Raw genomic sequence first — 57,335 nt, 5'->3', positions numbered from 1 at the left:
TGATCCGTAAGGTTATCATGTTCAGGGGCTCCAGTGCGCCTAAGATGCCCACTTGAACGCCGCATTTGTCTGTTCAGATGGCAATGGCACCGACCTGGTGCTCAGTCTGTATTAAACGCAGGCTTTACCGAGCGTTGTTAAGGGTATTTGTTAATGTGAGAAACCACAGTCAGCCGTGTCATTTGTCAGTCAATGGCCTCTGGTAATATCAGAACTGTGCGTCAGTTAACGTTAAAGATTGGCTGGAGGCCTGTAACGGCGGGCCTAAAGCCGTTAGAATAGACTGATGATTGAATCTTTCTCACTAGTCTCTTTCTTCCAGGCTTGCCAATGGGGCGTAGCCTTTCTGTTTGTACCATTGGTCTCCTGGTACGAGTGGTCCCGGTCGTCTGTTTTTTGTCGCTGGTGCGCCCTGCTCAGTGGCTATGCAGTGCAGTTAGGCTTGATTGTGCTGTTGGTAGACTCCGGTTTTGAGATGGCTACCGTTATCCTTTTTGGTTCCATGGCAGCCTATGCCTGGATCAAACTGATGACGGGTTGGCTGCCAACCGTGCGAAAAGCATCAGTATAAATTCCCAGGTTCGACCCAAAACTACACATTTTACCCGTAAGCCGTTACATTGCGATCCCTGTGGCTGGGTCGCTTGTCGGGTCGGTTTTGGTCAATTTTGTTGGTGAGGTGTGGCGTCGGATGGATATGGACACTCTGGTCAGTTGGGTGACCAGCGCATTAAACATTGGTAAAGAGCACACCTGGATCATTCAGGTGTTTGTTATTGTGTTACTGACCACGCTGGTCAGTTTTGCCATAAAGAAAGTATTCGACAAGCTTGAGAAGTCGGCAAAAAAGTCGAACACCTTCTGGGATGATTTGCTGATCGGTGCAGCCCGCAAGCCCGTGCGGCTGTTTATCTGGCTAAATGGTTTGTTGCTCGCGACCGATGTGGTTCGTCGGGTGTCAAACGAACCCATATTCGATTTCGTAGAGCCGGTACGTTCGGTTACTTTCGTGCTGGTGTTTGCCTGGTTTATGGTCAGCTTTATCCGCAAGGGCGAAGAAATGGTTCAGGATCCGAACCATGCCTCGAAGCCCATGGATGCAACCACAGCATCGGCGCTCGGCAAGTTGATGCGGCTGTCGGTGCTGATCACTTCAGCCCTGGTAGTACTCCAAAGCCTGGGATTCAGCGTGTCTGGCGTGCTGGCCTTTGGCGGTATCGGTGGTATTGCTGTGGGTTTTGCCGCCAAGGATTTGCTGGCCAACTTCTTTGGTGGCTTGATGATCTATCTGGATCAGCCGTTCCGGGTGGGGGACTGGGTGCGCTCACCGGATCAGGATATCGAAGGGACTGTCGAAAACATCGGCTGGCGCCTGACCCGTATTCGCACCTTCGACAAACGGCCTATCTATGTGCCCAACGCGACGTTTGCCAACATCACCGTCGAAAACCCGTCGCGCATGTTCAATCGCCGAATTAACGAAAACATTGGTGTGCGTTATTGCGATGCCGCAAAGGTGGCCGCGATTGTTGCTGATGTCGAGGCCATGTTGAAAGAGCACGAAGCGATTGATCACAATCAGCTGTTGATGGTGCATCTGAACAAATTTGCCGCATCATCGATCGAGTTCTTTATTTATACCTTTACCAAAACAGTAGTGTGGAAAGAGTTCCACGAGATAAAGCAGGATATCCTGCTGAAGATCATTGATATTGTTGAGGGTCACGGCGCCGAGTTTGCCTTCCCGACTCAGACCATTCATATGGCCTCGAGTGAAAGTGAGGCGGCCGAGCCGGATCAATAGTGTCTGAGGCTCATTATTAAAAGAGCGCAGTCCTCTGCGCGAGCCGGGGACCCTTGGCTGGTTTAACAGGACCACTAGGGTCACCGGTGAGTTGTGCTTTCCATCGCCTCGCGGCGGTGTCTTATTCGGCTCATTGGTTTGCCTTAATCGTTCGGTTGAACGTAGAACTGCAACATGCCTGCAAACGTATCCGGGTGGGTTTTTTCAAACGCCTCCCAGTCACTCAGGTTCGTCAGGGCGGGGCGTTGGTTGTTTACACTGGCCAGGAATGCCTGGCGCGCATCCGGTGACAACACAAACCCCAGAAACTTGAGTGAGTGTTGGTCCAGCATGGCTTTGATGCGAGCCGGCGAGTAGCAATGTTCCTGGACGTGGAACAGCAAGTCGCGGCAGCCGCTGGTCGAATAGAAGTCTCGGCTTTTCAACAGCGCGCTGTAATCGCCTTCCAGTCTCTTTTGCAGAAGATGTTCGCGAAAGCGGCGGATGTCGGCCTGGCGCGCGGTATAACCCAGTCTCTCAATCTGTTGCTGCGCCTGGCTTACAATGCGCCGGGCGCGTTTACTGTAGAGTCCGATCTTCAGTAGTCCGTTTGTTTCCAGTCGTCTCTGAAGCGCTTTAAGGCCGTTTTCGGGATCGCTCATGTGATGCAGGACGCCTGAGCATTCGATGACATGAAAACGCTCATCGAGGCGGTCGAGTTCGAGAATATCGGCCTGTAAAAAACGAATGTTGTGAATGCCATAGCGATCGGCCATACGTCTGGAGTAGGCCAGGCTACGTGCGCTGAGGTCAATGGCCGTGACTTCGACGTTGCGGAAGTACCGGGCAACATGCAGGGCGTGACGACCCGTTCCAGAGCCAGCGATCAGAATTCTGATGGTTCCCATATTGAAGAACTGCGGTGCCCTGAAGCCTTCGAGCTCGGCTTCAAGCGCCCGGCCGTAGTTGGTCGGGGTGTTGTACCCCAGGTGTAACCATCGAGGGTAGGGGTTTTCTTCGTATTGCTGGCGAACCTCCCGGGAAATGGTGTCGCTGATCGGTGTCAGTTGTTCGATCTCCAGCGCAAGCGTCATTTCTTCGCGCAGTTCGTTCACACACCGGCGGATAATAGGCCGGACGTAACTCGGCCAGCGGTTCAGTGCAATACGCGAGAGTTGTTCGCTCTGTTTTAGCAAATGCAGTGGTTCATACATGCCGTACATTAGCAGAGCACTGTTCAGGTCTGCAGGCTGGGGTTCCGGGGTAGAAAGGGCCGTATCCAGCAGATCCTTAAGGGCGCTGAGCAGAGATTGCTCTTCATCATCCTGCGCCCAGACGTGCTCATTGTGCATACCCTGAACCACAAAAGCGGCTGCCAGGCGCAATAAAGCGGGATCGGAAAATTGCTGGGCAAGGCAATTCAGCAGCACCTGTTTACGCACCTGAGTCAGAAAGTCTTCCAGATCTGCATGACTGAAGTAGAGCGTATTGAGGGCGAGGCCGAGCATGTCATCCCGGGCGAGATCCTGAAGATCGACGACGGAGTCCGGATCATCGAGCCGGTATTTGTGCCGCAATAGAGAGGCCGTCAGCGGTGCCAGGCCATCGTGATCGACTTTGTCGAGCTTGAGCCAGCGAATGACGTCCTCGGCGAGAGCCGGCTGGAAGCTGTCGGCCTGAATATGTCGCGAGACATCAAACAGTTTGGCACGAATGTGCGCATCGTCCGGGTGAAGCTTGAACAGTTGCCGGTAACCGTTGAATGCCTGGACCACATTGCCCTGGCGCGCAAAGGTGTAGACGAGGGAGGTAGCGGCCCGGGTTTCCCCCGGAGCCAGATCGAGGCTGCGACTGAAGTGGGCCAGAGCGTCGTCATAGTGGCCGGTTGCCAGCTTGACATGACCCAGGGAGTACCAGCAACTGGCATCTTCCGGTGCCTGGTTAAGCGCAAATTGCAGGTAGTGCTCGGCCCGCTCGTAGAACCCTTCGTCCAGAGCAATCCGTCCCAGCAGGTTCAACGCCGGAGAGTAGTCGGGTTGACGGTCGAGCAGCTGCTGGGCAATCACCCGGGCCTGACCGCGATATTGCGCGGTGTGTTCATTGCTCACCCGGTCGCTCAGGCTCAACTCGTAATACTGCCGTGCCTGTTGATCCAGGTCAGCCAGGGTGTCGTTAGGTGTGGCCGTCGACAGAGTCATTGTCTGTCCTGGTGTCGCCAGCGCCTGCGATGAGTGTCTCATAACGCACCTTTATCGGTGAGCGGCTGCGCCGCTGCCAGTGTCGGGCGGTCAATGCTTGACCGCCAGTCGTGAAAAAGCGGCAAGGAGTCTCCGGTTTGAGGCGGGACTGGCCGTTTTTTCGATCATTGAATGGGGTATTGCCAAGGTTGTGCCAGTTTTCCAATCCGGCGTTGCCTTTTCCATTGTTGCGCGCAGTAAGCCAGGCCAGTGCTGCAAAAAAACCTCAACAAATCCGGCACAGTGCCGCTACATGGATTAAGCTTGTCCGGCGACCAGTGATTCGCGCAGGGCCTGGGGGAAAAGTGTTCAGAGCTACTCCCGGGTCAGGGCCAATCAACGCTTACCGGGGAGGCTGAGGTGAAAAAAACATCCAGTGGTCTGAGAGGAAACGCTATGTACGCACAGGGGATTAAGCAGTACCAGTCGGTCAGTACTGAAACCTCCATTATGGACGCCGACCCCCACAAGTTAATTCAATTGTTGTTCGAAGGTGCGCTTGCCCGAATTTCCACCGCTAAGGGGCATATGGCTCGCAAGGAATACGACAAAAAGTCCAGAATGATTAATTCTGCGATCGATATTGTCGGAGGTCTTCAGGACAGTCTGAACACCGACACCGGTGAGTTAGCTCTGAATCTTGAGCGCCTTTACGACTATATGTTGCGCCGCTTGTTTGAAGCCAATGCCCGCAACGACGAAGCCATTCTGGATGAAGTGGCGGGGCTGTTGTCTCAAATAAAAATGTCTTGGGATGCCATCCGTGACCAGACGCTGGCCCAGAACCAGCCGGGGGAATAGGATGGCATCGCTGCAACCCATCCCGGATAACCCGTCTCCGGTGCCGGAAGTTACGCTGATGGCTCAAACCAACGACTTGATCGTGCGGGGCTTTGAATTGCAGGATATGCAGTCGCTGGATGACCTGGAAAGTTGGGATGGCGCTGTCAATGATGTCTTATCTGTCATTAATGATCAGGTTCTGAATACGGGCTTGGCGAGCCCGGCGCTCAAACGTCGAATTGAGTGTTTGCTTGAGTTATATGTTTCAGTGCTGGCCAGCCTGTCAGAGATGCAGCATACCCGATCGGCACAGGCGGCCGATCTGCGTCAACAGCGTCGGTTGATTTCAGGCTGAAGGCAGGCAGTATGGCCATGGCCCATATTACGCCCTACGGGTTTGTCAGATTCAAGGGCGCGCGCGATGAGGCCAGCTGTCTTAATGTCGGGACGTTGGCCGGTCTTAAGCACTTATAGAGTCCAATTCCGTCTGTTCTAATCCATTGACCGTTAATAGGCTGTTGCATTCTGTGTTCTGTTACATGGAACTAGACGTTTTTCTATGGTAAGCCACTGAAAATAAAGGCATTATCGGGTTTTTGGCGCAGTTTGCCTGAATCCGCCGTGAGTTTGACAGGGCGGGAGTCTCGGTCTTTACTGTTTCGATACAGTCAAATTCCTGACGTGGAATATCGGGACTGGTGCCATCTCAGCCGTTTTGATGTGAGGAAATGTTCCCAATGTGGCGTGAAATTAAGCTTCTGGTAGTAGACGATGATGATCAACGTCGTCGGGACATTAAGGTAATTCTGGATTTTTTGGGTGAAGTGAACGTCACACTCAGCAGTGACAACTGGCAGGAGCAGGCAGTCGCTGAGCTGGGAGGAACCGATGAACTGGTTGCGGTGGTCGTTGGCACCACCCAGCTGTCTCTGGCTCGTATGGTGCAGGCTGTAGCGGAATGGGATGAAGGCTTGCCCGTCATTCTGATGTCGGAGCACCCCGAATACGAATTACTGGACGACAGTTTGCGCCATCGGGTGATCGCGCGCTTGTCGATGCCGCCAACCTACAACAAATTACTCGATACCTTGCATCGTGCCCAGATGTATCGCGAACAATTTGATCTAACCCGGGGGCGGGGTCAGCGTCGTGAAGTCAACTTGTTCCGGTCTCTGGTAGGCACTAGCCGTGGCGTGCAGCAAGTACGCGAAATGATGACGCAGGTGGCGGACAAAGAAGTGACCGTCATGATTCAGGGCGAAAGCGGCACCGGTAAAGAAGTGGTCGCGCGCAATCTCCACTATAACTCTCATCGGCGGCACAAGCCTTTTGTACCGGTCAATTGTGGGGCTATTCCAGCCGAACTGATTGAGAGCGAGCTGTTTGGCCATGAAAAAGGTGCTTTCACCGGCGCTATTACCTCCCGTGCAGGCAGGTTTGAAATGGCTGAAGGTGGCACGCTGTTTCTGGATGAAATCGGCGATTTACCGCTTAACATGCAGGTCAAGTTATTGCGCGTGTTGCAGGAGCGGACCTTCGAGCGGGTGGGGGGCAATAAGACCTACAACTGCGACATTCGAGTCATTGCGGCGACCCACCGAAACCTGGAGCAGATGATCGAGGAAAACACCTTTCGCGAAGATCTCTATTATCGCCTCAATGTCTTTCCAATCGAAATGCCGCCGCTGCGTGAACGTTCCGAAGACGTGCCAGTGTTGCTAAACGAGTTGATCGCCCGGCTGGAAAATGAAAAACGCGGTTCCATTCGTTTTAATTCTGCCGCGGTCATGTCGCTGGTGCGTCATGACTGGCCCGGTAATGTCCGGGAGATGGCGAATCTGGTTGAGCGACTGGCGATCATGCACCCTTACGGTGTGGTCGGTGTTCAGGAGTTGCCTTTGAAATACCGGCACGTCGACGATGGCGATGAGTCGGTTATGCCGCTACCGGCCATGCCAGAATCAGAATCGTTCAGCATAACCCATTCGGAACAGGCCGCCTTGCTGCCGGTGAATGGTCTTGATTTGAAAGAATACCTCACTGAACTGGAACGCAACCTGATTCAACAGGCACTGGATGATGCGCAGGGCGTGGTTGCCCGGGCGGCAGAGAAACTGCACATTCGCCGTACGACGCTGGTTGAGAAAATGCGCAAATACAAGATCAACAAGCGCGAGACTGTTTAGAGCTGTGAGCTGTGAGCTGTGAGCTGTGAGCCAACAGCCAACAGCTCACAATTAACATAAAACCTGGCACCCCTCTTGCTAAACCCCTGTATAGCGCCAAAAATCGGTCACTGGGAGAAGGCATGGGTGTGCCACAATTTGACAACCTCAAGCAACAGCAAGGCTCGGCCGAGATGTCTGAGCAGTCGCTGTCTGATCTGAAACAGGCCTTTGCGACCTTTAATCAGGTGTCCGAGCAACTGACCGAAAGTTACCAGATGCTTGAAAGTCGCGTAGTCGAACTCAGCGGCGAATTGGCGACCGTCAGTGAGCAACGCATGCAGGAGCTGTCGGAAAAGGAGCGGCTCGCTGATCAATTGGAAAGCTTGCTGAATCTGCTGCCGGCTGGGGTCATTGTGATCGACAATACCGGTCGAATTCGCCGGATAAACCCCGCAGCGGAAGCCTTGTTGCGCAACGACGCGACGCCCCGGTTGATTGGTGAACCCTGGGTTCGAATCATCCGTCATGCGTTCAATCCCCGCCAGGATGACGGCCACGAAATCTCTCTGGTCGATGGTCGGCTGGTCAGCATAGAAACCTGTGCGCTGGACAACGCCGGCCAGTTGATTCTGCTTACCGACCAGACCGAGACACGTGCTCTGCAAGCGCAGCTGTCCCGTCATGAACGGCTATCGGCCATGGGGCGTATGGTTGCCTCCTTGGCTCACCAGATCCGCACCCCGCTTTCAGCGGCCATGCTGTACGCCTCCAACCTTAAGAACCCTCGGGTGAGCCAGCCGGTTCGCGAGCAATTCGTCGACAAATTACTCGGCCGGTTGCATCACCTTGAACAGCAAGTGCAGGACATGCTGGTGTTCGTCAAAGGGGAGTGCAAGTTGATCCATAGGGTCACGGTTACGGAACTGTTCGCTGCCATGCAGGACAACCTGTCGGTATTGATTCAACAGCACCCTGAGGCATTGGACTGGAAGGACTCCAGTGATGGGGTTTATGTGCAGTGTCAGAAAGATGCTCTGGTCAGTGCACTGAGCAATCTGGTCACCAATGCTTTCGAAGCCATTCGCGCCAACCCCAGAATTTCTATCATTGCCCGCCTGGAAGCAGGCCGGCTGGCGCTGAGTATTTCAGATAATGGACCGGGTATGGATGACGCGACCCTGAACCAGGTTACCGAACCGTTTTTTACCACCAAAAGCCATGGCACAGGCCTGGGCTTGCCGGTGGTTATGGCCGTTACCCGGGCCCATCAGGGTGACTTTCAGATCAACAGTCAGCCGGGTGAGGGCACCCGGGTTACGTTGACTTTTCCGGTTAACGGCTAATCGCCAGTGTGACCTGTCACGATTCAAAACGCAGACGGGTATGAGGAGAGATGCATGCGAGTACTCATTGTTGAAGACGATGCCAGCCTGAGAGAGGCGGTAAGCGACACATTGAAGTTGTCTGACTATGAAGTCATTGAAGCCGACTGCGGTGAGGCAGCCATTGTGCGGCTCAATGAAGCCCAGGTCGATTTTATCGTCAGTGACGTCAACATGCCCGGCATGGATGGCCACGAATTACTGGCTTATGTACGCCAGAATCAGCCACAGATACCGTTTCTGCTCGTCACCGCTTACGCCACTGTGGAAAAAGCCGTGTCGGCCTTGCACGCTGGTGCGGTCGATTACCTGGTCAAACCGTTCCAGCCAGAACAACTAATTGAATTGTTGGAGCGTCACGGCAACCAGCCTAACAGTGCCATCGATGAGCCAATCGCCAATGAGGTGTCGAGTCAGCAGGTGCTGATGCTGGCTCGAAAAGTGGCCGTGACCGATAGCACGACCCTGATCAGTGGCGAAAGCGGTACCGGTAAGGAGGTGCTGGCGCGTTACATTCATCAGCATTCACCACGAGCACAGCAACCTTTTGTTGCCATTAACTGCGCGGCCATCCCGGAAAATATGCTGGAAGCGACGCTCTTTGGCCATGAGAAAGGTGCCTTTACCGGCGCTATTGCCAGTCAGCCGGGTAAATTTGAGCAGGCCAATGGCGGCACTCTGTTGTTGGATGAAATCTCTGAAATGGACATGGGATTGCAGGCGAAGCTATTGAGGGTATTGCAGGAGCGGGAGGTGGAACGCATTGGCGGTAGAAAGGTCGTTGAGCTGGATGTTCGGGTACTGGCTACCACCAATAGAGACCTGATGCGCGAAGTACAAGCCGGGCGGTTCCGGGAAGATTTGTACTATCGCTTGAACGTGTTTCCGTTGCAATGGCAGCCATTGCGGGCTCGCCGGGGCGACCTCGTACCACTGGCGAACCATTTACTCGCCAAACATGCCAAAAAAATGCATAAACCGCGCGTCGCGCTCGACGATTCAGCCCGTGCCCGGATACTGTCGTACGACTGGCCCGGCAATATTCGGGAACTCGATAACGCCTTGCAACGGGCTCTGATTTTACAGTCTGGCCAGTGGGTAACCGCTCAGGACCTTGGGTTGGAAGGCGAGCACCTTATTGACTTTGAGCCGGCACGCCAACAGGCGTTGGCGCAACACGCTGAAACGATGGTACCGCCATTCACCGCTGATTCGGATGAACCCGGTGAAGCGGGCCCGGCGGTGCATGAATCCATGCAGGTTGACTTGAAACACCGTGAGTTTGATATCATTCTGGATGCCTTACGGGTGACTCAGGGGCGTAAAAACCGGGCCGCAGACAAGCTTGGGATTTCGGCTCGTACCTTGCGGTACAAGCTGGCCAGGATGCGGGAAATTGGTATGGATGTGGATGGCGCTATTGCGGGTATTCGATAGCGGCAAGAGGATAAGGCTGGTGGTCAGCTATGACGGCGGTCAACTCGACGATAGCAGCCAGCGGCCCGTCGGGTGCGTCTGCTGACGATACACCGTAAACCCATCTGTGGGAGCTCGAAGACCGCATTCATGCGGTCTAACGACCTGCAGCAGACGCACCCGTCAGTCCTTTTATAATCCGTGGTCAAAGGGCACTGAATCTTTGCTCTACTGGATTAAACCAACGAGCTTTTCTTGGACAACCAATGTTCATATTCTTCCTGGCCCAGCACCCGGGCTTCGTCTTCCAGCATGACCGGAATGCCATCGCGAATCGGGTAGGCGAGTTTGGCAGCGGTTGAGATGAGCTCTTCATTTTCCCGGTCAAGTTGCAGTGGCGCCTTGGTGACCGGGCAGACCAGAATATTCAGCATTTGTTTATCGATCATCATTGCGTTGGCCCCTGTGGGTACAGTTCGGTGGGTTTGTGGCATCGTCTGGCTGGCGTGCGCTGTTTTCCGGTGGGTCGTCATAGCTTGGCAGAGGTACTCCCGGAACCGGGTCGATGCCGCCTTCGCACCCCGGGTGGCAGCGAGCGATGCGTTTGATGGCAAGCCAGCTGCCCTTGAAAGCACCGTGGTGGCGCAAGGCAATCAGCGCGTATTCCGAGCAAGTCGGGTAGTACCGGCAGCGTGGGCCGAGCAGCGGGCTGATGAAAATGCGGTAGCCTTTTACCAGCGCGATCAGCGGCCATTTCAGCACGATGCCGGCTCCGCTCGTCCCAGGGTGATCAGGCTTCGCGAGACCATTGAGTGCCTTCGCGGGTGTCCTGAATATGTATGCCGGCTTGTTTCAGTTCATCCCTGATATCATCGGCCCGGCCAAAATCTTTTGCTTTTTTCGCATCGAGGCGCTGCTGGATCAGGTTCTCAATGTCCTCAGGCTGAAGGCCAGTGAGCTGTTGTCCGTGAAACCACGTCATCGGATCCTGCTGAGCAATGCCCATAATATCGGTGATGGCGAGCAGCTCACCTTTAAGCTTCGCACGTTCTGTGGCATCAGTCGTCTTGAAAAACTGACCCGTCAGTTCATATAAAGCAGCAATGGCTTTGGGCGTGTTCAGGTCATCCAGCAGCGCCTGGACAGCCTCTAGTGATGACAGGTCTTCTGGCATCACGGCTTCAAGCTGGCTGCTGTCGCGCAGCACGGTGTAGAGCCGATCCAGTGTCTGCCGGCTCTGATTTAACAGTTGCTCCGACCAGTTCAGGTTAGAGCGATAATGGGCTGACAGCAGCGTTAAGCGAACGACTTCTCCCGGCTGTTCACTCAACACATCCCTCAAGACGGTAAAATTGCCCAGCGATTTGGACATTTTCTCGCCTTCAACATCAAGCATGGCGTTGTGCACCCAGTACCGGGCATAACCCTGACTGTCGGGCACGCAGCATATGCCCTGGGCCATTTCGTTCTCATGGTGCGGGAAGACCAGATCGCTGCCGCCGCCATGGATGTCGATGGTATCGCCAAGATGCGCCATGATCATAGCGGTACATTCGATGTGCCAGCCGGGCCGGCCGAGACCCCAGGGGCTGTCCCACCCGGGCAGGTCTTTGGAGGAGGGTTTCCACAACACAAAGTCCATTGGGTGGCGCTTGTACGCTGCGACCTCTACCCGGGCGCCGGCCATCATATCGTCAATGTTGCGGCGCGACAGACGACCGTAGTCTTTCATGGAATCGACAGCAAACAGCACATGACCCTCAGCCTCGTAGGCGTGGCCCCTTTTGATCAGCCGATCGATGATGTCGATGATCTGCGGGATGTGCTCTGTCGCCCGTGGTTGCAGCGTGGGCTCCAGATTGCCCAGTGCGGCCATGTCTTCCTGGTAGGCGGTAGCGTACGTGTCAGCGAAGGTTTTGATATCAACGCCTTCAGCTTTGGCACTGGCGTTAATCTTGTCGTCTACATCGGTTAGATTGCGGGCGAAGATAACGTTCGGAAACTGGGTTTTCAGCACTCGATACAGGAGATCGAATACCACCGCTGAACGACCATTGCCGACGTGGATGTAGTTGTAAACCGTAGGGCCGCAGGCGTAGAAGGTGACTCTGTTCGGGTCGAGCGGTACGAAGGGTTCTTTTTTCCCAGACAGGGTGTTGTAAACAGTCAGCGTCATCTGCGGTTCCGAGGCTCTTTTGAATGAATCATTGAATGGTAATCGGTGTGCAACAGTGTAACACCGCCAGCCAGGGCGGTCATGAGCCGGACTCCGCAATAGCGCCTTTCATGACGCCTTCAAACGCGCGCACGCGCCACCGGTCCCGCGGGTACTCTGTGATCAGGCTGTTGGCCAGGTGGGCGGCAATCAGTTCGACCGTGGTGTCTGTCTTGAGCGTTTCGGTTTGTGCCTGCGGTAACCAGACATCGAACCGCCCCTGTTCAGCATCGTAACCGATGTGGACAAGGTCGGATTCGGAGCTCGCAGCGGCCACAATGTCTTCTTCGGTGATCAGGTAGATGTCCTGAAATCGCTCTGCCCAGTCGCGTTCAATCTCGGTATCCCGTTGATCATTGCGGTGAATCTCGATGCGTGACCGGTGACCGTGGCAAATGCGCTGGCAGTCGCCCTGGTGTTTCTTGAGACCGTGCGAATAGTGGTAAAATGGACCCTCAATCAGCTCACTGCGCAGACGCAAAACGACCTGCGAGACGTTGTCGGGTACCAGGGTATTGAGGTGGGCTTCAAGCGTTGGACGAACCGAGTCGATGCTGATGTCGTCTGTCTCGACCAGATAGACCGCTTCCCGGGGCGATTCATACTGAAAGCGCACGGTACCCCGGGGGTTGTGGTATTGCGCCACAATGCGTTCGCCGTTGTCCGTTTCCTGCAGCGTTAGCCCTGGCAGTTTGGCCGGCAGAACCAGGGTATGGTCCATCCCGGAATCCAGGGCGGCCTTGAGCAGCTTCTTGACGTGTCCGAAATCGAACACCATGCCTTCATCATTGAGGTCGCCCACCAGTTCGACGTCGACGATCCAGCTTTCACCCACCACACCACGGGTGTGATGAAAATAACTGAAGTCCAGTACGGTCAGGTTGTCTACGAAAAGGCGGCTCATTGTGGGTCCGGTCAATAATTGGGCGGCGTAGTTTAGCAGTAAACGACGTAGGACATGAACTGACGCAAAACATTAACTGACGCAGGACATTAACTGACGTAGGACATGGAGGGACGTAACACATTAAAAGACGCACAAGATTGGCCGTATTTAGCGGTTTTAACGTCTTTTCCTGTTTCGCGTCATTCCATGTCCTGCGTCAGCCCATGTTTGGCGTCTTCACATCCATAAGCTAAACTTCTACCAAACCTGTCGGGAACTGTGCTGTGAAAAAAGTCGACCCCTGGCTCGAAGCCGGGCTAAAAGCGCGGGAAATGCGCAAAAGTCTGGGCTATTCCTACCTGGCGGCTGACGAGATCATTCGCAGTATGCGCGCCTTGAGGGAGGCATTACCGCTTCCGGACAGCGCCCGGGCCCTGCCTAAGCCTCCCCTTGAGGAGGAGCCCGATAGCTGACATCGGTGACCCAGTATTCGAACTCACCGGTCGGGGTCTGCACGCGGATCTCGTCATCGATGGTTTTCTTCAGCAGAGCTCGTGCCATGGGCGAGTCGATGCTGATGTAACGGGGGTCTCGGTCGAATTCGTCCGGGCCGACCAGGCGCATCACACGGGGTGACTCTTCCTCATCGACTATGCGTACCCAGGCGCCAAAAAATATTCGGCTCTGGTCATCGGGCAGGGTGGCCACCACCTGCAGCGATTCCAGGCGTTTGGTCAGAAATCTTACCCGGCTGTCGATTTGTCGCAGGCGTTTCTTGCCGTAGATGTACTCGGCATTCTCCGATCGATCCCCTTGTTTGGCGGCGTCCGATACTTCCTGGGTAACCAGGGGGCGCTCCACGTGCCACAATTCGTGTAATTCTGCGCGCATTCGCGATTCGCCCTCGGGCGTAATGTAAGGGCTGCTGCGCGGACGTGGCGGTCGGTAGCGGCTCATCGTTGTCCTCGAATCAGTTGGCGAATGATAAAACGGTTCGGATTCAGGTGATTGGCCACGCTCTGGGCGATGGGCAGGGGTTCACCGGTGATCCAGGCAGCCAGGGTGCGGGATGCCAGAGGAATAGAGCACAACCCTTTCGAACCATGAGCCAGGTTGACCCATAACCCCGAGTGGAAGGGCGGGGCAGGTAAGCGGGCTGTTAATCGTTTGGTCAGGCCTGTTTGATAGAGATGGACAAAGGAATCAACATCCACCAGGGGGCCGGCTTGCGGGAAGTAATCGGGGGAGGCGCAACGCTGGCCTGCCCGTGCATCACGAATCTTTTCATCGCCCGGCAATAGGTCTGGCAGTCGCTGACGGGCGTTGTTCAGGTTGTCGACATCGTCCTGATCGGTCCAGCCCGGCTCGGTTTGGCCCACATGAAAGCTGGCTCCCAGGCTGTGTGCTCCGTCAAAGGCGGGTACCAGATAACGGTCGGAACAGATGACGGCCTTCAGGCCTGCCAGTGTTGGGGTCGACTCAATACGGGTGACCTGACCACCGATGGGTTTCAGCGGTAAATAGTGGCTCTGCGTCAGGCGGTGGGCATTCCAGGCGTTGCATAATATGACCTGGGATGCCACCAGAGTGCGCTCACCCTCGGCGGTTTCGCACTGGACTTGCCAGTGCCCGTTGTCGAGCTGCTTGAGGTCGGTGGCGCGGTGGTGTCGGTGCACTTGAATGAACGGATGCGTTAAACGGTCTTTTACCAGCGCCACAGGCTGAACCCAGCCGCCACCCGGGAAGAATAGCCCTTCACAGGGCAGCGGAACGCCCGCATGAGCCATGGTCTGTTCCTGGTCGACGATATCGGCCAGTTCACCGGCAAAGGGGTTGTGCTGGCGAAGTCGATTAAAGCGGCGAGCTTCCTTATTGCCCTGGTTCAGTTGAAGCAGGCCACATTGCTGATGGGGAACGCTGTCTGGCAAAGCAGCCAGGCGCCGCTGGGCCAGATGCAATGCCTGGGTGTAAAAGCGGTTTACCGGGGTGTCGTCATGAGACAATCGGGCATAAACCGCCCCCTGTAGATTACCCGAGGCACCGCTGGCGACCTCTGCCGACTGCTCCAGTACCGTCACCTCCCAGCCTCGCCGTGCCAGCTCGCGGGCGGTGTGCGCGCCTGCCAAACCGGCGCCTATCACGATGGCTGTGCGCTTGTCGTCTCGGATGCAAGCGCCCGGCCAGAACCACTCGTTTTGCGGCCATAGACCCGGTCGGGGCGGGCCTTGCAAGCCCTCAAACTGACCCAGTAGCATTTGGCGTTTCTTGCCAAAGCCCGGTTTTCGGGTGATGGCAAAACCAGCCCCCCGGAGCCCCGCTTGAACCTGGCTGGCCGAGGTGAATGTCGCGAAAGTGGTGTCCGCGTGGCTTAACCGGGCCATGGACTGGTAGAGCGGCGGTTGCCACATGGCCGGGTTGCGGCTTGGCGTGAAGCCGTCAAGAAACCACGCATCTACCTGGCCGCTCAGTTCAGCGAGGGTGTCGTTGACGTCTCCAAATAAGAGTAGCAGATCGACCTGATCGCTTAATTCGACCAAATGAAAGCCTGGCACCCGGGGCGGGTAATCCGCAACCAGTCGATTGACCCGTTCGGTCAATAAGGGCCACGCCTGTAATGCCTGTTGAATATGAAGGGTCGATAGAGGATAGCGTTCCGTGCTGATAAACGTCAGCCGGGCGGTCGCAGGGGCGGTTTGCTCGAACAATTCCCAGGTGGCCAGGGCGCTCAGGCCCGTGCCAAAACCAGTCTCGGCCACTGTGAAATGGCCGTATTCGGTCAGTCGGGCAAAACGTTGCGCCAGATCGTTGCCCTGCAGGAAAACGAAATCGGTTTCGAGGTAACCGTCGTCGGTCGAGAAATAAACATCGTCAAACCGCGCGCAATGAGGTGAGCCAGCCTCTGTGAATACCAGCTCTGGGCGTTGCATAGCCGGTTGGTTGACCCCGGAATACGTGTCCGGGTCATCGCAAGGTTGCTTCATGAGTGTTTCCCGGGCAATCAGTGCGTTGCCGGCAAGTTCAGCAGTCGGTTAAGCCAGTGTTCAAAATAGTGCTTGGGCAGGACTACATCATCCATCGCAAACCGCTGCAGATCACCCAGGGTATACTGCGTTGCCAGATGCAGCTCCCACTGAACCACTACGTCGTCGGCGATATCCAGCGCCTGTTCCGGACTGGCCGGGATCTGATCATCGGGCTGATGATCGAAATCGTCGGCAAATCGGGCGCACCACTCGACAATCTGAAAATGGCTGAACCGGGACATAGACCCGAGCAACCCCTGACTCAGTAAATCGGCCAGGTTGGATAAGCTATGTGGCTTGACTATAGGCGTGCTGGACCAGGCCATAAAAACCTAAGCCCAGCTATCGCGGCGTTTACTGCGCACTTTAGGCAGCAATACGCCCATGATCAGGCCAAGCACAATCAGGCTGCCACCAGCGATTAGCATGCGGCTTTCACGCGTTTCCCGGGTGTTGGCCAGGTTTTGCCGGGCGACGTCGAGCTCATTACGCAGACTGGCATTTTCTTCGGACAGTTGCTGATTGCGCTGGTCGAGATTGATCGCATCTTCACTGATCTGGGTAATGTCCCGCAACTCGGTCGTTAGGCGTTGGTTTTCTGAACGCAGTGTATCCAGTTCGCCAGTAACATCGCCCCGGTCTGCCAGTAAACTGGTGTAACGCTCATCAAGTTCGGTTACCTGTTCCTGCAGCCGATCGCGCTCAGCGGCCAGAGCCTCCAGTTGCAATTGGGCAGTGGGTTCATTCTGTACAAAACGCTCGGGAATCCAGCCCTCTATGCCTTCTTCGGTGCGTACGTTGTAATAGCCATTTTCCGGATCATCCTGCAAGGTTTCCATGCGGGTGCCTGAGGGTACGGTCTTTAGAATGCGGAACTGATCGCCAGCGCCCGTTCGAACATTGACCCAAAGCTCGTCAATGAGCCACAAGGTAGCGCTACTGGCGGTGCCACTGAACATCAGTGCCAGAGTCAGACCAAGGATCAGGCGGGTTTTGGAGAGCACAGTCATTAATTCAGTTCCCATGATGTCGAAGTTGATTAAACGAGTCTGCTGAGCAGACGTACTAATTGTCGGCGTAGTTTACACCGGCTGGCCGGTTACAAAACAGAGCCAACGGCGTGCGTTAGGGTAATACTTTTTTAAAGGGTTTGATGCTGACTTCGGCATAGACTCCGGCGTCGATGTAGGGGTCTGCGTCCGCCCAGGTACGGGCATCGGCCAGAGAGTCAAACTCGGCGATGATCAGCGAGCCGGTAAAGCCAGCGTCGCCCGGGTCATTGGCTTCCACGGCGGGGTTGGGTCCGGCTAGCAGTAGACGGCCTGCATCTTTCAGGGCTTCAAGTCGTTTGAGGTGCTCACCGCGCGCACTCAGGCGCAAAGAGAGGCTGTCCGGAACGTCTTCACATACAATGGAAAACCACATCATTGAGTCTCCTCGGGCTGGGATGGCCGACAACGGCTCGCAAATCAGGCATCATACGGCACCTGCCTGAATCCTGACAATTAACTAAGGTTTTTATGACCAACATTGCCCACACCTGGGAAATGCACTGCCACAGCACTTTTTCAGACGGAACTTTGTCTGCCCAGGGTGTCTATGATCTTGCACTTGAGCGTCAATTGGAGCATCTGGTGTTAACCGACCACGACACGGCGGCCGGTTACCGCTGGCTGTGCGAGCAGGGCAACTTGTCCCCCTCATTGCAGCTTTGGCCGGGAGCTGAGTTGTCGACAGTCTGGATGAAGCGATCGGTGCACATTGTGGGGATCGGCATGAACGTGACCTCACCGGCCTGGCAAGCGGTCGAGGCACGTTACCATCATGCCCGGGAGACCCGGTTTGAGCGGTTGCTGTTTGTGTTGCGACGGGAGGGGCTGACTCTGGATGAAGCCGCCATTCGCACTCTGGCCAATGGCGCTACATTGGGTCGTCCGCACATTGCGCGTTATCTGGTCGATACAGGCCAGGCGCGAGACAGCGCCCAGGCGTTCAAGCGCTGGCTTGGGAACGGCAAGGTGGGGGATGTCAAACAATCCTGGCCGGAGCTGGAGCAGGCCGTAGCCGATATCACCGATAATGGTGGCTGGGCGGTGTTGGCTCACCCGCACCGATATAAGCTGACCTGGCGCAAACTTGAACAATTGCTGGATGATTTTACCGGGGCTGGTGGTCAGGCGGTGGAAGTCTGCTGCCCGGCAATGCCCCCCGCGATGCGTCAGCGCCTGGTCGACCACTGTTGCGAGCGTAATATCCTGATCGGTGGCGGCAGCGATTTTCACCAGCCGGATGTGCCCTGGGCAAGATTGGGTTTTTATCCGCAATGGCCGTCCCTTGGGCCAAAACTGGTGGATCGTCTGGTGAACGGATGAACAGCGGCCTGTCTGTTTTTGTCCGGTGCGGATGGTTCCGCAGAGGGCTCAATTAGTGCTAAAGTGCGATTATTACCAGCATCGCTGTACAGAATACTGACACTAACCACTGACAGTCCCTCTTGGCGGGAGCCAATATGAGCCAGTTTTTTGCGATACACCCTGAGAATCCCCAGCCGCGGCTGATCAAACAGGCGGCGGCCATTGTCCGTGACGGTGGGGTGATCGCCTACCCGACAGACAGTGCCTATGCGCTTGGTTGTCACATGGAAGACAAAAAGGCGCTGGACACCATTCGCCGGATTCGACGTATCGACGAGTCACACCCGATGACGTTGGTATGTCGCGATCTGTCCGAGTTGTCGACGTTTGCCAAAGTCGACAACGTGGCGTTTCGGCTGATTAAGAACAACACTCCCGGTCCAATCACTTTCTTGCTGGATGCGACTCGTGAAGTACCGCGCAGAATGATGCACCCCAAGCGCCGTACCATTGGTTTGCGCGTGCTGGGCAATCGAATCGCGGCAGCACTGCTCGAAGAGCTGGGTGAGCCGATGATGAGCACGACACTGATTTTGCCCGGCGAAGATGAACCACAGAGCGATCCCTATGAAATACGCGATATTCTGCAACACGAACTGGCACTGGTGATTGACGGTGGTTTTTGCGGCTTCGAGGAGTCCAGCATCGTCAGTTTTCTGGACGATACCGTCACTATTGTTCGCGAGGGGGCGGGTGATGTGGAGCCCTTCCGGATCTGACTATGACCAGACCTGTTAACAGGCTACTCAGAGTGGCACGGCATAATGGCTGATCAAAACGACACGCCAGAACCCACAAACGCTGACGGATCGGGTGAAACCGGGCCGATTGCGCCCGGAGCCCTGTTTACGCCGTCTGAAGCACCGGTTTTGGCAGTGGGGGCTACGCCCAAAGAGCGAGCTTTGCAGCGCCTGCGCGAGCGTGCCCAAACAGAGCAAACGGAAATGCCTTTTGCCGTCATTGACGGCGAAGCAATGACGCAGATTCCCATGGATCTGTACATTCCACCCGATGCGCTGGAAGTGTTTCTGGATGCCTTTGAAGGCCCGCTCGATCTGTTGCTATATCTGATCAAAAAGCAAAATCTGGACATTCTCAACATCAACGTGTTCCAGATCACAGAGCAGTACATGCAGTACGTCGAGCTGATGCACAACATGCAACTGGAGCTGGCCGCGGAATACCTGGTGATGGCCGCTATGCTGGCCGAAATCAAAAGCCGAATGCTACTGCCGCGATCCGGTGACGCCGAAGATGAGGAAGAAGAGGATCCCAGAGCGGAACTGATTCGCCGGTTACAGGAATACGAACAGTTCAAGACGGCGGCTGAAAATCTGGACGAATTACCCCGGGTCGGTCGGGACCTATACACCACCGATGAACACCAGCCTGATTACCAGCGCCCGCGAATTCACCCCGATGTCGATATGCGTGAGATTTTGCTGGCGTTGAAAGAGGTTCTGGCCCGGGCGGACATGTTTGAAGAGCATGAGATTCACCGGGAAACGTTGTCGACCCGGCAGCGCATGGCGGACGTACTGGAAAAATTGAATGGTACGGCTTTTGTGCCCTTTATCACGCTGTTTGATGCCTCAGAGGGGCGTCTGGGCGTGGTGGTAACGTTTTTGGCGATTATGGAACTGACCAAAGAATCCCTGATCGACCTGGTTCAAAACGAGGCTTTTGCGCCCATCCACATCAAGGCTCGCAGTGAATGACGGACGAAAACGATGATCAAAACCACCTGCCGGTAACCGATGGGCGTCAGCCTGTTGAGGGTGAGGACTCGGCCGGCCAGGCCTCGCAAGCAGACCAGGAAACAGACCGTTCTTCGGTGGAGGACGCCGAGGCAGAGGCTGACCGTCAACCAGATTCCGACCCGGCTGCGCACGATGATCAGCAATTGGGCGACCCGGAGTCGCTCGATGGCGAATCGTCTGACGAGGCTGAAGACGACGCCGATCCGGAGTTGGAGTCGGGCGACCCTTATGGCGGTCACTCGCCTGAGACGGTAAAACACATAATGGAAGGGGCCTTGTTTGCGGCTGGAACGGCCCTGTCCATCGCGCAGATCGCGGCCTTGTTTGAAACCTATGAACGACCACATCGCAGCAGTTTGCGTTCGCTGATGACAGAGTTGCTGGCAGAGTATCAGGGGGGTGGTGTTGAGCTGGTCGAGGTCGCCAGTGGCTATCGTTTTCAGACGCGTCACTCCATAGGAGCCTGGGTCAGCCGTTTGTGGGAAGAGCGTCCGCAACGCTATTCGCGGGCTCTGCTGGAAACCATCGCCCTGATCGCCTATCGCCAGCCGATTACCCGCAGTGAGATTGAAGACGTGCGTGGTGTGTCTGTCAGTACCCAGATCGTGCGAACCTTGCTAGAGCGCGAGTGGGTGCGTGTGGTTGGGCACCGGGATGTACCCGGCCGGCCGGCCATGTATGCCACCACCCGTCAGTTTCTTGATCATTTTGGATTGACCAGTCTGGATCAGTTGCCCAGCTTGGGTGAAATTCGCGATCTCGATGACATTAACCCACAGCTGGGTCTTGAAGGTGATGACGACCGATCAGTCGGGGCGGTGGATGACCAGGCCGAAATCAGTTTCAGTACCATGGTCGACAAGCTTCGCGAAGGCGAGCGCAGTGGCAAGACCGGCAATACCTTTATTGACGAACAGCTTGATGGTGAGCTGTCGGAAATGGATGCCGTCAACGACGCCATTGAACAGGCGTTTGAAGCTCAGCGGGCCGGGCATGACCACCCGGACCTGGATCTGACCGACGGTGACGAGCCGTCACAAGAGGAGGTTGAATCCGCTGCGCCCGGCGAGCCGGAGGCTGATGTTCAGCCCTCTGGCGATGTGGAGTCAGACGAACACGACATTCAAAATTCACCGCAGGAACCGGATGCGCTCAGCGAAGCTGAACAATGGCGCATCATTCAGGAAAAACTGGCACAACAACAAGCCTTGCTGGACGGTCGTGAGAGCGACCAGCCGGGCGGAGATGACGATAATGAGCACTGAACGCATTCAGAAAGTACTGGCCAAGGCAGGTAAGGGATCCCGCCGTGATATGGAAAAGGCCATTGAGGAAGGCCGGGTCAGGGTGAATGGCGAAGCCGTATCCCTGGGTGACCGGGTGGGCCTGAGCGATAAGCTTGAGCTGGATGGCCGGCCGGTCAAGGTCGAAGACATTCGTGCCCGGCGGGTACTGGTGTACAACAAGCCGGAAGGGGAGGTCTGCACCCGGCGTGACCCGGATGGGCGCCCTACCGTGTTTGATCGCCTGCCGGAGTTGCCTGGTGAACGCTGGATTGTGGTAGGTCGTCTTGATCTGAATACGTCGGGTCTGTTGTTGTTCACCAACGACGGTGAGTTGGCCAATCGTCTGATGCACCCCTCAAGCCAAATTGACCGGGAATACGCCGTTCGGGTTCTCGGTGAGGTCAAGCCCGAGCATGTACAACGTATGCACGAAGGCGTTGAGCTGGAGGACGGTCCGGCGCGGTTTACCGATATTCAGGAATTCGGCGGTAGCGGCGCCAACACCTGGTTTCATGTGGTAATCATGGAAGGTCGCAATCGTGAAGTGCGGCGGCTCTGGGAGAGTCAGGACTTAAAAGTCTCGCGGCTTAAACGGGTTCGTTACGGCTCGGTGTTTCTGGATTCAGATGTGCGAGCAGGTACCTGGAAAGAGCTGCCAAAAAGCGAGATTGATAAGCTGGCGCGGCTGGTTGAACTGGAACCAGCGCCCTGGAAATCGATCGTGCAGGGTAAGTATGATCCGAACCGGCGTAAAGTGGCCAATCAGCGTACCCGGCGTTCAGTCGCGACGCCACGTCGCAAGTCAGGAGCCATTCGGCGTAAATGATTTTAGCGTGTATTCCCGCCAGTGGGTTGGCGGGGAGTGCTCGACTTCGGCCGGTCAATCGGACATTAGCGTCTCTCTAATACCAGTCTACTGAAGCTCGCTCTATCGCAGAGCAGGGGTCAAATCCACTCACCTTCATGGTTACGGACATAGCTGGCAACAACCCGGTTGCGTCCGGCCGCCTTGGCCTGATATAGGGCCTTGTCGGCGCGGGTAACCAGTTCCGGCCAGTCATTTTCGTTTTCATAGTGAGCCAACCCGATGCTGACCGTTACTGGCTTTTTCGGGTCGGGTGAGCGGCACACCGTTTGAATGCTTTGCCGGATTCGCTCGGCCACCTGGCGTGCCAGCGGCAAGTTGGAGTTGGACAGCAGTACGAGAAACTCCTCCCCCCCGAAACGAAAACAAGCGTCACAGGCGCGAACACAGTCTTCAAGGGCCCTGGCGACGTGGCGCAAGACATCATCGCCCGTGAGGTGTCCGTAGCGGTCGTTGAGCTGTTTGAAGTGGTCTATATCGATCATCAGTACGCTCATGTCCTGCTGCAAGCGGCGACTGCGATCGATTTCACGGTTCAGGGTGATCGCCATGGCACCGCGATTGCTGAGGCCGGTAAGCGGGTCGATCATTGCTGTTGCTATGGCCTTGCGATGGGTCAGGCTGTTGCGCAGCGGGTAGATCAGGGTGTCCATAATCGATTCGAGCAGGGCCAGATCCTGCTCCGCCAGCCGGATCCGGTGGGTGAAGGTGATCTCACCATACTGTTCGTCATTCAAGCTGAGCTCGTAGTTGCAGCGGTGGCGCCCTGGAGTGCCCAAATGCAGCGACAGGCCGACATCACTGTTTTTATAGTCGCAACCGGTCAGCGGAATAAGATGCTGTATCTCGGTAAAAAAGGTACGCAGCAACTGCTCGGCATCCAGGGAGGTTTGGAGGTGCATCATCAGATGCAGCCGGAAGTCCTTGAGTTGGTCTGCTGAGGGCGCATCGATCGATGATAAACCGGCTTTGGTCGGTTTAACGGTCTTGCGTTCTTGCCAGGCGGGTGTTTGGCTGAAGCTGCTGGGCATGGTGTCTTTGCCGGTTTCAGGAGTTAAGCATGCTAAGCGATTACTGTGCCAAGTTTAAAACACTATACAAAACAAGGGCTTGGAGTGGTGTGCGTCAGTCTCTTGGCGGATCGGACAAGTGTTGCCGCTGTTGGCAGAGTGTCAGGTGGCGGGATTTTGTCGCGCCCGCCCTGCAAAGAGTGACGGACGCGCAATACGTTATTGAGACAGGCAGTCGCGAGCATCCCACGAAATGCCATGAAAGTCCTGACTCAGCGGGCTGAGCAAATACCGGTACAGGGGCATGTGGCTTTCGGGTGCCGGTACGGTTTTCGGGTCTTCACCCGGGTAGGCTTTGGCGCGCATGGCGGTGCGGGTGCCGCCGGGGTTGATGCAATGCACCCGCACCCGGGAAATGTTTTTCAATTCATCGGCCAGCGTCTGCATCAGGCCTTCGGTCGCGAATTTGGACACGGCATAGGCCCCCCAGTAGGCCCGGCCTTCGCGGCCAACGCTTGAGGTGGTGTAAATAATTCGGCCAGCTGGGCTGACTTCAAGCAATGGCAGCAATGCCTGGGTCAAGTGGAAAGCACTGTTAAGGTTAACGTTCATGACGGTGCTCCAGACCTTGGGTGGGTACTGGGTGATGGACATTTTGTCGCCCAATAAAGAGGCGTTCAGTAGAACCCCATCGAGCCGACCGTAAGTCTGCTCGATGCCGTGTGCCAGTTCTTGCGCCGACTCGGTGGTCAGGTCATTCAGATCGAGTGGCAGAATGATCGGTTCGGTCTGAGTGGTGGCTTCGATCTGGTCGTAGACCGCTTCAAGTTTGTCCTGAGTGCGGCCAATCAAGACGACATGAGCCCCCGCGCTGGCGAAATCCAGCGCAGCAGCTTTGCCAATGCCATCGCCCGCGCCGGTTACCACGATTACCTGGCCGGACAGGGCATCATTGGTCTGAGCCTGTTGCAAATGATCCAGTGTCAGGTCGGTACGGGAAAGCAGTGTGCTTGATTCTGGTTGTGTCATGTCTGTATCAGCCATTGTGTTGCTGTGTGTTTCAGTTCAAGGGGCGTGTGAACAAGGCCATGGGCCCCCCAATGGTCGGGCTGGTCGTCATCGTGCAAATAGCCAAAAGTGCAGGCCAGAGTGTGCATCCTGGCGGCCTGGCCAGCTTGTACGTCACGCTCATGATCTCCGGCGTACAAACACTGCTCGGGCGCCAGGCCCAGCTGATCGCTAGCTGCCCAGAGCATGGCAGGGTCTGGTTTGATGGTGGGCAGGTCACCCTGGCACACCAGCGCCGGCGGATCTAGATCCAGCAGGTCTGCCAGGACTTTCTCGGTATGAGGACGTGGCTTATTGGTTACGATTCCCCAGGGAATGCCCTCCCGGTCGAGTTCCTGCAGCCAGTCACGGATGCCCGGGTACCAGCTGTTCAGCGTGACCGGAGTATCCAGAAACAGTGCCAGAAAGTCGGCCCGGCGCTGATGGAATTGAGGGTGCTCGGTGGTCATCTGATGAATTTCCCGAATGGCTGCCCGGGCTCCAGCCGAGGCGAAGTGTTCCCGGTGCTCGGTCAGCCGTGGCAATTTGACCTGGTCGGCATAGGCATCCATGGCGGCCATGAATGCTGGTGCTGAATCGAGCAGGGTGCCATCGAGATCAAACAACAGGCCTTTGCGGGCTGTCATGACAGGTCTGCTTTGCGGCAAGCCATCAGGTAGTTGACGGACACATCGGTATTCAGACTGAAACGATTACTGACTGGATTGTAATGGATGCCGCGCAAATCGAGCGCTTTTAAATCACTCTGCTCGGCCCAGCGTTTCAGCTCGGAGGGACGAATCAGCTTCTTGTAGTGATGGGTGCCTTTAGGTAGCAGCCGAAGCACATATTCCGCCCCGACGATGGCCATTAACCAGGCTTTTGGATTGCGGTTAATGGTGGAAAAAAATGCATAGCCGCCGGGTTTGAGCAGGCGTTGAATGGCGGTCATGATTGAGGTTGGGTCAGGGACGTGCTCCAGCATTTCCATGCAGGTGATGGCATCGAACTGGCCAGGGGCCTCCCCGGCCAGGGCTTCGGCGGTCATCTGGCGATAGTTGATGTTTTCAAGACCGCTGTCGAGCGCATGCAGGCGGGCCACTTTTAACGGGGCATCGGTCATGTCGATTCCGGTGACAACGGCGCCGCGATGGGCAAGGGCTTCAGTTAAAATGCCGCCGCCACAGCCAATGTCGAGCACCGCTTTGCCAGCGATGTTCAGGTGTTCGTCGATGTAACCGGCTCGAACCGGGTTCATGGCGTGCAGTGGTTTGAACTCTGAGTCCGGGTCCCACCAGCGACTGGCAAGGGCTTCAAATTTGGCAATTTCGGACGGGTCAACGTTATGCGTCACGGTGTTTCCTGCATCAGGTTTCGGGTGTCATCCGGCCGGATGAACGCATGCGCAGCGCCCGTGCTGCATAGCCTGGCAAGAGGCAGCACGGGGTGAGGCGGCTTATTTGCCGGCAGCGATTCGGTCGCGCCACTGGCGAGCGTTTGCCATGATAGCGTCCTTGTCGAGCGTCGTCAGCTTGCGATCGTTCAGCAGGCGCTTACCACTGACCCAAACGTTGGTAACCTGATCGCGGCTGGAGGCATAAACGATGTGCGACACCGGGTCATAGATCGGCTGGCTCTCCAGATCGTCCAGTCGAATCGCGGTTATGTCCGCTTCCTTGCCAACTTCAAGGCTGCCTATCTGCTGGTCCCAGCCCATGGCTTTGGCGCCGTTCAGCGTCGCCATGGCCAATGCCTCATAAGCGGGCAGGGCGGTTGCATTTTGGCTGACTGCCTTGGCCAGAATGGCTGCGGTCCGCATTTCGCTCATCATGTCGAGGTCGTTGTTGCTCGCGGCACCGTCTGTTCCCAGCGCGACGTTAACACCGCGTTTTTGCAGCGTATCCACGGGGCAGAACCCGCTGGCCAGCTTCAGGTTGGATTCCGGGCAATGAATGATGTGTGCGCCGGTTTCCGCGATGTCATTTATATCGTCTTCGTTCAGGGCCGTCATGTGCACGGCCTGGAACTGGTCGTTCAACAAGCCCAGTTCACGCAGGCGACGTACCGGACGATTACCGCGCTTCTCGATTTCACCCTCGACTTCTGTCTGGGTTTCGTGAACGTGCATCTGAATCATCAGTTGATGTTCTTTGGCCAGATCGCGAATGCGCGACAGCGGCTCATCCGAGCAGGTGTAGGGTGCATGAGGGCCGAACATCATTTTAACGAGCTTGCTGTCTTTGTATTTGGCGACCAGTTCCATGCCAAGATCAATGTGTTCGTCGGGTGTTTTGGCCCAGTTGGTTGGGAAATCGATGACGGAAAACGAGAACTGGGCGCGCACACCGGCTTTCTCGACGCGCTGGGCAGCGGAATCCGGGAAGAAGTAGTTGTCGGCAAAGGTGGTGGTGCCGGAGCGAATCATCTCGGCAATCGCCAGTTCTGTACCGTCACCGACGAAGTCTTCACCGACCCAGGCACCTTCTGCCGGCCAGATGTGATCGTTGAGCCAGGTCATCAGTTCCAGGTCGTCTCCCAGGCCTCTGAACAGCGACATGGCGGCATGGCCGTGGGCGTTGACAAAGCCGGGTATCAGGGCCTGTTCACCCAGGTCCAGCGTGTCGGTGGCCTGGTATTGCGCTTTGGCGTCGGTTGTCGGGAGGATGGCAGCGATCTGGCCGTCTTTGACCGCCAGGCTGTGATCGACCAGGACGTCGCGTGCCGGGTTGACTGGAATGATCCAGCGAGCGTGGATGAGCGTGTCGACTGTTTGCATGAAGGTCTGCCTGTAGCGTTTTACAATGTATTTGTGACTCGGGTGAGCAGGTCAATAGCGCGACGGCTCGGTGCGACCGGAGGCCGGGACCTGTCTGATGAGTCAAATTAATGCGGCATTCTAGTGGCTTGGGCGTCCGATCACCAGTATGAACCTGGCTGACCGGTGGTGAGTACCCCGGGATAGACCCTCAACATCGGCTGGCAACCGGCTTTGCTGCCCGGCTGATGGCTATCTATCTCATTGATTTGTGGTATGATTTCGCCCTGTTTTACGCCGCTCAAGCACCGGCTCAAGGCCGCAGCGGAGCGACTGACTGAACATAAAGGATACGGTACCGCATGGGTGAGCTAGCCAAAGAAATCCTCAACGTAAACATCGAAGAGGAACTGAAACAGTCTTACCTCGACTACGCCATGAGCGTAATTGTCGGGCGGGCATTGCCCGATGTACGCGATGGCCTGAAACCAGTACACCGCCGGGTGTTGTTTGCCATGAGCGTGCTGGGTAATGACTGGAACAAACCCTATAAAAAATCCGCCCGTGTGGTCGGTGACGTTATTGGTAAGTATCACCCGCACGGTGATTCGGCCGTATACGACACCATCGTTCGGATGGCGCAGGATTTTGCCATGCGCTATACCCTGGTCGATGGCCAGGGTAACTTCGGTTCCGTCGACGGCGACTCCGCCGCCGCCATGCGTTATACAGAAATCCGTATGGAGCGGCTGGCGCACGATCTGCTGGCCGATCTTGAAAAAGAAACCGTCGATTTTGTCGAGAACTACGACGGTACCGAGATGATCCCGGAAGTACTGCCTACGCGCGTGCCGAACCTGTTGATCAACGGGTCTTCAGGCATTGCCGTCGGCATGGCCACCAACATTCCGCCACACAACATCAGCGAAGTGATTGCGGGCTGCCTGGCGCTGATGGAAGACCCGGAGCTGACGGTCGATGACCTGATGCAATACATCACCGGGCCGGACTTTCCGACCGGGGCTATCATTAACGGTCGCAAGGGCATTGTTGAAGCCTACCGCACCGGCCGTGGTCGTATTTACATCCGGGCGCGTGCCGAGGTTGTGGTCGATCCGAAAACCAGTCGCGAAAGTATCATCGTTCACGAAATTCCCTATCAGGTGAATAAGGCCCGGCTGATCGAGAAAATTGCCGATCTGGTTAAAGAGAAAAAGATCGAAGGCATTTCCGAGCTGCGCGATGAATCCGACAAAGACGGTTTGCGCATCGCCATTGATCTGAAGCGCGGCGAATCCGGCGATGTGGTGCTAAACAACCTGTACTCCCAGACGCAGCTTGAAACCGTATTCGGTATCAATACCGTGGCGCTGGTTGATGGTCAGCCACGCATTCTGAATCTGAAAGAACTGCTTGAAGCCTTTATTCGTCACCGCCGTGAAGTGGTGACTCGCCGGACGATCTTTGAACTGCGCAAGGCACGACAGCGAGGCCACATTCTGGAAGGCCTGGCGATTGCGCTGGCCAATATCGACCGGATGATCGAACTGATCCGTGGTTCGGCAACCGGTGCAGAAGCCAAAGAGCGCATGCTGTCGCAAAGTTGGGAGCTGGGTGAGGTTTCGGCCATGCTGGAACGCGCCGGCTCTGATATTTCCCGGCCAGAAGATCTGGATGAGCAATTTGGCGTTCACGATAACCGCTACTTGTTGTCACCCGAGCAGGCTCAGCAGATTCTTGATATGCGTCTGCAAAAGCTGACAGGTTTGGAGCACGACAAGCTCATCGGTGAATACAAGCAAATTATCGACACCATCGGTGAGTTGCTGCGCATTCTGGGTAGCTACGAGCGGCTGATGGAAGTGATTCACGAAGAGTTACTCGAAGTGAAAGCGCAATACGGTGATGAGCGGAAATCCGAAATCATTGCCAGCCGTCTTGACCTGTCAATGGAAGACCTGATCACCGAAGAAGACATGGTGGTTACGATTTCTCATGGCGGGTATGCCAAAACACAACCGCTGACCGATTACGAAGCTCAGCGTCGCGGTGGCAAGGGGCGGTCTGCTTCCGCGCTGAAAGACGATGACTTCATTGAACATCTGCTGGTTGCCAACACTCACGATACCGTGCTGTGCTTCAGTAACCGGGGTAAGGTCTACTGGCTGCGTGTGTTCGAGATACCGCAGGCGAGCCGCAACGCCCGTGGTCGCCCCATGGTGAATTTGTTGCCACTGGATAGCGACGAACGCGTCACCGCTATTCTACCGATCCGCAATTACGATGCTGATCATTTCATCTTCATGGCTACCGCCAGCGGCACGGTCAAGAAAACCACACTTGATTCGTTCTCCCGTCCGCGTTCGGCGGGCCTGATTGCTCTGTCTCTGGATGAGGGCGATAGACTGGTTGGTGTTGCGCTGACCGATGGCAAGAAAGAAGTCATGCTGCTGTCTGACGCCGGTAAAGTGGTTCGTTTCAGTGAAGACCATGTTCGGGCCATGGGCCGCACGGCACGCGGTGTTCGGGGCATTCGCCTGGGCGCGGGTCAGTCGGTTATATCACTGATCATTCCTCAGGCTGGCGGCACGATTCTAACAGCTTCCGTGCGCGGCTATGGCAAGCGAACTGACATCAGTGAATTCCCGACCAAAGGGCGTGGTACTCAGGGCGTCATCGCTATGGTGACCAGCGATCGCAATGGCGCGCTTGTTGGCGCCAAGCAAGTATTTGATGGCGATGAAGTCATGCTGATCAGTGACCAGGGGACTCTGGTTCGGACCTCGGTGGAAGGCATTTCCGTACTCAGTCGAAACACCCAGGGGGTCACCCTGATTCGCCTGGCTGACGACGAACATCTGGTCAGTATCGAACGCATCGAAGAGCCCGCAGAGGACGAGTCGGTTCTGGATGTCGCTGAAACACCTGATTCGGAAATCGTCGCCGCGTTACCGGGCGAGCCGGATGGCAGTGATGCAGCAGAGCCGGGTGTCGATGATGACGATGACCAGGATCCAGAGAACCCGTAGCAACACGGAATAACGCCGCCGCCAGTGGCGGCGGCTTGATCAATCAGACCAGGAACGCGAGCGATGACCCGGGGATACAATTTTTGTTCTGGGCCTGCGATGTTGCCCGATGCTGTTATGCAGCGGGCGCAACAGGAATTGATGGAATGGCAGGGCACCGGCATGTCGGTGATGGAGCTGTCGCACCGGTCTGACGAATTTGTCAGTGTTCTGGAGTCGGCTGAGTCCCGGTTGCGCCGTTTGCTGGGTGTCTCCGATGACTTCGCCGTGCTCTTTGTTCAGGGTGGGGCAACCCTGCAGTTTTCCTGTGTGCCCATGAACTTGCTGGGCCGCGGTGGTGCTGCGGAATTTCTCGATACCGGTGCCTGGTCGGTCAAGGCAATCAAAGAAGCTGCACGCTACGGTGAAGCCCGGGTGCTTGCCTCGACAAAAAACGAGCACTACCTTAGGGCTGTTCGCGCCGATGAATTTTCAGCCAGCCCTGACGCGGCTTATCTGCATTACACCCCCAATGAGACCATCGGCGGCGTGGAATTTGATTACGTGCCGGATTCAGGTTCGGTGCCGCTTGTTGCAGACATGTCGTCGTGCATTTTGTCGAAAGCCATCACGGTCAATGACTTCGACCTGATTTATGCCGGTGCCCAGAAAAACATAGGTCCGGCTGGCCTGACTCTGGTGATAGTGCGTCGTTCACTGTTGGGCAGTGCTTTGCCAGGTACACCATCGCTGTTGGACTATCAGGCCCAGGCCGATAACGGCTCAATGGTGAATACGCCGCCGACCTTCGCCATTTATCTGGCCGGTCTGGTGTTTGAGTGGCTGGAAAGTAACGGTGGTGTTGAGTCGTTCGAGCGGTTGAATGCTGAAAAGTCTGGCTTGTTGTACCGTTCCATAAACGACAGTGGGTTCTATTCCAACCCGATTTCGATTGACCACCGTTCACGCATGAATGTGCCCTTTATTCTGGCAGATGAGCGATTGAACGAGTCGTTTTTGTCAGGTGCGCATGAGGCGGGTCTGTATAATTTGCAGGGCCATCGCAGTGTTGGTGGTATGCGAGCCAGTATCTACAACGCTATGCCGCTGGCGGGTGTTGAAGCGCTGGTCTCTTACATGAAGGAGTTTGAGCAACGTCATGGCTGAGCAAAGTCCCCCCAAAGCAGATGAAATTGATTCGTTGGATCTGGCGCAGTTGCGCGAGGTTATTGATCGCCTCGATATTGAGATTCTGGAACGCATTTCCGCCCGGGCACGTTGTGCGTTAAAAGTGGCCGATGTGAAACTAAAAGCCGATCCGGACAATGCCGTTTTCTATCGCCCTGAGCGGGAAGCCCAGGTCCTGACCCGGGTGATGGATCGTAACCAGGGCCCGCTTGGCAATGAAGACATGGCGCGATTGTTCCGCGAAATCATGTCGGCCTGTCTGGCACTTGAAAAGCCCCTGGAAGTCGCCTATCTCGGCCCCGAAGGCACTTTTACCCAGCAGGCCACACTCAAGCATTTTGGCCAGTGGGTGCAGTCCAAACCCATGCCAGCCATTGATGAAGTGTTCCGGGAGGTAGAAGCCGGGGCTTGCAAGTACGGTGTTGTGCCGGTTGAGAATTCAACCGAAGGCGTGGTGAACCACACGCTGGATACCTTCATTAATTCAAATTTGAAAATTTGCGGTGAAGTTGAGCTGCGCATCCATCATCACCTGATGGTAGGCCCCAATACCCAGCGCGGCAAAATTTCCCGAATATATAGCCATCAGCAGTCTCTGGCCCAGTGTCGGAAATGGCTGGACGCCCACATGCCCATGGCTGAGAGAATAGCGGTCAACAGCAATGCGGAAGCCGCCCGCCGGGTCCACGGTGAGTGGAATTCGGCGGCGATTGCCGGAGAAATGGCGGCCAGCTTGTACGATCTGGACATCATTGAGCAAAAAATTGAAGACTCACCCGACAATTCCACACGGTTTCTGATCATTGGCACCGAAGAAGTCGGTACCTCAGGTGAAGATAAAACGTCCATCGTGGTGTCGATGCGCAATGAACCGGGTGCTTTGTATCATTTGTTGCGCCCGTTCAATGATCACAATGTTGACATGACGCGCCTGGAAACCCGCCCGTCACCCTCCGGTAACTGGACCTATGTCTTCTTTATCGATTTTTCCGGGCATATTGGCAGTGACAACGTACAGCGAGCCCTGGCTGAAATCGGTGAGAAAGCGGTTGAGGTTAAGGTGCTAGGGTCTTACCCCAGGGCGGTTTTATAATTCGTCAGCAACGCCTTGAATGGGAGCTGGGGTTCGGTATATTGCTCGCCCTGCAGGGAACTAGAGGAAGCACGATGGGCTGCAAATGCGCAAAGCCAGTGACCGGAAAGGGGCGCCGGTGGTCGAAAATCGCCTCCTGGGTTGAGTATTGTGTCGCCAGGCGCTCGGGTGTCAGGTGTTGGTCCGACGCGGGCAGTCTGTGTTTGAGGGTGGGTGAGGCGTGACTGTTGGTCCCACCAAACCCCGGGTCCTGATTGTGGGGCTGGGAATGATTGGCGCGTCCTTTGCCAAAGCTCTGAGTCTCTCGCAATCGGCGACGGTTATTGGATTGGATGCGCAGCCCGGCGTTGCTGAGAAAGCCCGAGCCATGGGCATTGTTGATGAAGCTGTCACCTTTTCCGAGCTGAAAGTCTCCTTCGATGTCGTTATCCTGGCCGTACCGGTGTTGGCGATGGGGTCTGTGCTTGCCCAGTTGAAGCCCTGGCTCACGGGCGACACCGTTATTTCTGATGTTGGCAGTGTCAAAGGGGCTGTCGTCGAGGCCACTCTTGAGGCGCTTGGCGAGTTGCCGTCCGGGTTTGTGCCGGGTCACCCAATTGCTGGTGCGGAACGCTCGGGTCTGGCAGCGGCGAAATCCGATCTGTTTGACCACCACTTGCTGATTTTAACGCCGCTGCCGACCTCCTCGCCGACGGCGGTGCAGCTGCTGACACGGCTCTGGCAATCTGTGGGGGCGGATGTGGTGACCATGTCGGTAGCTCGCCATGATGAAGTGCTGGCGGCCACCAGTCATTTGCCACACCTGCTCGCGTTCTCGCTGGTCGATACACTTGCCCGTGAATCTGAAAATCGGGAAATATTCCGCTATGCGGCCGGTGGGTTTCGTGATTTCACCCGTATTGCGGCCTCCGATCCAACCATGTGGCATGACGTTTTCCTTGCGAACCGTGAGGCTACCCTAAACATATTGCGACGCTTTCAGGCTGATCTTGACGTTCTGGCTGACGCCATTGAGAACAGGGAGGGCGATACGCTCAAGTCTGTCTTTGGCCGAGCCAAGTCCGCCCGGGACTATTTCACTGAGATACTCAGCAGCCGCCAGCGTCATGGCGACGATATTCGCAAAAATCTGATTGCAGCCCCGGTTCGCTCGGGACTGACCGGGCAGGTTGAGGTTCCGGGAGACCGATCCATTTCTCACCGGGCGGTTATTTTGGCCGCACTGGCAGAGGGGCAGAGCCAATTGAGAGGGTTTGGAAGCGGAAGCGACAATCGCACAACCCTTGAGGCGCTGCGCAAATTGGGGGTGTGCATTGAAGCTGACGATGCTGGCGGTTTGCTGGTGACCGGTGTCGGTCGTCTTGGCCTTAAAGCGGCGGACAGCCCTTTATACATGGGAAACTCAGCCACATCGATGCGACTGTTGGCGGGGGTGCTCAGTGCTCAGTCTTTCAGCAGCGAACTGATCGGTGATGCGTCGCTGAGCCAGCGGCCGATGGAACGAATTCAGCAACCATTGCAGCAGATGGGTGCTCGCGTTGACCTGTCTGCACGAAAAACCGCCCCCGTAGTGATGCACCCGGTGACGGCGCTTGAGCCCCTCGACTACCGATTGCCGATGGCCAGTGCCCAGGTAAAAACCACGTTGCTGCTGGCAGGTCTGTGTTCGGGTGTTTCGATGCGTTTACAGGAAGCGGGCCCGAGTCGAAACCATACTGAATTGTTGCTGAAGAGGCTGGGCTGTCCGGTGCACACAGATTCCGGCGTCGTCACGTTAGGACCCACCTCTCAGTGGAGCGGCTTTAACTGCGATATTCCGGGGGATTTCTCCCTGGCTGCGGTTCATCTGGCGGCGGCCAGTCTGGTGCCGGACTCTCATTTGACGGTGACAGGCGTCGGTGTCAACCCCAGTCGATTGGGGTTGCTGGCTGTTCTGGCGCGCATGGGTGCGCGCATCAGACTAATGCACCATCGTGATCTTGGGGGTGAGCCCGTAGCGGATATTCAGGTAGACTACGCGCCGCTGGTAGCGACTGACAGCGAAGCGGATGTCTCGGGTCTAACCATTGATGAGTTTCCGTTGCTCTTTGTACTGGCGACCCAGGCCCAGGGAGTATCCCGTTTCAGCGGCATACGAGAGTTGCGTTTCAAGGAAACGGATCGGCTGAAAACCATGGTGGAAGGGCTGACTACACTGGGTGCCGACATAGAGTTGAAAGGAGGTGCCGTCATTATTAGGGGCCAAAATGAGCGCCCTCTGGATGGCGGTATTGTCGATTGCGGCGGTGACCACCGGGTGGCGCTGGCGTATGTGGTCGCGGCACAGACAGCTTTGCGGCCTGTCATTATTCGAAATTCCGGGCGCGTACTCAGTGCCTATCCGGATTTTGCCGAGCATGCCCTGGCACTCGGCTATTCGGTGACCGTAGAGGATTGATTATGTTATCCAAAGCTCCCGTCATTACCCTGGATGGGCCTGGCGGCGTTGGAAAGGGCACCGTAAGCGGTCTGCTGGCCAAGCAACTGGGTTGGCACTATCTCGACTCTGGCGCGTTGTACCGTCTTGCCGCGCTGGCGGCAATGAATCATGGCGTTGATTTTGACAATGAATCCGCCCTGGCGGTCATTGCTGAACATCTGGATATTCGATTTCAGCAAGAGGCCGGTGGTGATATGACCATCCTGCTTGAGGGTGACGACGTTACGCGGCAGGTCCGTACTGAAGAAGTAGGCTCCAATGCCTCAAGAGTGGCTGCTTTTTCCCGGGTTCGGGATGCTCTGCTGCGTCGTCAGCGGGCGTTTCGTACTGATCCCGGGCTGATTGCCGATGGCCGTGACATGGGCACCGTGGTTTTTACCGACGCACCGCTTAAGATATTCCTGACAGCTACCAGTGATGAGCGAGCCCGTCGCAGGGTTCGGCAATTGGAGCGCGGTGGCAGTGTCGTGGACTATGATCAGGTACTGCAAGACATCAATGAGCGTGATGAGCGAGATCGTAACCGGACGGTTGCGCCGCTTAAGCCCGCAGAGGACGCCCTGGTTATTGATACAACCGAATTGGGTATCGAGGCGGTGCTTGAGCGTGTTCTGCAGCAAGCGTCGGATCGAGGGCTGGTCAGCCACTAGCTGTTCGTTAGGTTGCCCTGACTCTCAGCGAACTTAAAAAGTGCTTAAGCTGGGCTTTGGCCGGTAATTTACAGGGATCAGGCCGAATTCGGGGCCTATTTGAGCAAAAAAAGGGCTTCACCCCTTGGTTCCTGGCGCTTAATCCGTATAATACGCGCTCCTGATTTCAGCTATTTTAAGTGGGTTTTCGAACTCGCCTCAGAGGTAGCAAAGACCCTGATTGACCGCAGTTCCAGCAAGGCGGCATCAGGAATTGTTGGGTTGACCCGTGCGGGCTGGCGTGCGGAAAGGTCTGTATTTACGAGAGAGTCGCACTCCTCACACCACAGGCCGTTAATCATTGGGACATTTAATCGAATGACTGAATCTTTCGCCGAACTTTTTGAAGAAAGCTTAAAGACCATTGAAATGGAGCCAGGCTCCATTGTTACCGGTGTCGTTGTAGCAATCGACTCTGACTGGGTAACAGTACATGCTGGCCTGAAATCCGAAGGTGTCATTCCTCGCTCGCAGTTCCTGAGTGAAGAGGGTGAGCTGGAAGTGGCCGTGGGTGACGAAGTTAAAGTTGCTCTGGAAGCGGTAGAAGACGGTTTTGGTGACACACGCCTGTCGCGTGAAAAAGCCAAGCGTTCTGAAGCCTGGTCTGAGCTGGAAAAAGCTTACGAAGCGGAAGAAGTAGTCAAAGGCATCATCAACGGCAAAGTCAAAGGTGGCTTTACTGTCGACATCAGCTCTGTACGCGCTTTCCTGCCAGGTTCACTGGTCGACATCCGTCCGGTCCGCGATACCGCGCACCTGGAAGGCAAAGAGCTGGATTTCAAAGTCATCAAGCTGGACCGTCGTCGCAACAACGTCGTTGTTTCCCGCCGTGCTGTGCTGGAAGCATCCAACAGTGCCGAGCGTGAAGAGCTGCTGGCCAGCCTGCAGGAAGGCCAGGTTGTTAAGGGCATCGTCAAGAACCTGACCGACTACGGTGCTTTCGTAGACCTGGGCGGTGTAGACGGCCTGCTGCACATCACTGATATGGCGTGGAAGCGCATCAAGCACCCGAGCGAGATCGTTCAGGTGGGTGATGAGATTGACGTTAAAGTGCTGAAGTTTGACCGTGAGCGCAACCGTGTTTCACTGGGTCTGAAGCAATTGGGTGAAGATCCCTGGGTCGACATCAAAGGCCGCTACCCGGAAGAGTCTGTGGTTAAGGCACGCGTAACCAACCTGACCGACTACGGCTGCTTTGCTGAGCTGGAAGAAGGCGTTGAAGGCCTGGTGCACGTCTCTGAAATGGATTGGACCAACAAGAATATCCACCCGTCCAAGGTGGTCTCTGTTGGTGACGACATCGAAGTCATGATTCTCGATATCGATGAAGAGCGTCGTCGTATTTCTCTGGGTATCAAGCAAACCGTTGTTAACCCATGGGAAGACTTCTCCAACAACTACAACAAGGGCGACAAAGTGTCTGGCAAGATCAAGTCGATTACCGATTTCGGTATCTTCATTGGTCTGGAAGGCGGCATTGACGGCCTGGTTCACCTGTCTGACATTAGCTGGAACGAATCCGGTGAAGATGCAGTACGCAAGTACAAGAAAGGTGACGAACTGGAAACCACCATTCTGTCGATCGATCCGGAACGTGAGCGTATCTCACTGGGTATCAAGCAGCTGGATAGCGATCCGTTTGCTGAGTACGTCAGCGAAAACGATAAAGGCTCCATTGTGACCGGTATCGTCAAAGAAGTGGACGCCAAAGCGGCCATCATCACCTTGTCTGAAGAAGTTGAAGCCACTCTGAAGGCTTCTGAGATTTCTCGGGACAAAGTTGAAGATGCTCGCAACGTGCTGAAAGAAGGCGATTCGGTTGAAGCCAAGATCATCAGCGTTGACCGCAAGAATCGTGCGATTACCCTCTCTGTGAAGTCGAAAGACGTTCAGGATGAGAAGGTAGCGGTTCGTGATCTGAAAGAGAAAACCGCTGAAGCCTCTGGTCCGACCACCATTGGTGATCTGATTAAGCAGAAGATGGAGCAGGGCGACTGATACTCGTCTGCTGATCCAGAAAAAACCGGCCTTGTGCCGGTTTTTTTGTGCCTGTCGAAAAGTGAGTTGGGTCGGGCACCTGATAACCTTTGCACGGCGAAGATGGCCGTCGCCGAAATGCGCGGCACTTCTCTGATGAGTTGGGCGTGACGAAGGTGTTTTGTGTATGTGCAGTCTACTTCGGTACAGACCGGCATCATTGTTGGGTAAGCTGATCTTGTGAATGAACCTCTCGATAGTCGTTGGCTGGCAACCTGGAATGGTTACGCATTGCTCTGTTGAAGACATAAGCGCGTAAAAAAACGTTAAAAAATAAACACTTGTGTTATTTCAAAGGGTGAATTAGTCTAAATATTGACCGTAAAGGAAGACCCGACCGGGGAGGTTCGAAGATGACCAAATCCGAGTTAATTGAACGCATCGTCGACCGTCAGAATCAACTGTCAGTCAAGGATGTCGAGCTCGCAATCAAGACAATGCTCGATCACATGGCTGAAAGTCTGTCGGACGGCGAGCGCATTGAGATCCGCGGTTTTGGCAGTTTTTCCCTGCATTACCGGTCACCCCGCGTAGGTCGGAACCCCAAGACCGGCGAGTCCGTTACCCTGGAAGGCAAATATGTGCCTCATTTCAAGCCGGGTAAGGAGTTGCGGGAATCGGTGAATGTCTCCATCGAAGACGAATAGCGATTTACTTTTCATCCTATCCCTAAGCCGGGAGGCTTGCGTTACTCATGATCGCCCGATCACTCCGAATGCTTACTTTGTTGATCCTGATAGTTCTGTCTTGGCTGCTGGCCTTTGGCAATAATCAAAGCGTCGCCCTGACATTTCTGGGTTGGATGACACCCTCTCTGCCCCTGTTCGTGTGGCTGGTGTTGGCTGTATTCCTGGGAATATTGATCGGCTTGGTATTTGGGCGATTGGCAGGCCGCAAGGCAGCCAGGAAGTAGATCATGATGTCTCTGTTGAAACAGGCCTTTCAACGCCTGGTTAACCCCATGTCCGGTCCACGGTTTCAGTTGGATCCGTTTGAGCCATTGTCGGCCCAGCCGGATCGGGAGCTGGATGTACTGCTGGAGCGGCTGGTTGTTGATGACGATACGCTTGAAATTCACCTCGCCCTGGGTGAGTTGTTTCGCAAGCGAGGTCAGATTGATCGTGCCATCCGTGTTCATGAAGCATTGCTTGAGGCTGACTTGTCGGAAGCTGACGTCAGTCGGGTGCGGGTAGAACTCGCACAGGATTTTTTCTCCGGCGGTTTTCTCGGTCATGCAGAATCCATTCTGGAGTCGATGATCGTGGGCGATGGCATGTTGAATTCGGCCCGGGCCTTTCGCTTGTGGCTTGCGGTGCTCGAGCGAGAGCAGGAGTGGGAGCGCGCCATTGAACTGGTGCGCAAGTATGGCCAGGCGGGGTCGGGCAGCATCCGGCTAGCCAATTTTTATTGTGAACTGGCAATAAAATTGAGCCATGAAGGCCAGACGACTGAGGCGCGTCATTCGCTCAAAGAGGCGCGAAGGGTGTCCGATAGCGCGAGAACCTATCTGGTCAGTGCCGAGCTGGATACCACGCAGGGAAATTACCATCGGGCCATTCGATGGTTACGTGATGGTCTTGATCGGGATGTCCGGCGCATCGATGTCATACTCCCTGCGCTAAAGCGGTTGAGCCGCTTAACAGGTGGCGAGGCTACGTTTCGCAAGTATCTGGAAACCCTCTATCAGCGTCACCCGAGCCATCGCATACTCAGCGAGTTACTTGATCTGGTTGGGCCTCACGACCCCAGAGCCATGCAATGGCAAAACGAATTTGAGCAAATTGTGCATTCCGGTGCGTCTTTCGATTTGATGCAGCGCTGGATTGAACAGCGCCAGGATATTGGTGACCGCGCTCGTTCTGTGCTGATCGAATCGCTGAAGCGAATCAAGTTGCGCTTGTCAGACCAGTATCAATGCACCCATTGTGGATTCCAGTCGACAACCCTGTTGTGGTACTGCCCGCAGTGCGAACGCTGGGAAACCCTGTACTCACGTCACGAGCAGAAGACCTTTGAAGCGAGTAATACCTGAAGCAGGGTATAGGTAGGGCATTGATTTATAACCGAAAATCCTTGATTTCAGATTCTGAGTTGGTATTATTTGCCCCGCTTCAGCAACCAGCTGATGGCCTGTGTCCCGTTCGTCTAGTGGCCTAGGACACCGCCCTTTCACGGCGGTAACAGGGGTTCGAGTCCCCTACGGGATACCATTTATTTCTGTTTCAAGACGGTTAGCGTTTTTCAAGCTAAAAATGCGGGAATAGCTCAGTGGTAGAGCACAACCTTGCCAAGGTTGGGGCTGGGCGGGAAGCCTCGCGAGTTCAGCCTTCGAAGAAGGCTCAAAAAGTAAGACCTATAGCGTTGATACGCTAAAAATGCGGGAATAGCTCAGTGGTAGAGCACAACCTTGCCAAGGTTGGGGTCGCGAGTTCGAATCTCGTTTCCCGCTCCAAATTAAAGATGAAGCAGCCAAGGGCTGCTTTTTCTGTTTTTGGGAACCGAGATTACATCTCGTTGCGATCCATCACTTCCCTGTGATGGCCCCTGCGGGCGCTGACGCGTCGTTAAACGCTCCAAATTTAAGAACCCAGCTGTGCGCTGGGTTTTTTATGCTTGAAGAATAAGTAGGAATAGCTCAGTGGTAGAGCACAATCTTGACGAGGTTGGGGCTGGGCGGGAAGCCTCGCGAGTTCGAATCTCGTTGCGATCCATCCCATCACTGTGATGAACCCAATATGCGCTGGCCTTAACGAAAAAAAACCGGAACACTGATCAGGTGTTCCGGTTGCCTTGGATGCCTGGTGAGCGACACCGTTCCTGGTGAGCGCATTTCCCTGGCAAAATAGCCTTTCGATCCCTCATGGTCCCGTCCTTTGCGGAAGGCGCTCACCCGAAACCGGGTATCCGCCAACCATACAACTCCTCCCTGATATAGCCTTCCCTGGCAAAACCTTCCCTGGTTCGGTCTTCCCTGAGCTGGCCTCCTTGCCAATGGCCCTTCCTGAGCGCGCTTCCCTGTGTCCGAACTCTGGGTTCGGCTTCCTTTGTTGGCGTCCCTGCCGGCTGCGTCCTTGTTGCAAGCCAGCGTCCTGCTGGTTTCCCTGTTACCCGCCTGCAGCGGGACCTACGCCTGTCTGTGCCAGATCCCTGGCTGTATTGCCATCCCTGATTCGGGGGTGTCAGTCAGCCATGCCAACCTGAATTCGATCCCGGTTTTTTTCCAGTGTCGCGGGTCCTATGCCCTGAACGTTCATCAGATCTTCAGGGGCGATAAAGGGACCGAACTCGTCACGGTAGGCAACAATGGCTTCAGCTCTTACCAGGCCGACGCCGTCAAGCAAGTCGGCCAGCTTTTCAGCAGAGTCATTGTTGATGTCAACGTACAGTACAACGGATTCTGCAGTGGCTGTTTCGGTGGCAGTTTCTTCTGCGTGTGCCAAAGGCAGCAGGCAGCTGATGGCCAATCCCAATGAGATGATTCCTTTTTTCAACATCGTCTTTCCTTATCGGTTGTTGATCGTTTTTAGGGTGCCGTTACAGCGGGCGAGACAAAAAGTAGCAAGCTATCCGACCGGTTGAAACAACCATTGTTCAAGTATATCGAGGGTATACTCCGGGTGGCGTCTGGTAACACCTTTCGAACGCTGTTGTGAAGTCGATCACAAGTACAGATTGGTTGTGATGGGCTGGGTCGGGTTAGGCTGGGGGGTGTATAAGGTGATCGAAGGAATTGTATAGCGTGCTCCTTGCTTTATAATGCGCCAAATCTTGCTTGGGCAGGTTCATGAGTAACCCTCTGTATCGTCGTGATGTAATCTCCATTGGGGATTTGTCACGCACCGACCTTGAATTCATCGTTAATCGTTCAGCCGAGCTCAAACAGTCAGGGCCGCTGCCGCTGCTGAAGGATCGATTGATCGCCAGCTGCTTCTTTGAAGCCTCTACCCGAACGCGTTTGTCGTTTGAGACGGCAGTTCAGCGTCTTGGTGGCACCCTGATCGGTTTTTCAGACAGCGGTAATACGTCGGCTAAAAAAGGCGAGACACTTTCTGACAGCATTCAAATGATCGCTTCTTACGCAGATGCCATTATCATGCGGCATCCACAGGAAGGGTCGGCCCGTTTGGCAGCCGAAGTCGCTGGTGTTCCGGTGATTAATGGGGGCGATGGTGCTAACCAGCACCCGACTCAGACCTTGCTGGATCTGGTTTCGATCGCTGAATGCCAGGGCAGGCTCGATGGTCTGTCTGTTGCATTGGTGGGTGATCTTAAATACGGGCGCACTGTGCATTCGCTGGCACAGGCGCTGGGGCATTTCAACCCAACATTCTACTTCGTGTCACCGGATGCCCTGGTTATGCCGGCTTACATTGAAGACAGTTTAACGGCGATGGGTATTCGCTTCTGTCGCGTCGGGTCGTTGGAAGAAGTCATTCCCATGGTTGATGTGTTGTACATGACCCGGGTTCAAAAGGAGCGACTGGACCCTACGGAATACACACACATCGCCTCTCAGTTTATTCTCAAGGCCGATATGCTGGCCCAGGCCCGGTCTAATCTTCGGGTCATGCACCCGTTACCCAGGGTTGATGAGATTCACCCCAGCGTCGACAGGACGCCTTTTGCCTACTATTTCCAACAGGCTGAAAATGGCGTATACGCGCGTCAGGCGCTGCTGTCCGGGGTTATGAATGAGGCCGATGAATTGTCATTTCCGGGAGGGCGGTGAAATGTCTGCGATGAATCGGGATAAAATGCTGGTCGAGGCTATTCAGTCTGGCACCGTGGTAGATCATATTCCCGCTGGAAAAGGGCTGACCATACTGGGGCGCCTGCAACTCAAGAATGCCGAAGTCCGCCTGACTGTCGGGCTTAACCTGCCAAGTCATGGGGGCGGTCTGAAAGATCTGATTAAGATTGACGAGTGGCGGTTCACCGAAAGCGATGCTGCCGAGATGGCTCTTTTCGCGCCGAGGGCCACCGTTAACATCATTGAGGATTATCGGGTTGTCCGTAAGTTCCCGATCGGACTGCCTGAGCGCTTTGTCGGCGTATTCAAGTGCCCGAATACCAATTGTATTACCCACAATGAACCGGTCGATACCCGTTTCAGCGTCCTCGCTGCCGATGATGCCGTTAAATTGAAATGTCACTACTGTGAGCGCGCCTTTGCCGACAGTTTGTTTATTGAGCAAGGCAGCCTCTAAACCGGAGTGCCAGGAGGTCGAAAAGTTCTCCGGTTCATCGCTTCTGCAGGACTAAAAAGCCTTGTTTTTCAGTTGCTTATTTTAATCTCATCTTTATAGTAAAGGCTTTTTACAGCCTATTTCCGACGGGAGTCTCGACAGTCCATGGAAACCCTAGCTCAACTGCATGAACGCGCTTTGGAAGCGGTTCGCCATGCCAAGGAAACTCAGGAACTGGATGACCTCAGGGTCCGGTTTCTGGGAAAGAAAGGCGAAATTACTGCCCAGTTGAAAGGCTTGGGAGCCCTGTCCGCCGAGGAACGCCCTGCTGCCGGGGCCCGGATCAATGAGGTTAAGTCGGCCGTCGCAGACGCAATAGCAGCGCGCAAGGCTGATCTGGAAGAGGCGGCACTGAGCCAGCGCCTGGCGGAAGAAAAGGTGGATGTAACTCAGCCCGGTCGCCGGCAAGGGAAGGGCGGCTTGCACCCGGTCACCCAAACCCTGCGTCGTATGGAATCTTTCTTCACCGCCATTGGCTATGACGTCGCCGTCGGCCCGGAGATTGAAGACGACTATCACAATTTTGAAGCGCTCAATATTCCGTCGCACCACCCGGCGCGCGCCATGCACGATACCTTCTATTTTGACGCCACCACTTTGCTGCGTACTCATACGTCACCGGTGCAGGTGAGAACCATGGAAGCCGGTGAGCCACCGTTTCGGGTGATTTGTCCGGGCCGGGTTTACCGTTGTGATTCGGATCTGACCCACACTCCGATGTTCCACCAGATGGAAGGGCTGATGATCGATACCGATGTCAGCTTCGCCGACCTGAAAGGCACAGTGGAGGAGTTTTTGCGGGTGTTCTTCGAGAAAGAACTTGCAGTGCGTTTCCGTCCTTCGTATTTCCCGTTTACCGAGCCATCGGCTGAAGTCGATATCGAGTGTGTCATGTGTCAGGGCGATGGATGCCGTGTCTGCAGTCACACCGGTTGGTTGGAAGTGATGGGCTGTGGCATGGTGCATCCCAATGTGCTCGCCGCTTCGAATATCGACAGCACCATCTATAAGGGATTCGCATTTGGCATGGGGGTAGAGCGGTTGGCCATGTTGCGCTATGGCGTCAACGATCTTCGGTTGTTCTTTGAAAACGACCTTAAGTTTCTGCGTCAGTTCAACTGAACCCCGGTGGTCCGTCACACAGTCAGGATGGTTAACAGAATATGAAAATCAGCGAACAATGGTTAAGAGAATGGGTAAGTCCTGATCTCAGTTCACAGGCACTTATGGATCAGATCACTATGGCCGGTCTGGAGGTAGACGGTGCCGAGCCGGTAGCCGAGCCTTTTTCCGGCGTTATCGTCGCCCACATATCGGCCTGCGAGCCGCACCCCAACGCCGATAAACTGCAGGTGTGTACTGTCGATACCGGTGAAGAGTCTGTGCAGATTGTCTGTGGCGCGCCTAACGCCCGCGCCGGGATCAACGTTGCACTTGCCCGGGTAGGTGCTGTTCTGCCTGGCGATTTTAAGATCAAGAAAGCGAAGCTGCGTGATGTGGAAAGTCAGGGGATGCTGTGCAGTGAGAAAGAGCTGGGCCTGTCCGATAACCATGATGGCATTCTGGAGCTGGTCGCATCAGCGCCAGTCGGGCAGGATGTTCGCACGCTGCTGAATCTTGACGATCTCAGTATCGAAATCGACCTTACTCCCAACCGGGCAGACTGCCTGAGCATAGCGGGCCTGGCTCGTGAAGTGGCCGTGTTGAATGACTTGGTAGTTACTGCGCCAGCAATTGAGCCGGTGGCTGCAACCCATCAGGACACCTTTCCGGTGAACCTGGAAGACCCGGTCGGGTGTCCGCGGTATGTAGGCCGCGTGTTGAATAATGTCAATGTGGCTGCCGAATCGCCACTGTGGATGGTTGAGCGGCTGCGTCGCTCCGGGATTCGTTCGATCGACCCGGTGGTCGATGTCACCAATTATGTGATGCTGGAACTGGGACAGCCCCTTCACGGGTTTGATCTGGATCAGTTGAAGGGTGGCATCACGGTGCGTCGTGCACAGCCGCAGGAAAACATTGAATTGCTGGATGGCCAGACTTTGACACTCGGCGAAGATGTACTGCTGATTACCGATGCTGCTGGCCCACTGGCCATGGCCGGCGTTATGGGTGGAGAGCAGAGCGGCGTCTCGCAGGAAACCCGCCGGGTATTCCTGGAAAGTGCCTTTTTTGCACCCATCGAGATCGCGGGCCGGGCGCGTAGCTTTGGCCTGCACACCGACGCGAGCCATCGTTTTGAGCGCGGCGTTGATCCTGCCCTGCAGGAATTGGCCGTTGAACGGGCCACGCGCCTGTTGGTGGATATTTGTGGTGCTGAACCCGGCCCAACCCAAGTGCATGAAGTTGGGGCCCATGTGCCAGTACCAGCAACCATTGCATTGCGGGCAGGCAATGTTAAGTCTGCACTGGGCCTGGAAATAGCCGATGACGAGATTCAGCGAATTCTGACCGGCCTTGGTTTCATATTGGATGAATCCGAACCCGGTGAATGGCAGGTAAAGGCGCCCAGCTGGCGCTTTGATATGGCGATTGAAGCCGATCTGGTTGAGGAAATCGCTCGCATCTATGGCTATAACCGACTGCCTGTCACCCAACCCAGGGCGGCATTGGGGCCGCGTGGCAAACCTGAACAACGTGTCACTACTGCGGCGATTGCCGACCGCTTGGCGGCCCTAGGCTATCAGGAGGCGATCACCTACAGTTTCGTTGAGCCAGCGTTGCAACAAGCCATGTTTCCGAAAGAGGCTGGTATTGAACTGGCAAATCCCATTTCTGCGGATATGGCGGTGATGCGAGTGTCACTGTGGCCCGGTCTTGCCAAAGCACTGACGCACAACCTGAAACGCCAGCAGGACAGAGTCCGACTGTTCGAGACAGGTTTGCGATTTCGGAAAACGCCCAAGGGAACGGAACAAATCGCCATGGTGTCCGGCATTGCGACGGGCAGTCGGCTGCCCGAGGCCTGGTTTGAGAATGGCGAGGCACTCGACTTTTTCGATGTCAAAGGCGATGTTGAGCAAGTTCTATCGCTGGTCAAAGGGGTGGAGTACGATTTTCTGCCGGGCCGGCATTCGGCTTTGCATCCCGGCCAAAGTGCACGCATTGAACGCAACGGCAAACTGGTTGGTTACATTGGGGCTTTGCACCCGAGCCTGGCGAGACAACTGGACATTAAACAACCAACGTTTCTATTTGAGTTGCGGCTGGACCGGATTGTCAAAACGCAACTACCCGCGTTTAAGACTTTGTCCCGTTACCCGGGCAGTACTCGTGACCTCGCGGTGGTTGTTGACGAGGAAACTCCGGTAGCGGACCTGATGAACAGTGTTCGCGAAATGGCGGGTGACGACCTCGAAAGCCTGACCCTGTTTGATATATATCGTGGCAAAGGCATTGATTCGCAACGAAAAAGCGTGGCTTTAGGCTTGACCTGGCAGAATCCTTCGCGCACTCTTACTGATGAAGAAGTAAACAGTTTGATGGATTCGATCATCAACACCTTGCAGACGAGGTTCGATGCTGCGCTGAGGAACTGAGAATGGCCTTGACCAAAGCGGAGATGGCAGAGCGCTTGTATGAAGAGCTTGGCCTTAACAAACGTGAAGCAAAGGAAATGGTCGAAATCTTCTTCGAGGAGATTCGCGACTCGCTCGTGCATAACGAACAGGTTAAGCTCTCGGGGTTCGGTAATTTTGATCTCCGAGATAAGCGTCAACGCCCTGGCAGAAACCCGAAGACGGGTGAGGAAATCCCGATTTCAGCGCGCAGGGTGGTGACATTTCGTCCCGGTCAGAAGCTTAAGGTAAAAGTCGAGGCATATGCTGGAACCGAGCCAGAATAATGAATTGCCTCCTATCCCAGGGAAGCGATACTTCACCATTGGTGAAGTCAGTGAACTGTGTGCTGTAAAGCCACATGTCCTGCGTTATTGGGAACAGGAGTTTCCACAGCTCAGTCCGGTGAAGCGTCGGGGTAACCGTCGCTACTATCAGCGGGATGATGTCGTGTTGATCCGCCAAATTCGTCACCTTCTTTATGAAGATGGCTTCACCATTGGCGGTGCCCGGCAAAAACTGTCCGATCCTGAAGACGGTGAGGTAATGCAACACCAGCATCAGGCTCTGATTCAGGATATGATTCGCGAACTTGAAGCCGTATTGAAGTTGCTATCTGACGATTAATCGTCAAAAAGGTTTGATTTTTCAACTGCTTAGCGTATTATTCGCGACGTTTTCGGGCATTAGCGCAGTCTGGTAGCGCATCGTCATGGGGTGGCGAGGGTCGCAGGTTCAAATCCTGCATGCCCGACCAAAACAACACAAAAGAGCCACTTACGGGTTATGCCGAGTGGCTTTTTTAATACCTGAATGAAAATTGTAAGGTCGTGTGGCCGATATATAGCCAAACAGAGTCCTGTATCAATAGAAAGTAGCACTTATGTTGGTCGGTTTTGTGGCCTCCTCGATACTTTCTCGGGTAGGGTAAGTCTTTCTGCAATCAAGTACTCTGTTCTGTCGTATTTATTGTTTGAGGGATTACCATGTTAAAGATCGCACTGGCTGCTACTAGCCTTATCGCTGTCGGGATAAGTGATGACCTTCAGGCCAGTAATTTCGGGTATTCCTATATTGGGGTTGATCTTACTGCAACTGAATTCGATGAACCCATCATTTTTGGTAACACAGAATATAGAGGCGTGATTGGTGGAACGCTTTCTGGCGCATACCAGTTCAATGACTCTATCGCTATCTGGTTGAATTCCTCTACGCTGAGCGCAGACGGGGATCAGACAGAGATTTCTTACACTGAGACCCTTTTCGGGTTAGCTTTTCCTTTCCCTGTGGCAAACCGCCTAGATGTTACGCCACTGCTTGGCCAAGCAGTATTGAATGCTGAAGCTTGTTATGAAAACGTCTGCTCTGAAGATGGCCTAAATTCCCTGTTTTGGGGTGTGCAGTCTCGGGCCTGGCTGGCGCTAGATTTGGTTGAAGTGACTGGCACTTGGCTCAATCCTGTAGATGACGAACTGGATTCATCATGGAGTCTTGGTGTCGCCCTTTGGCCGGATGAGCATAGCAGTGTACGTTATGGTTTTAGCGCCGGTGATGAGGACTCCAGCTATGCTCTCGGCTACCGATACACTTGGTAGTTTTTCAATTCTAGGCGAGTTTCTATTCGCTTGTTACACCGTTACCTTGTCAACTGAGGCACAGCGCGACGTCGACCTCCCCCAAAGTAGCGGGCAAATAATCAAATGCATACAGTTATTCTGACAGTGTCTTTTTAATGCATGCGCTAATACACCTATCCTTTATTGGTTAATATGATCAGCGGTAGACAATAACTACGCAATTGCTATGCTGTTTGCTGGCCGGTCGTCATTATACGGAAGTTAAAGCTCTATCATGCTATTCAGGTTCGTGCGACATGCCATATCGAAAACTATCGTTAGGCTGAATTGAAAATTAAATAAGGTGCCGTCTCAATGTCTAATCTCACACCTTGTAAGGAATGTGGTCAGGATGTCGCTGTCAGCGCGAAAACCTGCCCTAATTGCGGTGTGAGCCAGCCAGGGCAGGCACCGTTAACACCTCAGCAAAACATTCAAGGCTGGTTAATAATTGGTGTTGTTGTACTGGGGGCTTTGTACTTTTTTTGGCCCGAGAGCGAGAGTGATGAAGAAATAGCTATACGCGAACAGCGAGAAGCTGAAGAACAGGCAGAAAACAAGAAAGCTGGGTTTCACTGTCTAAGCAATTGGGATGGTTCTCATCGTGACGTCGTGCAGCAGGTTGAAAATAACCTTAGAGACCCAGACAGCTTTGAACATATGGAAACACGGATAACGCCAGTTGATGATAGTGGTCAGCATAGTCTTTCCATGGAATATCGTGCAAACAATGCTTTCGGCGGTAAAGTCGTTGGCCAAGCTCTTGCAACTGTATCGAACGCAACTTGTAACGCTACTTTACTCCGTGTGGAGTAGTTCTGTCGTGTGACAGACCAAATTTTGGCCATTCGGACTAAGACGCATCCTGCCAGCACTCACACCAGCGCACGAACACCTGGCTAGCTGCCATCAGCTCGCAAGACAGCCACTGACAGCAATAGTGGGTCATCGGCCCACATCTGCACAAGTCATTGAATGCCTGTTCGTGGTTGTGGCCGAATCTAGCCATTCTGATTCATTCAATATGGTTTGCTGTGTCATGAAGGAAGTTCACGAACGCGGTTAGGGTTTCTGTGCCTGACGTTTAAATAACTCAGTTCTTGGAGTGCGTACACTGTGAGCGTCGGCTGCCGGTGTTGCCTCTGCGGGGTAGTCCGCAACATGGATGTTGCGGTCTAGGCTCCATGGAAGGATTCACGCCGACCCCGCAGGGGCAGCACCGGTGGCCGATGCGTGCCAGGGCCGCTTAGTGAACTTCGAAACCTGAGTAATAAATAAAGGTGTCTTCCCGCCGACACCAGTCATCTGCCCCAAGCGGCAAAGATTGGCCCATCCTTTGCTCTGTCTCCCTTGTCAGTGGTCATTTCGAGCGTAAAGCGACTGTATTTTGTCGCTCCCGACGAGAACTGACCCGAATCATCGGTTTTTTTGACACTCAAGGTTGCCTGAGTGTTTGAGGGGAATACAGATGTCCGATCATCGTCTCGATATTCAAAACGTACTGGGCCAGATGCGCTCTATACGCGAGCAGATGAACCCGCCTGCCAATACGGTAAACCGGCCAGACGGACCAGGCTTTGCCAGTCAGTTGCAGCAGGCCCGGGAGCAAGCGAACCCGGCGGGGCAGGTGCAGGACAGTCTCGCTCCGCAAGGCATCAATGCTTTGCAAAATACGCCGCCTGGCGAAGACGTGCCATCGTTTGGCGATATGTTCAAATCCGCCATTGATACCGTGAGCGACAACCAACAGGCAGCCAGCAATATCGCCACCCGCTATGAAATGGGCGATCCGTCTGTGGATTTACCGGAAGTGATGATTGCCCTGCAAAAATCCAGTGTTTCGTTTCAGGCAATGACCGAAGTGCGTAACAAGATGGTCGAGGCCTACAAAGAAATCATGAACATGCCGATCTGAATCGCGTTGCTTTTTGGACGCATGACGACGGGCTCCTCTTATGTGGAGTCAGGTTAACCAACAGGATAGAGCATGACTGAAAACGTACCCGCTGCCACTGGAACGGCCATGGGCGGCCAATCACAACAGGATGACAGCGCTCTGCCAAGCCGCTCGCGTGCTGATGGTCGTGGCATGGCTGCGACCGAACGGTCGGAGATGGTGGAAGCCGACGCGTCCGGCGCCAGCCGCTTGCACCCACTGGCACTGGGTTTTAATAAGCTGGGTATGATGCGTCAGTTTGGTCTTTTGATTGGTCTGGCGGCCAGTATTGCGCTCGGGCTGGCCGTTGTACTCTGGTCGCAAAAAGAGACTTACCGGCCACTGATGAACAGTACCAACAGTTATGCGGCGGCTGATGTCATTGAGGTGTTGCAAGCCAATGCCGTTGATTTCGACATCGATCCGGCCAGTGGTGTCATTCTGGTCAGGCAAGGTGACCTGCATCAGGCCCGGTTGGCGATCGCCGGGGCAGGGTTGTCAGACGATCAGACCGTTGGCTATGAGCTGCTGGATCAGGATCAGCCGCTTGGTACCAGTCAGTTTATGGAAAACACCCGCTACCTGCGCAGTCTGGAAGGGGAGTTGGCGCGGACCATTTCGTCGATTAACCAGGTAAGAACCGCCCGTGTTCATCTGGCGATTCCTGAGCGGTCTGTGTTCGTGCGCGACCAGCGACAACCGACAGCGTCTGTGTTTGCCGATCTGTATGCCGGGGCCGAAATGGATCGGGACTCGGTCAATGCCATTCGTAATCTGGTTGCCGGGTCGATTCCCGAGCTGCAACCCAGCAATGTTTCCATCGTTGATCAACGAGGCCGTCTGCTATCTGATGATACTCAAACCGCTGCTGAGGAACTGACTGACCGGCAATTTTCATACACCCAGCGCGTAGAAGATCGGATGGTTAACGCCATTAACTCCATTCTTAGCCCGATCGTCGGTAATCAGCAGTTTCGTGCAGAAGTGTCAGCCGATATCGACTTTACCCGGGTTGAGCAGGCAGAAGAGCTTTATAACCCTGATTTGATAGCCTTGCGCAGTGAGCAAACGATCAACGAAGAGCGTGTTGGCGAAGCCGAGGGCGGCATACCCGGAGCGCTCAACAATCAGCCCCCAGGTCAGGCTGAGGCGCCGGAGGAGCTGGATGAAAATGGTCAGCCGGTGCAACCGCCTACTTCTAGCCGAAATGAAGCAACTCGCAATTATGAAGTTGACCGTACCCTCAGCTACACTCAATTTCAGCAAGGACGGGTTCGCCGTTTGACCGTCGCGGTCGTGGTTGATGACGTTATGCGTCCCAACCCGGAAACCGGAGAATCAGCCCGAGAGCCCTGGACCGACGAGCAATTGCAGCAACTTCGTTTACTGGTGCAAGACGCGGTGGGGTATGACCCGGCACGGGGCGACAGCATCAATGTTATCAACTCCAGTTTCATGGGCGCAGATGACACCATCGTTGAACCGCAGTGGTACACTCAGCCCTGGTTTTGGGATATTGCCAAGCAGATTCTGGCGGGCTTGTTTGTACTGATCCTGGTATTCGGCATATTGCGACCGGCACTTAGAAACCTGATGAACCGGGGCGAAACCGAACAGGACGGAGAAGACGATATGCTGGCGTCGCTGGATATGGATGAAGATTCGATCACTGACGACAAGGTGACCCTGAGTACGGTTGATGAATACCAACTGCCAGGTCCGTCTGAAAGTTTTGAACGGCAACTGGATGCCCTGAGAGGTCTGATCGCTGAAGACCCGGGCCGTGTCGCGCTTGTTCTAAAACGCTGGATTATGAACAATGACTGAACAAAATTCTAATCTGCCGGTGCCCCGGCAGAACAGTAAAGAAGACGCCGAGCGTGCACTGGATGGTATTCCCTGGCTTAACCGGGCTGCCATTTTACTGATGAGTGTCGGAGAAGCTGACGCGGCAGAAGTACTCAAGCATCTGGGACCCAAAGAAGTGCAGCGTGTCGGCACCGCCATGTCGGGTTTGTCAGAGGTTCGGCAACAGCAGTTGGAAGGATCGGTCAGATTGTTTCTCGAAGAAGTAGGCGGCCAGACCAGCCTTGGCATCGGGGCAAATGACTACATTCGCAACATGCTGACTCAGGCACTGGGGTCAGATAAGGCCTCAGGCCTGATCGATCGCATTTTGTTGGGTGGCAACACCACGGGCCTGGATACACTGAAGTGGATGGAAGCCCGGGCCGTGGCTGATATCATTCGTAATGAACACCCTCAGATTCAGGCCATTGTCATCGCCTATCTCGACCCTGACCAGTCTTCCGAAATACTGTCGCAGTTCAGTGAGAAAGTCAGGCTCGACATCATAATGCGAGTGGCGGCACTGGAAACGGTGCAACCTGCCGCTTTGTCGGAACTGAACTCAATTCTCGAAAAGCAGTTCTCATCCAGTGCAGGTGCTCAGGCCCAGTCTCTGGGTGGTGTGAAGACAGCAGCCGAAATCATGAACTTCCTGGAGTCCGGTGTCGAAGCAGAGATCATGGATGGCATCAAAGAGGTCGACGAAGACCTGGCCACCGAGATCGCAGATCTTATGTTTGTGTTCGACAATCTGTCCGAAGTCGACGATCGGGGCATTCAGACACTGTTGCGCGAGATTGCGACCGATACGCTCAAGGTTGCACTGCGCGGCGCCGATCAGAACTTGCAGGAAAAGATTCTCGGTAACATGTCAAAGCGGGCTGCAGAGATACTCAAAGACGATATGGAAGCCATGGGTCCCGTGCGTTTGACCGATGTCGAATCGGCGCAAAAGGAAATTCTCAACATTGCCCGTCGCATGGCGGATTCGGGCGAAATCGTTCTTGGTGGCTCCGCTGGCGATGCAATGGTATGACGCCCGGGTATTTTTTAAACAACCCCAGCGGCAATTGCCTGCCAGCGACTGAAGGCCAGTCACTATGACGTCGGATAACACAAGAGGGACCGCGAGACGTTCCGCAGGATCGCCCCTTAAAGACATTGCTGGGGCCGCTGATTCCAGCCAGGAGACCCCTCGCGTAGAGCCCTATCAGTTACCGCGTTGGGATGCTCAGGGCAAGCCGGTATCAACGCCAGCCAAGAGTAAACCGGATACCGGTTCCGTCGAAGATGTACAGCCAAACACCCTGAAACCACCGACTGCCGACGATCTTCGCCAGATACACGAAGACGCCTATAACGAAGGGTTTGAATCCGGGTTTGAGCAGGGAATGAAGCAGGGCCAGGCAAGCGGTCAGGCCGAAGGCTATAAAGCCGGATACGACAGCGGCGAACAGGAGGGTCTGAGTGCGGGCAACAAAGCCGGAATGCTGGCCGCTCAACAGGCTGAGGCCGAGCGCATCAGTGCCGAACTGGCACCCTTGGCTGAATTGTTGGATCAGATCAGGCAGGTGTTGGGGCAGCAAACCGACGATCTTGAATCGGGACTGGTCGCCCTGGCCACGCGCATTGCGCGAAATGTAATCGATGCTGAGCTGACGTTGAACCCCGACCACATTCAAGGTCTGGTTCATGCGGCTGTGCAGGCACTGCCCAATGCCGATGAGCGATTTACACTGGAGGTCAACCCGGACGATGCGGCACTTGTAGAACGCATTGCGGAGCCTCACTGGAATCTGGTGCCCACTCCCGCAGTCAGTCGAGGTGGATGCCTGATTCGCACCCGTTTCAGCTATGTTGACTACAGTCTTGAGCATCGTTATCGACAGCAAGTGAGCAACCTGTTAGCCCATGCAGGGCTCAGTGAGCACCTGGCAAAAATGGAAGAACCCTGGTCATTGCCGCCCGCCGAGCCAATACCGGAGGCCTCGGTTGAGTCCGATACACAGGACAAAAAGCCAGCGCCGGAAACAGTGCCGATAGACGATTCCGAACCCACAGTCGATACCGAACCCACAGTCGATACCGAACCCCAGAGCTCAGCCAACTCAGGTACGACTGACGCTGAAGGCATGACTGAAGAGACGACAGGGGCCCAGGGTGGACCCGAAGTTGATTTGCCGGATCGGGAGCAACCCGATGCTGAGACCGGGTTGCCTGAACCCCACATCGCCGAGCCGGATCCGTCGGTTGCGCAATCGTCAGGCCCAGCAAGCCCAACAGGCCCAACAGGCCCAACAGAAGAAGAGGTCCCGAATTCAGACGAGTCTGATACGAAGGACACCGAGCAGCCCTCGGAGGTACGGGAAGGTACTGAAACAAGCAGCGATCCGGACGACACCCTAGCCGAATCCGACCGTTCCATTGATGGCGGGGGTGATACTGCAGCCGAGCAGTCTCCGTCTGCCGACACCGGACACAAAGACGCATGAGCAAAGACCTGGGGTCGTTTCTCAACGATTGTCAGCGCTGGATACCCGAGCGCAGTCCTGTCATCGTTGAAGGAAAGCTAACCCGGATGGTGGGGCTTACGCTGGAGGCTATCGGGTTGAACGCTACCGTGGGTGAACGTTGTCTGGTGATAGATCGTCAGAACCGGATCGAAGCCGAAGTGGTGGGGTTTCAGGACGATAAAGCCTTTTTAATGCCAGTGCAGCCTATCTCTGGGTTGCGTTCCGGTGCTCGGGTGGTGCCTCTTGAAAGTGCCAGCGAACTGGTGATTGGCGACGAGTTACTCGGCAGGGTCGTCAATGGCTTTGGCGAACCGATCGACGGCAAGGGACCCCTGAGTTGCCGGGTTGAACAAAGCCTGAACGGGGTGGTGATCAACCCTTTGCATCGCCAGCCGATTCGCGAACCGCTTGATGTTGGCATACGCGCCATTAATGGCTTGCTGACCGTAGGGCGGGGCCAGCGCCTGGGTTTGTTCGCCGGTTCAGGCGTTGGTAAATCGATGTTGCTGGGTATGATGACTCGCTTTACCACGGCCGACATTATTGTGGTTGGGCTCATTGGCGAACGGGGTCGCGAGGTCAAAGAATTCATCGAAGACATTCTGGGCGACGAGGGGTTGGCCCGCTCTGTGGTCGTTGCCTCTCCTGCTGACGACGCGCCGTTGTTACGATTGCGCGCGGCCCAGTACACCACCAGTATTGCCGAATTTTTTCGGGCTAAAGGTAAAAATGTACTGATGCTGATGGACTCGCTAACCCGCTTTGCTCAGGCACAGCGGGAGATCGCACTGGCTATCGGCGAGCCACCGGCGACCAAAGGCTACCCGCCCTCGGTTTTCGCCCGTATTCCGCAGTTGGTTGAACGCGCGGGTAACGCAGAGGCCGGTGGCGGATCGATCACGGCTTTCTATACTGTTTTAACAGAAGGTGACGACCAGCAAGATCCGGTTGCCGATGCGTCACGCGCTATTCTGGATGGCCACTTTGTATTGAACCGGCGTCTCGCCGAAGAGGGGCATTATCCGGCCATTGACATTGAACAGAGCATCAGCCGGGCGATGCCTCAGGTTGTCTCCGCTGCCCACATGAAACAAGCCCAAACGCTTAAACAGGTTTGGGCCCGGTACCACCAGAATCGGGACCTGATCGCCATTGGAGCCTATAATTCAGGGTCGGACAAGGACATCGACGAAGCGATACAGATGTTCCCGGTTGTGCGGGGCTTCCTGCAGCAGGGATTGAACGAGCAAGTGCGCTATCAGGAAAGCGTTGCGCAATTGCAGGCCCTGGCGCCAGGTCAGCCTTCGGCTGCTCCGTCTCCGATGAAGAAGGGTCGGCCGCTGGCACGGCCACAGCGCTCTCAATAGCAGACTTCCGGTAGTCGCACTTTGAACCAGGCAGGCAGTATGTCATGAAACGATCGCAGCGCATGCAATTGATCGAAAAGCTCGCCCGGCAACGTGAAGACCAGGCGGCTCAGGCACTGGCTCAGACTCGTCAGCGCCTGGAGCAGGAAAGGGCTCAGTTGAGTGAATTGGAAGGGTATCGGGGTGAGTACCTTGGGTATCTTGAGACTCAGGGGAGTGCGGGCCTGTCTATCGTTCAGTGGCGTCGCACTCAGGGGTTTATTGATCAGTTGGGTGGTGTCATCGGACAGCAGGAGGGCGTCATACAGCAGTGGCAGCGCCAGGAACAACAAGTGCTGATGCAATGGCAAAAGCTCTATCAGCGGCGCAAAAGTATCGGGCAACTGGTCGACAAGCTCTCGATGCAGGAAGTCATTGAAGCGGACAAGCAGGAACAAAAGGCCCTTGACGAACTGGTCGGACAGATGACCCAGCGTTCAGGGCCGGGCCGATAGCCCCGGTACAGCTTGCCAGGCCGCCCGTGCAACCAGTAAAGTAAGCAATTGCGGGCCAGATTGTCGGGATGCGCTATCCTCTTTGAAGCCGCGGTTAATAACAAAGGGCGCCCACCCAGAGTCCACCAAACCACAGAGGATTTACTATGACAGTGTCGGCAGTTGCCAACGACAACGGGCGTGAGATGATCATAAAGATCACGGGCCGGTTTGATTTCAGTTCGCATCAGGAGTTTCGCCAGATATACGAGAACGCTTCGCCGGATATCAAGGTTTATATCATTGATATGTGCGATGCTACCTACCTCGACAGCTCCGCGCTGGGCATGTTGCTGTTGTTACGGGACCATGCCGGTGGCGACCATTCGGAAATCCGAATCGTCAATTGCAATGAGGATGTTCGAAAAATACTGACCATCTCCAATTTTGGGCAGCTGTTCAGGATCGAATGACCAGTCCTTCGCCTGATCAGGCCCCGGGGCAGGGTCTGCGGATACTGATTGCAGATGACAATCAGTCGGACCGCATGATTCTTCAAGCCATTGTGCGCCGGGAGGGGCACGAAGTTCTGCTTGCCAAAGATGGGCGTGAAGCCGTTGAGCTGTTCACACAGCATCAACCGGATATCGTGTTGATGGATGCGTTGATGCCGGTCATGAACGGTCTTGAAGCCTGTCGAGCCATCAAAACACTGGCAGACAGCGATTTTGTTCCGATCATTTTTCTAACCTCTCTGCAGGATGCAGAATCCCTGGCTGAATGCCTCGACAGTGGTGGCGATGACTTTATGTCCAAGCCCTACAACCGGGTTATTCTGAAAGCCAAGATCAACGCCTTCAGTCGCATGCGTGCCATGCACGCCCAGTTGCAGCGACATAACCGGCAAATGCTGTTGGAGCAACAAGTTGCCAAAACTGTCTTCGACAACGTTGCCCATTCCGGATGTCTTAACCTGCCTAACATCCAGCACTCCCTGTCGCCGATGGCCGTTTTTAATGGCGATACCGTCTTGGCTGAGCGCAAGCCCGATGGTGGTATGTTGCTGTTTTTGGGGGACTTTACCGGCCATGGTCTGCCTGCAGCAATCGGCGCTATGCCGTTGGCCGAGATTTTCTATGGAATGACGTCCAAAGGTTTTTGGCTCTTCGTAAAACTCTGTGGAACCCTATGGCAGCATATCCAGCTTCCCACAGTGAAACAGTATGCTCGTTCTAAAGCCTTCGAAAGAACGATA

The 57,335-nt window shown here is 55.1% G+C and carries 53 protein-coding genes and 4 tRNA genes; 41 read left to right on the top strand and 16 right to left on the bottom strand.

Features of this window, described 5'->3' with window-relative positions:
• Positions 1 to 286 precede the first annotated feature (286 nt).
• Complete coding sequence (locus G565_RS0113700) at positions 287 to 571, top strand: hypothetical protein (protein ID WP_028671427.1); 285 nt, start codon at positions 287 to 289, stop codon at positions 569 to 571.
• A gap of 126 nt (positions 572 to 697) precedes the next feature.
• Positions 698 to 1,804 (top strand): mechanosensitive ion channel family protein, encoded by a 1,107-nt coding sequence (locus G565_RS0113695; protein WP_028671426.1) that lies wholly within the window; start codon positions 698 to 700, stop codon positions 1,802 to 1,804.
• 143 nt (positions 1,805 to 1,947) lie between these two features.
• Here the strand turns inward: G565_RS0113695 and G565_RS26080 are convergent, their stop codons facing one another.
• Positions 1,948 to 3,981: a class I SAM-dependent methyltransferase gene (locus G565_RS26080; protein WP_028671425.1), complete on the bottom strand. Its 2,034-nt coding sequence runs from the start codon at positions 3,979 to 3,981 to the stop codon at positions 1,948 to 1,950.
• 399 nt (positions 3,982 to 4,380) lie between these two features.
• Between G565_RS26080 and fliS the strand changes: the two genes are divergently transcribed.
• The 5 genes from fliS to G565_RS0113660 all read left to right on the top strand — a co-directional run bounded on the left by fliS (position 4,381) and on the right by G565_RS0113660 (position 9,790).
• Positions 4,381 to 4,821 carry a flagellar export chaperone FliS gene (fliS, locus tag G565_RS0113680; protein ID WP_245584183.1) on the top strand — a complete coding sequence of 147 codons (441 nt, stop codon included), beginning with the start codon at positions 4,381 to 4,383 and terminating at the stop codon, positions 4,819 to 4,821.
• Position 4,822: 1 nt separating this feature from the next.
• Positions 4,823 to 5,158, top strand: a complete 336-nt coding sequence (locus G565_RS0113675) for a hypothetical protein (RefSeq protein ID WP_028671422.1) — start codon at positions 4,823 to 4,825, stop codon at positions 5,156 to 5,158.
• A 382-nt stretch (positions 5,159 to 5,540) separates the two neighbouring features.
• A complete protein-coding gene (locus G565_RS0113670) occupies positions 5,541 to 6,989 on the top strand; it encodes a sigma-54 dependent transcriptional regulator (RefSeq protein ID WP_028671421.1) in 1,449 nt (482 codons plus the stop codon).
• A gap of 122 nt (positions 6,990 to 7,111) precedes the next feature.
• Positions 7,112 to 8,314 carry a sensor histidine kinase gene (locus tag G565_RS0113665; protein WP_037339254.1) on the top strand — a complete coding sequence of 401 codons (1,203 nt, stop codon included), beginning with the start codon at positions 7,112 to 7,114 and terminating at the stop codon, positions 8,312 to 8,314.
• Positions 8,315 to 8,368: 54 nt separating this feature from the next.
• Positions 8,369 to 9,790 (top strand): sigma-54-dependent transcriptional regulator, encoded by a 1,422-nt coding sequence (locus tag G565_RS0113660; RefSeq protein WP_028671419.1) that lies wholly within the window; start codon positions 8,369 to 8,371, stop codon positions 9,788 to 9,790.
• 215 nt (positions 9,791 to 10,005) lie between these two features.
• On the opposite strand, the gene G565_RS0113655 is transcribed toward G565_RS0113660, so the two are convergent.
• The 4 genes from G565_RS0113655 to G565_RS0113635 form a co-directional block, all read right to left on the bottom strand.
• On the bottom strand, positions 10,006 to 10,218 hold the full coding sequence (locus G565_RS0113655; protein WP_245584185.1) for a Trm112 family protein: 213 nt from the start codon (positions 10,216 to 10,218) through the stop codon (positions 10,006 to 10,008).
• On the bottom strand, positions 10,208 to 10,531 hold the full coding sequence (yidD, locus tag G565_RS24160) for a membrane protein insertion efficiency factor YidD (RefSeq protein WP_051207898.1): 324 nt from the start codon (positions 10,529 to 10,531) through the stop codon (positions 10,208 to 10,210). The genes G565_RS0113655 and yidD overlap by 11 nt, the downstream gene beginning before the upstream one ends.
• A gap of 28 nt (positions 10,532 to 10,559) precedes the next feature.
• Positions 10,560 to 11,945, bottom strand: a complete 1,386-nt coding sequence (gene cysS, locus G565_RS0113645; protein ID WP_028671417.1) for a cysteine--tRNA ligase — start codon at positions 11,943 to 11,945, stop codon at positions 10,560 to 10,562.
• A gap of 79 nt (positions 11,946 to 12,024) precedes the next feature.
• A complete protein-coding gene (locus tag G565_RS0113635; RefSeq protein ID WP_028671416.1) occupies positions 12,025 to 12,888 on the bottom strand; it encodes a 6-carboxytetrahydropterin synthase in 864 nt (287 codons plus the stop codon).
• A 266-nt stretch (positions 12,889 to 13,154) separates the two neighbouring features.
• Between G565_RS0113635 and G565_RS26805 the strand changes: the two genes are divergently transcribed.
• Positions 13,155 to 13,343 (top strand): hypothetical protein, encoded by a 189-nt coding sequence (locus G565_RS26805; protein WP_157600087.1) that lies wholly within the window; start codon positions 13,155 to 13,157, stop codon positions 13,341 to 13,343.
• Here the strand turns inward: G565_RS26805 and greB are convergent.
• The 5 genes from greB to G565_RS0113610 all read right to left on the bottom strand — a co-directional run bounded on the left by greB (position 13,309) and on the right by G565_RS0113610 (position 17,318).
• Entirely contained in the window at positions 13,309 to 13,827 is a 519-nt protein-coding gene (greB, locus tag G565_RS0113630) for a transcription elongation factor GreB (RefSeq protein ID WP_028671415.1), read from the bottom strand. The genes G565_RS26805 and greB overlap by 35 nt on opposite strands.
• A complete protein-coding gene (mnmC, locus tag G565_RS0113625; protein ID WP_051207896.1) occupies positions 13,824 to 15,851 on the bottom strand; it encodes a bifunctional tRNA (5-methylaminomethyl-2-thiouridine)(34)-methyltransferase MnmC2/FAD-dependent 5-carboxymethylaminomethyl-2-thiouridine(34) oxidoreductase MnmC1 in 2,028 nt (675 codons plus the stop codon). The genes greB and mnmC overlap by 4 nt, the downstream gene beginning before the upstream one ends.
• Before the next feature lie 17 nt (positions 15,852 to 15,868).
• Positions 15,869 to 16,219: a hypothetical protein gene (locus tag G565_RS0113620; RefSeq protein ID WP_157600086.1), complete on the bottom strand. Its 351-nt coding sequence runs from the start codon at positions 16,217 to 16,219 to the stop codon at positions 15,869 to 15,871.
• A gap of 6 nt (positions 16,220 to 16,225) precedes the next feature.
• Positions 16,226 to 16,903 (bottom strand): TIGR04211 family SH3 domain-containing protein, encoded by a 678-nt coding sequence (locus G565_RS0113615; protein WP_028671412.1) that lies wholly within the window; start codon positions 16,901 to 16,903, stop codon positions 16,226 to 16,228.
• 115 nt (positions 16,904 to 17,018) lie between these two features.
• On the bottom strand, positions 17,019 to 17,318 hold the full coding sequence (locus G565_RS0113610; protein ID WP_028671411.1) for a YciI family protein: 300 nt from the start codon (positions 17,316 to 17,318) through the stop codon (positions 17,019 to 17,021).
• A gap of 95 nt (positions 17,319 to 17,413) precedes the next feature.
• On the opposite strand from G565_RS0113610, the gene G565_RS0113605 reads away from it, so the two are divergent.
• From G565_RS0113605 to rluB, 5 genes are all read left to right on the top strand, one after another.
• A complete protein-coding gene (locus tag G565_RS0113605) occupies positions 17,414 to 18,265 on the top strand; it encodes a PHP domain-containing protein (RefSeq protein ID WP_028671410.1) in 852 nt (283 codons plus the stop codon).
• A gap of 137 nt (positions 18,266 to 18,402) precedes the next feature.
• On the top strand, positions 18,403 to 19,026 hold the full coding sequence (locus G565_RS0113600; protein WP_028671409.1) for an L-threonylcarbamoyladenylate synthase: 624 nt from the start codon (positions 18,403 to 18,405) through the stop codon (positions 19,024 to 19,026).
• Positions 19,027 to 19,071: 45 nt separating this feature from the next.
• A complete protein-coding gene (locus G565_RS0113595) occupies positions 19,072 to 20,025 on the top strand; it encodes a segregation/condensation protein A (protein ID WP_084649384.1) in 954 nt (317 codons plus the stop codon).
• Positions 20,022 to 21,332, top strand: coding sequence for an SMC-Scp complex subunit ScpB (scpB, locus tag G565_RS26075; protein ID WP_051207894.1), 1,311 nt, complete (start codon positions 20,022 to 20,024; stop codon positions 21,330 to 21,332). Before G565_RS0113595 ends, scpB begins: the two co-directional genes overlap by 4 nt.
• Entirely contained in the window at positions 21,322 to 22,179 is an 858-nt protein-coding gene (gene rluB, locus G565_RS0113585) for a 23S rRNA pseudouridine(2605) synthase RluB (protein ID WP_425413977.1), read from the top strand. The genes scpB and rluB overlap by 11 nt, the downstream gene beginning before the upstream one ends.
• Before the next feature lie 119 nt (positions 22,180 to 22,298).
• Here the strand turns inward: rluB and G565_RS24150 are convergent, their stop codons facing one another.
• From G565_RS24150 to G565_RS0113560, 5 genes are all read right to left on the bottom strand, one after another.
• Positions 22,299 to 23,249: a GGDEF domain-containing protein gene (locus tag G565_RS24150; RefSeq protein WP_051207892.1), complete on the bottom strand. Its 951-nt coding sequence runs from the start codon at positions 23,247 to 23,249 to the stop codon at positions 22,299 to 22,301.
• A 198-nt stretch (positions 23,250 to 23,447) separates the two neighbouring features.
• Complete coding sequence (locus tag G565_RS0113575; RefSeq protein WP_084649383.1) at positions 23,448 to 24,257, bottom strand: YciK family oxidoreductase; 810 nt, start codon at positions 24,255 to 24,257, stop codon at positions 23,448 to 23,450.
• Positions 24,254 to 24,922, bottom strand: coding sequence for an HAD family hydrolase (locus tag G565_RS0113570; protein WP_037339249.1), 669 nt, complete (start codon positions 24,920 to 24,922; stop codon positions 24,254 to 24,256). Before G565_RS0113570 ends, G565_RS0113575 begins: the two co-directional genes overlap by 4 nt.
• Positions 24,919 to 25,629, bottom strand: coding sequence for a bifunctional 2-polyprenyl-6-hydroxyphenol methylase/3-demethylubiquinol 3-O-methyltransferase UbiG (ubiG, locus tag G565_RS0113565; RefSeq protein ID WP_028671404.1), 711 nt, complete (start codon positions 25,627 to 25,629; stop codon positions 24,919 to 24,921). The genes G565_RS0113570 and ubiG overlap by 4 nt, the downstream gene beginning before the upstream one ends.
• 102 nt (positions 25,630 to 25,731) lie before the next feature.
• Positions 25,732 to 27,051: a TRZ/ATZ family hydrolase gene (locus tag G565_RS0113560; RefSeq protein ID WP_028671403.1), complete on the bottom strand. Its 1,320-nt coding sequence runs from the start codon at positions 27,049 to 27,051 to the stop codon at positions 25,732 to 25,734.
• A 341-nt stretch (positions 27,052 to 27,392) separates the two neighbouring features.
• Here G565_RS0113560 and gyrA point away from each other — a divergent pair, with 341 nt between their 5' ends.
• From gyrA to G565_RS0113495, 11 genes are all read left to right on the top strand, one after another.
• On the top strand, positions 27,393 to 30,059 hold the full coding sequence (gyrA, locus tag G565_RS0113550; RefSeq protein ID WP_028671402.1) for a DNA gyrase subunit A: 2,667 nt from the start codon (positions 27,393 to 27,395) through the stop codon (positions 30,057 to 30,059).
• A 63-nt stretch (positions 30,060 to 30,122) separates the two neighbouring features.
• Positions 30,123 to 31,205, top strand: a complete 1,083-nt coding sequence (serC, locus tag G565_RS0113545; protein WP_028671401.1) for a 3-phosphoserine/phosphohydroxythreonine transaminase — start codon at positions 30,123 to 30,125, stop codon at positions 31,203 to 31,205.
• On the top strand, positions 31,198 to 32,319 hold the full coding sequence (gene pheA, locus G565_RS0113540; protein WP_051207891.1) for a prephenate dehydratase: 1,122 nt from the start codon (positions 31,198 to 31,200) through the stop codon (positions 32,317 to 32,319). The genes serC and pheA overlap by 8 nt, the downstream gene beginning before the upstream one ends.
• A 220-nt stretch (positions 32,320 to 32,539) precedes the next feature.
• Positions 32,540 to 34,756 carry a 3-phosphoshikimate 1-carboxyvinyltransferase gene (aroA, locus tag G565_RS0113535; RefSeq protein WP_028671399.1) on the top strand — a complete coding sequence of 739 codons (2,217 nt, stop codon included), beginning with the start codon at positions 32,540 to 32,542 and terminating at the stop codon, positions 34,754 to 34,756.
• Positions 34,757 to 34,758: 2 nt separating this feature from the next.
• Positions 34,759 to 35,448 carry a (d)CMP kinase gene (gene cmk / locus G565_RS0113530; protein WP_028671398.1) on the top strand — a complete coding sequence of 230 codons (690 nt, stop codon included), beginning with the start codon at positions 34,759 to 34,761 and terminating at the stop codon, positions 35,446 to 35,448.
• 357 nt (positions 35,449 to 35,805) lie between these two features.
• Positions 35,806 to 37,485: a 30S ribosomal protein S1 gene (gene rpsA / locus G565_RS0113525; RefSeq protein WP_028671397.1), complete on the top strand. Its 1,680-nt coding sequence runs from the start codon at positions 35,806 to 35,808 to the stop codon at positions 37,483 to 37,485.
• Between the two features lie 392 nt (positions 37,486 to 37,877).
• Positions 37,878 to 38,171, top strand: a complete 294-nt coding sequence (gene ihfB / locus G565_RS0113520) for an integration host factor subunit beta (protein ID WP_028671396.1) — start codon at positions 37,878 to 37,880, stop codon at positions 38,169 to 38,171.
• A gap of 269 nt (positions 38,172 to 38,440) precedes the next feature.
• Positions 38,441 to 39,556 (top strand): hypothetical protein, encoded by a 1,116-nt coding sequence (locus G565_RS26070; protein ID WP_051207889.1) that lies wholly within the window; start codon positions 38,441 to 38,443, stop codon positions 39,554 to 39,556.
• Positions 39,557 to 39,658: 102 nt separating this feature from the next.
• Positions 39,659 to 39,734 (top strand) — tRNA-Glu (locus G565_RS0113505).
• Between the two features lie 167 nt (positions 39,735 to 39,901).
• Positions 39,902 to 39,976, top strand: a tRNA-Gly gene (locus tag G565_RS0113500).
• Positions 39,977 to 40,151: 175 nt separating this feature from the next.
• Positions 40,152 to 40,235: transfer RNA gene (locus G565_RS0113495), tRNA-Val, on the top strand.
• 468 nt (positions 40,236 to 40,703) lie between these two features.
• Here G565_RS0113495 and G565_RS0113490 read toward each other — a convergent pair.
• Positions 40,704 to 41,018, bottom strand: a complete 315-nt coding sequence (locus G565_RS0113490) for a ComEA family DNA-binding protein (RefSeq protein ID WP_028671394.1) — start codon at positions 41,016 to 41,018, stop codon at positions 40,704 to 40,706.
• Positions 41,019 to 41,308: 290 nt separating this feature from the next.
• Here G565_RS0113490 and pyrB point away from each other — a divergent pair, with 290 nt between their 5' ends.
• The 17 genes from pyrB to G565_RS24130 form a co-directional block, all read left to right on the top strand.
• The gene (gene pyrB, locus G565_RS0113485; protein WP_028671393.1) at positions 41,309 to 42,253 is read left to right on the top strand and encodes an aspartate carbamoyltransferase; all 945 of its coding nucleotides are present in this window, start codon (positions 41,309 to 41,311) and stop codon (positions 42,251 to 42,253) included.
• A 1-nt stretch (position 42,254) separates the two neighbouring features.
• Positions 42,255 to 42,731, top strand: coding sequence for an aspartate carbamoyltransferase regulatory subunit (pyrI, locus tag G565_RS0113480; RefSeq protein ID WP_028671392.1), 477 nt, complete (start codon positions 42,255 to 42,257; stop codon positions 42,729 to 42,731).
• A gap of 144 nt (positions 42,732 to 42,875) precedes the next feature.
• On the top strand, positions 42,876 to 43,892 hold the full coding sequence (pheS, locus tag G565_RS0113475) for a phenylalanine--tRNA ligase subunit alpha (protein ID WP_028671391.1): 1,017 nt from the start codon (positions 42,876 to 42,878) through the stop codon (positions 43,890 to 43,892).
• A 41-nt stretch (positions 43,893 to 43,933) separates the two neighbouring features.
• Entirely contained in the window at positions 43,934 to 46,309 is a 2,376-nt protein-coding gene (gene pheT, locus G565_RS0113470; protein ID WP_028671390.1) for a phenylalanine--tRNA ligase subunit beta, read from the top strand.
• A 2-nt stretch (positions 46,310 to 46,311) separates the two neighbouring features.
• Positions 46,312 to 46,614, top strand: a complete 303-nt coding sequence (gene ihfA / locus G565_RS0113465) for an integration host factor subunit alpha (protein ID WP_028671389.1) — start codon at positions 46,312 to 46,314, stop codon at positions 46,612 to 46,614.
• Positions 46,592 to 46,954, top strand: a complete 363-nt coding sequence (locus tag G565_RS0113460) for a MerR family transcriptional regulator (RefSeq protein WP_028671388.1) — start codon at positions 46,592 to 46,594, stop codon at positions 46,952 to 46,954. Before ihfA ends, G565_RS0113460 begins: the two co-directional genes overlap by 23 nt.
• A gap of 53 nt (positions 46,955 to 47,007) precedes the next feature.
• Positions 47,008 to 47,084, top strand: a tRNA-Pro gene (locus G565_RS0113455).
• 229 nt (positions 47,085 to 47,313) lie between these two features.
• The gene (locus tag G565_RS0113450; RefSeq protein ID WP_028671387.1) at positions 47,314 to 47,922 is read left to right on the top strand and encodes a hypothetical protein; all 609 of its coding nucleotides are present in this window, start codon (positions 47,314 to 47,316) and stop codon (positions 47,920 to 47,922) included.
• A 336-nt stretch (positions 47,923 to 48,258) separates the two neighbouring features.
• Positions 48,259 to 48,759 (top strand): hypothetical protein, encoded by a 501-nt coding sequence (locus tag G565_RS26065; protein WP_028671386.1) that lies wholly within the window; start codon positions 48,259 to 48,261, stop codon positions 48,757 to 48,759.
• A 652-nt stretch (positions 48,760 to 49,411) separates the two neighbouring features.
• The gene (gene fliE, locus G565_RS0113440) at positions 49,412 to 49,858 is read left to right on the top strand and encodes a flagellar hook-basal body complex protein FliE (protein ID WP_028671385.1); all 447 of its coding nucleotides are present in this window, start codon (positions 49,412 to 49,414) and stop codon (positions 49,856 to 49,858) included.
• 72 nt (positions 49,859 to 49,930) lie between these two features.
• Positions 49,931 to 51,706 carry a flagellar basal-body MS-ring/collar protein FliF gene (gene fliF / locus G565_RS0113435; RefSeq protein WP_245584182.1) on the top strand — a complete coding sequence of 592 codons (1,776 nt, stop codon included), beginning with the start codon at positions 49,931 to 49,933 and terminating at the stop codon, positions 51,704 to 51,706.
• Positions 51,699 to 52,763: a flagellar motor switch protein FliG gene (gene fliG, locus G565_RS0113430; protein ID WP_084649381.1), complete on the top strand. Its 1,065-nt coding sequence runs from the start codon at positions 51,699 to 51,701 to the stop codon at positions 52,761 to 52,763. Before fliF ends, fliG begins: the two co-directional genes overlap by 8 nt.
• 64 nt (positions 52,764 to 52,827) lie before the next feature.
• The gene (locus G565_RS0113425; RefSeq protein WP_028671382.1) at positions 52,828 to 54,219 is read left to right on the top strand and encodes a FliH/SctL family protein; all 1,392 of its coding nucleotides are present in this window, start codon (positions 52,828 to 52,830) and stop codon (positions 54,217 to 54,219) included.
• On the top strand, positions 54,216 to 55,607 hold the full coding sequence (fliI, locus tag G565_RS24135; RefSeq protein ID WP_037339243.1) for a flagellar protein export ATPase FliI: 1,392 nt from the start codon (positions 54,216 to 54,218) through the stop codon (positions 55,605 to 55,607). Before G565_RS0113425 ends, fliI begins: the two co-directional genes overlap by 4 nt.
• Before the next feature lie 44 nt (positions 55,608 to 55,651).
• The gene (gene fliJ, locus G565_RS0113415; protein WP_028671381.1) at positions 55,652 to 56,101 is read left to right on the top strand and encodes a flagellar export protein FliJ; all 450 of its coding nucleotides are present in this window, start codon (positions 55,652 to 55,654) and stop codon (positions 56,099 to 56,101) included.
• 146 nt (positions 56,102 to 56,247) lie between these two features.
• Positions 56,248 to 56,553: an STAS domain-containing protein gene (locus G565_RS0113410; RefSeq protein ID WP_028671380.1), complete on the top strand. Its 306-nt coding sequence runs from the start codon at positions 56,248 to 56,250 to the stop codon at positions 56,551 to 56,553.
• Positions 56,550 to 57,335: response regulator (locus G565_RS24130; protein WP_157600085.1), on the top strand; the 786-nt coding region annotated here is incomplete at its 3' end. The genes G565_RS0113410 and G565_RS24130, both read left to right, overlap by 4 nt.

Origin of the sequence: Saccharospirillum impatiens DSM 12546 (assembly GCF_000423605.1) — a bacterium.
Lineage (GTDB): Bacteria > Pseudomonadota > Gammaproteobacteria > Pseudomonadales > Natronospirillaceae > Saccharospirillum > Saccharospirillum impatiens.
Note: the sequence above shows the minus strand (reverse complement) of the source record. Positions and strands in the feature narration are given on the sequence as shown.

Excerpts from the sequence above, each read along its gene's own strand:
- pyrI (WP_028671392.1), top strand. The coding sequence starts at position 42,255 with ATGTCTGCGATGAATCGGGATAAAATGCTGGTCGAGGCTATTCAGTCT.
- G565_RS0113655 (WP_245584185.1), bottom strand. The coding sequence starts at position 10,218 with ATGATCGATAAACAAATGCTGAATATTCTGGTCTGCCCGGTCACCAAG.
- G565_RS0113615 (WP_028671412.1), bottom strand. The coding sequence starts at position 16,903 with ATGACTGTGCTCTCCAAAACCCGCCTGATCCTTGGTCTGACTCTGGCA.
- G565_RS0113620 (WP_157600086.1), bottom strand. The coding sequence starts at position 16,219 with ATGGCCTGGTCCAGCACGCCTATAGTCAAGCCACATAGCTTATCCAAC.
- G565_RS0113610 (WP_028671411.1), bottom strand. The coding sequence starts at position 17,318 with ATGTGGTTTTCCATTGTATGTGAAGACGTTCCGGACAGCCTCTCTTTG.
- ihfB (WP_028671396.1), top strand. The coding sequence starts at position 37,878 with ATGACCAAATCCGAGTTAATTGAACGCATCGTCGACCGTCAGAATCAA.
- G565_RS0113605 (WP_028671410.1), top strand. The coding sequence starts at position 17,414 with ATGACCAACATTGCCCACACCTGGGAAATGCACTGCCACAGCACTTTT.
- fliF (WP_245584182.1), top strand. The coding sequence starts at position 49,931 with ATGACTGAAAACGTACCCGCTGCCACTGGAACGGCCATGGGCGGCCAA.
- G565_RS0113635 (WP_028671416.1), bottom strand. The coding sequence starts at position 12,888 with ATGAGCCGCCTTTTCGTAGACAACCTGACCGTACTGGACTTCAGTTAT.
- G565_RS26070 (WP_051207889.1), top strand. The coding sequence starts at position 38,441 with ATGATGTCTCTGTTGAAACAGGCCTTTCAACGCCTGGTTAACCCCATG.
- serC (WP_028671401.1), top strand. The coding sequence starts at position 30,123 with ATGACCCGGGGATACAATTTTTGTTCTGGGCCTGCGATGTTGCCCGAT.
- G565_RS0113600 (WP_028671409.1), top strand. The coding sequence starts at position 18,403 with ATGAGCCAGTTTTTTGCGATACACCCTGAGAATCCCCAGCCGCGGCTG.
- rluB (WP_425413977.1), top strand. The coding sequence starts at position 21,322 with ATGAGCACTGAACGCATTCAGAAAGTACTGGCCAAGGCAGGTAAGGGA.
- fliE (WP_028671385.1), top strand. The coding sequence starts at position 49,412 with ATGTCCGATCATCGTCTCGATATTCAAAACGTACTGGGCCAGATGCGC.
- G565_RS0113695 (WP_028671426.1), top strand. The coding sequence starts at position 698 with ATGGACACTCTGGTCAGTTGGGTGACCAGCGCATTAAACATTGGTAAA.
- G565_RS0113670 (WP_028671421.1), top strand. The coding sequence starts at position 5,541 with ATGTGGCGTGAAATTAAGCTTCTGGTAGTAGACGATGATGATCAACGT.
- G565_RS26065 (WP_028671386.1), top strand. The coding sequence starts at position 48,259 with ATGTCTAATCTCACACCTTGTAAGGAATGTGGTCAGGATGTCGCTGTC.
- G565_RS0113665 (WP_037339254.1), top strand. The coding sequence starts at position 7,112 with ATGGGTGTGCCACAATTTGACAACCTCAAGCAACAGCAAGGCTCGGCC.
- fliI (WP_037339243.1), top strand. The coding sequence starts at position 54,216 with ATGAGCAAAGACCTGGGGTCGTTTCTCAACGATTGTCAGCGCTGGATA.
- G565_RS0113660 (WP_028671419.1), top strand. The coding sequence starts at position 8,369 with ATGCGAGTACTCATTGTTGAAGACGATGCCAGCCTGAGAGAGGCGGTA.
- G565_RS0113575 (WP_084649383.1), bottom strand. The coding sequence starts at position 24,257 with ATGACACAACCAGAATCAAGCACACTGCTTTCCCGTACCGACCTGACA.
- cmk (WP_028671398.1), top strand. The coding sequence starts at position 34,759 with ATGTTATCCAAAGCTCCCGTCATTACCCTGGATGGGCCTGGCGGCGTT.
- pheA (WP_051207891.1), top strand. The coding sequence starts at position 31,198 with ATGGCTGAGCAAAGTCCCCCCAAAGCAGATGAAATTGATTCGTTGGAT.
- gyrA (WP_028671402.1), top strand. The coding sequence starts at position 27,393 with ATGGGTGAGCTAGCCAAAGAAATCCTCAACGTAAACATCGAAGAGGAA.
- G565_RS0113595 (WP_084649384.1), top strand. The coding sequence starts at position 19,072 with ATGGCTGATCAAAACGACACGCCAGAACCCACAAACGCTGACGGATCG.
- mnmC (WP_051207896.1), bottom strand. The coding sequence starts at position 15,851 with ATGAAGCAACCTTGCGATGACCCGGACACGTATTCCGGGGTCAACCAA.
- rpsA (WP_028671397.1), top strand. The coding sequence starts at position 35,806 with ATGACTGAATCTTTCGCCGAACTTTTTGAAGAAAGCTTAAAGACCATT.
- pyrB (WP_028671393.1), top strand. The coding sequence starts at position 41,309 with ATGAGTAACCCTCTGTATCGTCGTGATGTAATCTCCATTGGGGATTTG.
- G565_RS0113700 (WP_028671427.1), top strand. The coding sequence starts at position 287 with ATGATTGAATCTTTCTCACTAGTCTCTTTCTTCCAGGCTTGCCAATGG.
- fliJ (WP_028671381.1), top strand. The coding sequence starts at position 55,652 with ATGAAACGATCGCAGCGCATGCAATTGATCGAAAAGCTCGCCCGGCAA.
- cysS (WP_028671417.1), bottom strand. The coding sequence starts at position 11,945 with ATGACGCTGACTGTTTACAACACCCTGTCTGGGAAAAAAGAACCCTTC.
- G565_RS24150 (WP_051207892.1), bottom strand. The coding sequence starts at position 23,249 with ATGCCCAGCAGCTTCAGCCAAACACCCGCCTGGCAAGAACGCAAGACC.
- G565_RS0113570 (WP_037339249.1), bottom strand. The coding sequence starts at position 24,922 with ATGACAGCCCGCAAAGGCCTGTTGTTTGATCTCGATGGCACCCTGCTC.
- pheT (WP_028671390.1), top strand. The coding sequence starts at position 43,934 with ATGAAAATCAGCGAACAATGGTTAAGAGAATGGGTAAGTCCTGATCTC.
- ihfA (WP_028671389.1), top strand. The coding sequence starts at position 46,312 with ATGGCCTTGACCAAAGCGGAGATGGCAGAGCGCTTGTATGAAGAGCTT.
- G565_RS0113410 (WP_028671380.1), top strand. The coding sequence starts at position 56,248 with ATGACAGTGTCGGCAGTTGCCAACGACAACGGGCGTGAGATGATCATA.
- G565_RS0113425 (WP_028671382.1), top strand. The coding sequence starts at position 52,828 with ATGACGTCGGATAACACAAGAGGGACCGCGAGACGTTCCGCAGGATCG.
- G565_RS0113490 (WP_028671394.1), bottom strand. The coding sequence starts at position 41,018 with ATGTTGAAAAAAGGAATCATCTCATTGGGATTGGCCATCAGCTGCCTG.
- G565_RS0113560 (WP_028671403.1), bottom strand. The coding sequence starts at position 27,051 with ATGCAAACAGTCGACACGCTCATCCACGCTCGCTGGATCATTCCAGTC.
- fliG (WP_084649381.1), top strand. The coding sequence starts at position 51,699 with ATGACTGAACAAAATTCTAATCTGCCGGTGCCCCGGCAGAACAGTAAA.
- greB (WP_028671415.1), bottom strand. The coding sequence starts at position 13,827 with ATGAGCCGCTACCGACCGCCACGTCCGCGCAGCAGCCCTTACATTACG.
- pheS (WP_028671391.1), top strand. The coding sequence starts at position 42,876 with ATGGAAACCCTAGCTCAACTGCATGAACGCGCTTTGGAAGCGGTTCGC.
- G565_RS0113675 (WP_028671422.1), top strand. The coding sequence starts at position 4,823 with ATGGCATCGCTGCAACCCATCCCGGATAACCCGTCTCCGGTGCCGGAA.
- G565_RS0113450 (WP_028671387.1), top strand. The coding sequence starts at position 47,314 with ATGTTAAAGATCGCACTGGCTGCTACTAGCCTTATCGCTGTCGGGATA.
- G565_RS0113460 (WP_028671388.1), top strand. The coding sequence starts at position 46,592 with ATGCTGGAACCGAGCCAGAATAATGAATTGCCTCCTATCCCAGGGAAG.
- scpB (WP_051207894.1), top strand. The coding sequence starts at position 20,022 with ATGACGGACGAAAACGATGATCAAAACCACCTGCCGGTAACCGATGGG.
- G565_RS26080 (WP_028671425.1), bottom strand. The coding sequence starts at position 3,981 with ATGACTCTGTCGACGGCCACACCTAACGACACCCTGGCTGACCTGGAT.